Below are 57,671 nucleotides of genomic sequence, written 5' to 3'. Positions count from 1 at the left end.
CTTTGTCCATGAGGGTTTCCATGAGATAAACACCGAATCCTCCCTTTCGTTCACCTTTCAAATTGGCTTCCACGGAAGGTTTCGGAACTTTTTTCCTGTCGAAAGGTTTCCCTTCGTCTACGAGAACAATTTTTAACTTATCTCCAATGAGTTCAAATTTACATTCAAACTTTGGATTCTGCAGATTCGTATCTTTGTAACTATGCATCACAATATTGGTAGCTGCTTCATCCAAAGATATTAAGATGTCGTCGAAGGCAAAAGGTTTTGTAATTTTCTTCTCTAAATGTTCGGAAATAAAATCACGGAGTTTTGGGATTTCATTCGGGTGTGCATCAAAGGATTTTACCATTTCAAAACTTTCCACCTTCGCAAACTTCAAAATCATAACGGTAAAGTCATCGTATTGTTCTTCCGCCTTTGAAAAAGAACGAATGTCATTATAAACGGATTCCACAATTTTTTGAGATGATTCATCCCGATGTGCAATGATATAATCAATGAAACGATCGAGACCATATTCTTCCCCATCTGGACTTTTTTCCTCAATGGCCCCATCAGTATAAAAAACCAAAATATCACCTGGTTCTAATTGGATCTCACCACCATGGTAATTGGTATGAGGGACCACTCCGAGCGGTGCCCCTTTTCCCTTTAGAAGTTCAAAACTCCCATCCTTTCGGATCCAAATTTGGTCATTGTGACCTGCGGATGCAAACTTTAATGTACGGGTTTTTCTTTGGTAATTAACGAGGAATAAGGTAACAAACATCCCCGACTGCGAATCTTCATAAATCAATTGGTTGGCACGATAGAGTAATTCGGAGGGAGACATGTCCGTTGTTCTGGAAAGTGTTCGGATAATCGAACTGGACATCGCCATAAAAATGGCTGCTGGTAAACTTTTCCCAGACACATCGGCCACAAGAAAGGAAAACTGTTCGTCTCCAAACGCATGGAAATCATAAAAGTCACCTGACACCTCTTTGGCGGCAACCGACTTAACTCCCAGGTCAAATAATGGAGATTGGATGAGAGCATTGGGTAAAATATTGTTTTGAATTTTTCTTGTGATTTCGATTTCTTTTTCGATCGATTTTTTGGTAATGATTTCTTGGTTGAGGCGTAAATTTTCGTAAGCTTTTGCTAGTGGAGAGGATAATGTTTTTAACATCCTAAGGTCTGTCTCATTAAAGGAATGAAGAGAATGTTTTCCGCTTACATACAAAGCAGCCCGTAAATTCCCTCCTCTTGGTGAAATGGGCAAAATCAGGAAATTTTTCTTTAGTGTATAAAACTCCAATTCCGAAAAGGATTCTTCCAATTGGGGAGTGACTACTGCCATTCTCGGATTCCCAGATTCCATAAGGCTTAAAAACAAACGACTTTCAAACATGGGAAAAAAAGATTCTCTAACAATCCCTAACTGCCTTGCATACACTTGGATTCTATTTTTGTTCTTTTCTTCAATGATAACCATGCCTGCATCTTCACATGACAATTCTTTGGTGAGAATGCTAAGTGTTTTTGACATGAGGCCCAATTCATCATGAGATTCAAGCACAGCTTGCCCCAAATCAAAGATAGATTCTAGAGTACTTAACTTTTGTTTGAGCTCTAAGTTTGTAACATTAAGGTTGTCAAGAAGCCTTGTTTTTTGGATCGCAACTGCACAAGCACTGGAAAAAGACAAAAATGTATCTATATCATCTTGGCTAAAATTATTCCGATCAATGGTATTAATTGCTTCAATCACACCAATGACCTCATCTCCCACAATGAGGGGACTTGCCAAAATATTACGAGTCACAAAATTGGATGCTTTGTCTACATCCCGAAAGACCCTGTCATCATTTTGTGCATCGTTGATGATCATAGGTTGTTTGGTCACCGCTACGGTGCCCGCAATCCCCTGTCCTACAGGGACTTTGATTTTGGAAACCTCTTCTCGTTTTTCACCTGTTACCGTATGAAAAACCAAATACTCTTTTTTCTCATCTAACAAAAGCAAGGAACTTGCTTCCGTACGAAACACGGATTTTGCAGATTCCATTACCATGACAAGCACATGTTCCAAATCAACACTCGTATTGATAAGGACTGCTACCCGAATGATTTCCTCCAAAAAGTATTGGAGACGATTATTATTGTTATGAATGTTTGCGTTATCAATCAGAAGTAAAATTGATGTCGTCAGTGAATTAAAAAACTGTGGTTCAATATCCGAAAAAACAGTGTCTTTGAATAAAGCGTTTAAGTTGGCACTAAAGTAATTGATTAGATCTAAATCTTGTTCTGAAAAATTTTGAAAATGTTTGATTCCTTCCAAAACCAAAACGCCAAGGGACATATCCCCTATTTCATCTCCCAAATAACAAGCTATATATGATTCGGAAACTGGTGCATCTTTTGCATTTAGCTGAGTACCTTTTTTAACCAGAATACTTTTTTTAGATTTAAACACATGTTTGGCGATATGCCCAGCATTTGTTTTGTCTGTGACGAGTCCAATTTTACTTAAATTCCCTTTTCCATTCCGAAGGTACAAAGCTGCTGATTTAGCAGAAACAAATCGTTTTGCTTGTCCTAAAATAAAATGGTATAAATCATCTAGTTCGTTTGAGGAAGAAAGATAAAATCCGCCATCTTCGTTTTTTAAGATAATCGGCGGAAGGGATTGTGGTTTCAATGTTCTAATCTTTGCTAAACTTTAAAGATTCTTCTCTGAGTTTACGATTTGCATCTTCGAGAGATTTGATTTTATCAAATGCAGACATTAATTCATCTCGACTTAAATTGGATACCATCGTACTTGCTTGGACAGTTTCTTTGGCTTCTCTTAATTCTACACGTGAGTAATCAATGATTTGTTCGTACATACGAATGATTTCGTCTGCGTTTGCTAATTCTTGTTCATTGAGCCTAAGAACTTTTTCATAACCTTTAATGATATCCGATTGGATTTTCAATTTTTTAGTGAGTTCTTCTACCGTATCTTGTCCCATAAAGTCTTTGGTTCCTTAGCCATTTTGGGATTCTGTTGACAGACAAACGCGGTCTCGCACCTTGGAAAAGCACAAGGGGACGTAGCTCAGTTGGGAGAGCGTTTGAATGGCATTCAAAAGGTCGGGGGTTCGATTCCCCTCGTCTCCAAAATCCCTCACGAGATTTCAGCGTTTTAAGCCCAGCCTGTCAAATTCTTTTTCAATCGACTAGGAGTTCACTTGATCATTCAGTGACCTTTTTCAATCTATTCCATATTAGATTATGGCAGTACGAAAAATTCTTAAAATTGGTAATCCGATCCTTAGGCAAACAAGTGAAGATGTGACCGAATCCGAAATCCAAACCAAGGATTTCAAAAAATTGATACGCGATATGTTTGAAACCATGCGCCATGCCGATGGTGTGGGACTTGCTGCCCCACAAATTGGAGTTTTAAAAAAATTAGTGGTCGTTGGGCAAGAAGATGACAATGAACGATACCCAGGAACCCCAGAAGTTCCGAACCAAATCATCTTAAATCCGGAAATCACACCCTTAAGTCCTCCTGCTGATGGATTTTGGGAAGGGTGTTTATCAGTGCCTGGAATGCGTGGTTATGTGGAACGACCTAACAAAATCCGAATGAAATGGCGTGATGAAAATTTCGAAGAACATGACGAAATCATTGAAGGGTATAGAGCCATCGTATTACAACATGAATGTGATCATTTGTTCGGCGTTCTGTATGTAGATCGATTAAAAAGCACAAAACTTTTTGGTTATAACGAAGACATTGATACCGCTGGTAAATTGTTAGATTAAAATAAATTTCATTATGATTTTTATAGGTTCACTCTTATAGGAGATTCCATGGGTTCATCCATAGTACAGTATTTTCTTTCCAAAAGTTTATTCGTAAACCTATTAACTTTTTTAATCATATTAGTTGGTGGATTTACTGCGGCTACGATGAACAGAGAGGCATTTCCCAATATCAATTTTGATATTGTGAGTGTTACAACTCTTTATCCTGGTGCGGCTCCCGCTGATGTGGAAAAACTTGTCACCAAACCTTTAGAAGATGCCATTAAAGAAGTTGATGGAATCAAAGAATTTCGTTCTGCTTCGTTAGAAAATCGTTCTGGTATCATCATTACAATTGATCCTAATACAAAAAACACTCAGAAAGTGGTAGATGATCTAAAATCAGCAATTGATAGGATCCAAGATTTACCAACGGAAGTAGAAGATCCAATTGTAACAGAGATTACAACAGCAAGACAACCTGTTATCGAAATCCATCTCTCTTCCACCCTAAAAGACGGAAAACCAATCCTCAGTGCAAAAGAACTCAGAGACCAAGCAAAAATATTAGAAGAAAAACTAAAAGACCTACCTTCTGTTGCGAGGATCACCAAACGAGGTTGGCGTGAACGAGAGATGAAAGTGGACTTAGATCCTGATAAATTGAGAGCATTCTCTCTCTCTTCCACCCAAGTGATCAGTGCCCTTCGTCAGAGAAACATCAACTTTCCAGGTGGAAACATCAATGAAAAAACAAGGGAAATTATTGTACGAACAGTTGGTGAGTTTGATACTGCCGAGGAAATCGAAAACGTCTTTATTAGAACCAATGATGCAGGTAGATCCGTTCGGATTCGCGATGTAGCCAGAGTCACAGAAGGGTTTGAAGATTCAGATTATATAGACAAATCAAATGGTAACATAGCCATTGCACTTACTGTAATCAAACGCGAAAAAGCAGATGCCATTACGGTTGTTGATGATTCCAAAAAAGTAGTCGAAACGTTTATTAACTCCTCGAATGGCGCAATCAAACATGCGTTTGTAAATGATTTATCAAAATATATAAGAAGAAGACTAGGTGTTTTAACTTCAAATGCAGTTTCTGGTTTATTTTTAGTGACTGCATCCCTCTTTGTTTTCCTCGGATGGAGAATGGCACTCATGACAGCACTTGGAATTCCCATATCCATTGCTATGACCTTTGTTGCCATGAATTATATGGGTCTTACATTAAACCTCATATCGATGATGGGACTCATCATTGTTGTGGGAATTTTAGTCGATGATGCCATCATCATTTGTGAAAACGTATACCGCCATTTAGAAATGGGAGAAGAACCATTTGAAGCTGCCATGCGTGGGACAAGTGAAGTATTGGCTCCAGTTACCGCAACGGTAACAACAACCATTGCTGCGTTTGGACCTATGTTATTTATGACAGGGATCTTTGGAAAATTCATCCATTCCATTCCCCTTGTTGTGATCCTTTCCTTGTGTAGTTCTCTTTTTGAAGCTTTTTTTATGTTACCGTCTCACTTGTATGATGTGAGTAAGGCAAGTGATATGAAGGGGGAAGTAAAAGAAGAATCACATTGGTTCATTAAGTTTAAAGAAAAAACTTACCTCCCGCTCTTACGTTTTGCATTGAGTAACCGATGGAAAATGGTAGGTTTATTATTGGGTTTATTTGTATTTTCATTGGCGATCCAAACTAAATTTGGAAAGTTCAAACTTTTCCCAGGTGCCATTGAAACATTCCAAGTGAGAGTCACTGCGGAAACAGGATTAAAACTGGAAGAAACTGATCGTTTCATTCGTGCCATTGAACATAGTATCGCCAAACTTCCTGAAGGTGAAGTGGAGAACTTTATCTCACGTGTGGGGATCATTCAAAAAGATCCGAATGATCCTTTTACAAAACGTGGAAAAAACTATGCCCAAGTTATGGTGTATCTAACCCCCGATGACAACAGGGACCGCTCCACTGAAAAAATCATAGAAGTTGTGAGGGAAAACACAAAGTATCTTTTGAATGATAAGGCACTTGCCTTACTCGAAGAAAAACTAGCGAAAGAAAATGTAGATAAAAAACAAGAGGACAAAGTCCAAATTGATGCCATTCCAAATGAGTTTTTACCGTTAAAAGGTAAACTGATTAACTTGGAATTTGAAAAATTAGCAGGTGGACCACCCGTTGGAAAACCAGTAGCAATTGAAATCAAAGGGGACGACTTTGCCACCTTACTTAAAATTGGTGCCGAATACAAAGCCGCTTTAGCAAAAATCAAAGGTGTTACTGATATCGGTGACGACTTTAATGAAGGAAAAGACGAAATCCGCGTCTCCGTAGACGAATCACTAGCATCGTTTGCAGGTGTGAGTGTTCAGTCTGTTTCCCTTGCGATCAACACAGCTTTACAAGGAACTGTTTCTACCAAAATCAAACGTGCGGATGAAGAAGTAGATGTACGTGTTCGTTTCCCTGAGGAATACAGGTCGTCCCTTACACATTTGAATAAAGTATACGTAAATAACCTTACCGGAAATCTAATACCAGTTTCACGATTAACCAGTTATGATCGGAACCCAGGCCGAGCATCAATTAACCATTTGGATGGAAAAAGGCTTCTTACCGTAACTTCGAATATTGATGAAACAATTTCCACATCGAGGCAAGTGAATTTGGAGGCAAAACAACTCACAGAAGGAATCATAGCCAAATACCCTGGTTATTCGGTTCGGTTTTCTGGAGAAAACAAAGACACAGAAGAATCAATGGCTTCCCTTGGGCGAGCTTTCCTTGTGGGGCTACTCATCATTTATATGATCCTTGCTTCCCTCTTCCGCTCCTTAGCCCAACCTCTCATTGTGATGAGTGCCATTCCATTTGCTGTCATTGGTGTGATCTTTGCTTTTTTATTGCATGGACAACCATTTTCCTTTTTGGCTTTTCTTGGAATCATTGGACTTGCGGGGGTAGTCGTAAACGACTCCATTGTACTTGTGGACTGTGCCAACCAACTACGCATTGAAGACCCATCGAAATCCACCTTTGAATTGTTAGTGGAGGCAGGGAGCATCCGCCTACGTGCCGTGATGCTAACAACCGTTACAACAGTACTTGGTCTTTTGCCAACTGCGTATGGAATTGGAGGAAAGGACCCTTTCCTTGTTCCTATGGCTCTTGCATTTGGTTGGGGACTTGCTTTCGCGACATTTATTACGTTGATTATGGTTCCTGTCTTTTACTTAAACTTATATACCTTTAAAGACAGTGTCGTAACTCGGTATCAAAATCGAAAAAAACGATTTGTTTGAACGATAATAGAAAAGAGTGATTACCCATGGTCCAAAGGTAATAGTGCAAAATTAAATTTTGTCTCTTCTGTTAGTCCTTTTTATCGTTTAAAACTTCAGAAAGGGTTACAAATTTGTAACCCTTTTCTTTCATTCTTTCAATGAAAGTCGGAAGGATATAAATCAATTTATCAAATTTACGAGGACCACCAAGGTGCATGAGGATAATCGCACCATTCATTCCATTTGGGTCCGCTTTTTCCCAATTGTCTAAAAACGTAAGAGTTTCCTCTCCTGTTTTATAATGTGGATTTTTTACGACTTCCTTTTTGCCTTTTGACGTTTTTTTATATAGGAATTGTTTACTGATATAATCAGGTAAGTCTAGAGATCCTTTGGCATTATTTGACCACATAATGTGATCCGTATAACCAAGACTTGCATGGGCATCTAAAATCAATTGGCTAAGAGCTCCATAAGGCAAACGGTAATATTTTTTTAACTCTTGTTTGGTGAGAGAATAAAAGGTATCTTCCACTCGTTTAAGTTCCTCTGCCATACGAGGAAGGTCGAGTACTGACTTAGATAAGTATTCGAGTACCATTCTTTTTTTTAAGGATGTTTCGGTTACAGAACGTTGGTAGTTAAAATGGGACCAAGTATGATTCCCAAATTCGACAGCACCTGTTTTTGCCATCCGCTTGATATAATCTAAGTTTTGTCTGACAAAAAAAGAACCATTGATATCGGATGGTCTTTCATTGGATAAAAACAAAGTTACTTTGATTTTATGTTCTTTTATGTAATTATAAAGTACGGGAAGTTCTTCGCCAGTTGCCAAGTCAAAGGTTAGAGCAATTTCCTTTTGAGATTCATTCCCACGTAAGATGTTACGTCCTTTGGTATTCTGACTCACTTCCTTTAAAAACTCGATATTTTCTTCCACTTGTTTCGCAAGTTCGGTATCAGGTTCGGTGTCCCCTGCCAGAGCATTCTCTTCCCTAAGTTGTTCTTGGTACATCAAAGAAAAAAGAGACTGTTCCAATTCTCTTAAACTTCGGTCTTTTTCTTTTACTTCGGATTCGAGTTTTGTCACACTGAGGCTCAAATAGAGCAGATAACTGAGTAAAACAAAAACGGTAAGACCAACAAAGGATAAAGCAGAGATAAAGGCAAAACGACGGAGTTTTTTAGCAAACAATCGATCCTTTTCTATGTCCTTAGAAAGTTCATGGACAATGTCCTGGATTTCTTTCTCTTCGTTTGTCGGATCGAGTGACATGTAGGTATGGCTTTCCTTAATATCGATTATCGGAATTGGGACTAGGGTTCTATACTCGTCCCTCTCCCAAGTTTAGGTTTTGATCTTTAAAAATTTCCCTTTTTTCCCTTGCCTGATGAGGTATTCTTTCCCCTGCTCCAAAACAAAGCCAGGGTCCGTTATTTTTTCCTCATCCAAATACAATCCCCCTGCTTGGATGAGCCGTCGGCCTTCTGAAACACTCGGTATGAATTTGAGTTGGGACAATACATAAACAAGGAGAGGTGGTTTTTCTGTAAAATAACTGGAGTCCAAACTTTCTGTCGGAATTTCGTCTGGTAGAGCTCTGTTTTTGGTATTATGGATGGCAGTCCATTCTTCCACTGCTTTACGGTTTTCTTCTTTTGGATGCATTTGGTCCATGATGAGAAGGGCTAGTTCTGTTTTGACTTCTTTCGGATGGAGGGATTTGGAACGAATCCCCTCTTTTCGTTTTTCCACTTCGGACATCGGTAGGTCTGTGAGAAGTTCAAAATAATTCCACATCAGATCATCAGAGATAGACATAATTTTACCGTACATGTCGATGGGTTTTTCAATGATGCCTACATAATTGCCAAGAGACTTGGACATTTTTTTCACACCATCAAGCCCAACTAACAAAGGCAAAGTGATCACGGCTTGTGGTTTTTGACCGTATTCTCTTTGTAAGTCGCGACCAACGAGCATATTAAACTTTTGGTCTGTTCCTCCAAGTTCCACATCAGACTTCATTGCAACGGAATCATAACCCTGTACGAGTGGGTATAAAAACTCAATCATCGAAATGGGTGTTCCCGCTTTGTGGCGTTTGGTGAAATCATCTCGTTCCAACATACGCGAAACTGTATACTTCGAAGTCAGAACCAATACATCTTCAAATTTTAATTCCGAACACCAGTGAGAATTGTAAAGGATACGAGTTTTATTTGGGTCCAAGATTTTAAAAACTTGTGTTTGGTAGGTTTTAGAATTTTCCAATACCTCTTCTTTTGAAAGGCGTTTGCGTGTTTCCGATTTTCCGGTTGGATCACCAATCATTGCTGTGAAATCACCTAGCATAAAACAAACATCATGGCCCAAGTCTTGGAAATGTTTGAGCTTTCGCAGTAACACAAAATGGCCTAAATGTAAATCAGGTGCCGTTGGATCAAATCCTGCCTTGATCGTTAAGGAAGGTTTGGATTTGATTTTTTCTAAAAGTTCCCCTTCACTGATGATTTCGACAGTGCCTCGGCGGATGGTTTCTAATTCTTGGTTCAATTCTCTTTCAGTTTTCATAACAATTTCAAAAATTTTCGATGGTAGAAAAGGTGACTTTTGACAACACTAACCTTAGAATCTCTATAGGCAACCACCAAAGTACGTAAAAACCCTTATGAACCATTTAGATGAAAGAAAACAAACGCTAAAACATTTAGAATCAACCCAGTATGATATTTTAATTTTGGGTGGTGGTGCCACCGGTTCCGGCACAGCCCTTGATGCCAGTCTCCGAGGTTACAAAGTAGCCTTATTGGAAAAAGGAGACTTTTCGCAAGGAACGAGTTCCCGATCTACCAAACTCATCCACGGTGGAGTGAGGTATCTTGCCCAATTCCATTTTAAATTAATTTATGAAGCATTGTCAGAGCGGAAACGACTTCTCATCAATGCACCGCACTTAGTCAAACCACTTCCCTTTGTTTTACCAACCTATGTTTGGTGGGAAAAACCGTTTTATTCCATTGGTCTTACGATGTATGATATCCTTGCTGGAAAATCGATTGTCCCTGGCCATGAACGAATTTCGAAAGCAACTGCCCTCGATTACTTTGCTTCCCTCAAAAAAGAAAACCTAAAGGGTGGAATCTCCTACTATGATGCACAGTTCAATGATGCAAGACTCAATGTAACAACCATTCGTGCCGCAAAAGAAAATGGAGCGGACATTGTCTCAAGGATTGAAGTGACATCCTTTTTAAAGGATAACAATGGTAAAATCATTGGTGTGACTGCAAAAGATTCTCTTACAAAAAAAGTTGTCTCGATCAAAGCCAAAGTGGTCGCCAATACAACCGGTGTGTGGATTGATTCTCTCCGTAAACTCGATGATCCCAAAGCAGAAAATGTCCTTGCTCCAAGCCAAGGAATCCACCTCGTATTTGATAAAGAGAAACTCCCTTGCCGGACTGCGATGATCATTCCGAAAACTGCGGATGGTAGAGTGGTATTTGTGATCCCTTGGGAAGGGAAAGTACTCCTAGGAACCACAGACACCCCGATTCAAAAAATTGAAGATGAACCTTTGCCCTTACAATCCGAAGTGGAATTTTTACTCCAAACTGGAAATGATTACCTAGATACAAAATTAACAAAAGACGACATTGAATCTGTCTTTAGTGGTCTACGCCCTCTCATTTCCACAGGAGACAAAAAGGACACTAAATCCATTTCCAGGGAAGAAGCCATCCTCGTCTCGGATTCTGGTCTTGTGACAATGTCGGGAGGGAAATGGTCCACTTTCCGTAAAATGGCGGAAGACCTCACCGACAAATTGATCTCTGTTGGAAACCTTCCATCCAAAATGAACTGTGTCACAGCAAGTTTTGCTTTCCCAGGTGCCGATGGGTATAGCAAACATTTGGTGGCAAAGATCCAAACGATGTACGACCTTCCTTATGAAACAGCCGTTCGATTGGTAGATTCTTATGGAGGGGAGGTGCCTCTCATCCTAGGTAAAAAACCAAAAGAAATCAAAAAAGGGTCAGGTTACTTTGCAGAAGAAATCAAACATTTTGTGAAAAAGGAATTTGCTCTTTCTGTTTCTGATGTTCTCTCGAGGCGATGGAGAGTAGTTTTCCTTGATTTAAAACTGGCAGAATCCCTTGCAGTTCCAGTCAGTAATGTACTCGGAAAAGAACTCGGTTGGAAAGATACGGAAAAAAAATCATCTTTGAATGAACTCCTAAAACACATCAAAGATTTAAAGAAAACTATTTCTTAACGAAAAAGGCATCGAACATAAATTAGGTAGCTTTTTTTCACCTGCACCTAATTTATTTCGGAATTGGCAACTCATAGTGATAAAAGGTTCTGCCCGTTTCTTTTTCTTTCAATACAAAGAGGAAATGGGTTTTGGGTTGGTACACTTCTGAAAATTTAGTACCAAGTTTTGTTTTAAAATTTTCATAATCTTCATCACCAACTTCTGCTCGTTTGAAAATCCATGATATATTTCTTTCAATCCCACCTTGGTCAAAATAACTTAAATTGATTTCTAATCCATCCTCTGTTGCTTGTAAGATTGTGTAAGTGCCAATGAGTGATGGTAAAAAACTAGTAGGGTCACCTTCTCCATACATTTCAGAAAAACTAAAAGTTTGGTCAGGTTTAAAGAAAACAGGTAAAATAGTTCCTTGGTCGTAAAATAAGATTGTACCCTTTTCGTTTGCCAAAACCAATTGTTTGAAACCATAAGCATGTCGTTCTGCTTTACCAAATTGAGAAATGGCCAATTTGATTTTATCAAAGGACACCCAAGGTGATGCAGAAAAACTATCCTTAATCATCTCACCCATTTTGATTTCGGAAAGACAAACACGCCCTGTAGTTCCAAGTCCATAGGTTTCTAAAATCTCAAAACGAATCACATTCCCTTCAAATGTAGAATCTAAATCCAATACCTGTAGACCTTGTTTCCCGAATTTTGCTTTGGAAAGTTCAATGTCTTTGGTTCTGTCCAATTTAAACTGATTTTTCGAATCGTTTTTCTCCATCCAAAAGGAAGAAACTCTCAGCTTTTTAATCATATCATTGCCCTTTAGATCATTCACAGAACGATGATATCCATTTAACAATTGCAATGCTGTAAATTTTGTTTGATTAGATAAAAATAAAGTGAAGCCAGACCCTACTTCTTTGGCATTTGCACAAAATGCAGTCGCATATTTTTCATCCATTGCAAATTCAGGACTAAACCTCCAAGGTTCTTCGGGACTCACTTGGCCAACACTTTGGGTTTTCTCATAATCCATTTGTTTTTCCGAAGCTTTACAATGAGTTAGGAACATTATAAAGAGAATGGAAACAAATACACGAGAGAGATGGGAAAAAGTGGGTGAAGTTACCTTTTGATTCGCTAGTTTATAAAAGGAATCAAAAGGAAACATTTTGATTTTTGTAAAAAAAAAGAGATCCATGGATGTTCCAAACCATGAATCTCTTCGAAAGACCGATCAAGCGAAAAACAGTTTTGTTTAATCGATATAGTCTTTCAATTTTTTCGAGCGACTTGGGTGACGGAGTCTTCGCAACGCTTTTGCTTCAATCTGACGAATCCTTTCACGAGTCACTTTGAATTGGTAACCTACTTCTTCGAGTGTTTGTGCATACCCATCATCCAAACCAAAACGCATACGAATGACTTTTTGTTCCCGCGCCGGAAGTGTTTGTAAAACTTGTCTGATTTGTTCGGAAAGAATGGAAGACGCAGCTGAGTTCAGCGGTGAAATCACTTCTTTGTCTTCGATAAAATCTCCGAGTTCCGAATCTTCTTCAGAACCCACAGGAATCTCGAGAGAAATTGGTTCACGCGCTACGTTTTTCACAGCCTTAACTTTTTGAACAGGCCAGCCAAGACGTTCTGCAATTTCATCATTAGAAGGATCACGTCCAAATTCTTGTACAAAGAGACGAGTTTCACGGATCACTTTGTTTACTTGTTCAATCATGTGAACTGGAACACGGATCGTACGAGCTTGGTCAGAGATCGCACGAGTGATGGCTTGCCTAATCCACCAAGTGGCATACGTAGAAAACTTATACCCCTTTTTGTATTCAAACTTATCGACTGCACGAATGAGACCAATGTTTCCTTCTTGGATGAGGTCAAAAAAATGCATTCCACGGTTTGCATACCGTTTTGCAATGGAGACCACCAAACGGAGGTTTGCTCGCACAAGTTCACGTTTTGCTTGTGCAATTTCCCTTTCCCCTTTGATGATTTTTTCACCCCAGTCTTTGATTTCCCCAACAGGAGAACCAGCTTCCTGTTCCATACGACGGAGTTTCCGTTCGTTGTTACGAATGTCTTTGATGACTTCTCTGACTTCATCAATGTCACAACCCATCATTTTTTCGATTTCATCTAAGTTCTCATTTTTTTCGATGAAACGGTTGAGCGCTTTGATTTCACGAACATCATGACCATATTTGGCTTTGATTTTAAGGAAATGTTTTTCAATCTCCTTAACACGGAAAACCATCGACTTGATCTTTTGAGAGATCTTTTGGATTTCTTTTTGGGAAACTCCAATTTTACGAATGGCTTCATCAATTTTGCCCGTAGACATATCGATTTTTTCTTTGAGTTCTTTGAACTTCTTAGAATTTTCAGAATACTTTCGAATACGGTTTGTGGATTCGTTGAGAACTTTTTCATCCTGTTGGATGAGTTCCATATTTTCAAAAAAAACTTTTTCTAATTTGTCCGCTTGCTCTTGGTTGAGTGCGTACATTTTGTCCACTTTTACCAAGTCATATACTTTGATTTTTTTGGACTTAATTTTTGGAATGAGTTTAGCAAAGTTTTGGCGAAGGATAGAAGAACTTAATATCGTTTCTTCAATGATTTTTTCACCCTTCTCAATCCGTTTGGCAAGGAACACTTCGGTTTCCCCTGAAATGAGGGAAACTTTACCAATTTCTTTGAGATAAAGCCGAATCGGATCCTCAGAACTGGAAGAAACACTGGACTCTCTTTTTTTACGTGCCGGTTTTTCTTTTGTTTCTTTGGTAGTTTCTTCTTTGGTCGTTGTGAGGGAACTAGATTCTTCCAATGATTTTTTGGAATACTCTTCTACAATCTCAATCCCCATCTCGTGTAACAAGGTGAAGACGTCATCAATCTTTTCGGAGTTTAGAATTTTATCCGGTAGTATTTCATTGATCTCATCATACGATACCTCTCGGTTTGCCTTTCCGATGGAGATAATCTTTTGTACTTCTGGTAGGCTTGCTAGATTTTCCATTCTACCTTTATCCTCTTTAGACTTCTAACGTTTGGATCGTTCTGAGATACACAGATCTCTTATTTTTTTCACTCTTCAAAAGTGAAAGTTCTGACAATAGATTGTTCTTTTCTTCAATCGTTAAGTCAGGTTTGGCCATTTCTTTCACAAGTTCTTCCATCCTTGCGTCATCCAACAAATCCGCATGGTAAAAAAACATCGCTTTAAATGTCGCTGGGGTTACTGTCACATCGGCCGAAAAATGTTCAGCAATTAGTCCCAGGTATTCCGATGGAATTTCTTCCCTCGAAAGAATTTCTGCAGCCGTTAGGTTCTCATTCTGCAAATACTTTGTATATAGATAGTCCCAAAAAAAGGCAGAAACCTCATCACGAAACTCGAGCGACAACAAATCATCAGCAAAACTGAATAACTCCAAGTTTTGGATGAGCATGGCGATCATTTTCCGTTCACAAACAAGAACAGGAGAAGGTTTCCCCGGTTTTTGAATGGAACGGTCTTTCTTAGTATCGACAACAGCAGGGGTCGAAGTTACACCTGGTTTCCCACGAAAGTCCTGAAAAAGAGAAGAAAACGATAGCCCAAGTTGGCGTGCACCCTCTTCTAAATAGACCTGTTTGTCAGTTTCCTTCTCCATGGGTTTTAAGAATTCGAAAAGTTTTTTGACTCCCGCTTGTTTTTCTTCCGCAAGGGATGTGGGTCCCGCACCACCGAGGATTTCTCGGATCATAAATTGGGAAGCTGGTGCAGCCTCTTCCAATAAATCCCGGATTTCTTGTTTGTTATGATGGATTGAATAATCAAAAGGATCTTTTCCTTCTGGGATATGGCACACTTTGACAACCACTCCCTCTTTGGAGAGAAGGTTCACAGCTCGGAAAGCACCTTTGGTTCCTGCTTTATCAGAATCCATCATTAAATACACTTTGTCTGCCATGTTTTTTAAGATGCGAACATGCCCTTCCGTAAATCCAGTTCCGAGAGGGGCTACAACAAATTCAATCCCTCTCCGAAAGAGTCCAATGGCGTCAAACACCCCTTCTACGATCACTGCTTCTCTTGTTTTGCGGATGCTATCTTGGGATAAATTTAAATTGTAAAATGTACGACTTTTATCATAGATCAAAGAGTTTGGACTATTGATGTATTTGGCTTCTTCGGATTCCCCAAGGATCCTACCCGAAAAAGCAACCACTCGCCCTCTTGTATCAATCACAGGGAACATGATCCGATTGCGGAAAAAATCATACGGGTCTTTGTTTTGGTCTTGGCGTTTGAGTAGACCCAACTGTTCCCCCAATTTTACTTCGGCTTCTGTTTTTAATAATTCGCCGCGTAAATTCCCAAATCCAGGAAGTCCAAATCCAATTTGAAACACTTTTATGTCTTCGCTATACAATCCACGTGACTCTAAATACTTTAACGCCAGTTCACCGGCAGCAGTGTTTAGATTTTTTTGGAAATATTCGAGAGCTTTTTGGGAAATTTGGTAGAGTGCTTCTTTTTTTCGTTCAGACTCTTCTTCTTCCTTAGTGCGTTCCACAAGGGGAATGCCAGAGTATTCCGAAAGGATTTCGAGGGATTTTAAAAAATCAACCTTTTGGTAATCCATCACAAAACGGAATAAATCACCAGATGCCTTACACCCAAAACAGTGGTAAAATCCACCTTCAGGGTTTACATTGAATGAGGGAGTTTTTTCATTATGGAAAGGACAAATGCCAACAAGGTTTCTACCCATCCGGCGTAAGGGAACAAATCTATTGATGTAGGAGTCAATGGAGACTTCTCTGCGAACTCTTTCTTTAAAACTTTGGTAAGGATTCACAGTTTAGTTTTTTTAACTGGCGCTAAGTGCTTGTTTAACGAGGGAGGATACCTTGGAGCCGTCTATATTTTGTCCTTTAAATTTTGCCATTACATTCCCCATCACCTTTCCCATATCCTGAGGTCCACTTGCACCTAACTGGGTTACAGCTTCTTTCACTGCTATGTTAATTTCTTCTTCGGAGACTTCTTTAGGAATATAACGTGAGATGATTTCTGCTTCTTCAATTTCTTTACTCGACAGATCAGGACGTTTCGCTTTGTCGTATTCCAAAGCGGTATCCTTACGGCGTTTGTAATTGGATTTGAGGATCTGCATGACTGCAGTATCCGAAAGTTCAGAAGCGCCAGTTTTCGTTAATTCATATTGAATTTCTGCTTTCATTAGACGTAAGGTGCCGAGGACTTTTTCATCCTTGGCTTTTAACGCCGTTTTTAGATCGGAATTGATCGTCTCTTGCAGGGTCATAGGAAAACCGGCTTAAAGATTAAAGTTTATCTTTTTTAGCAAATAATCTTTTCTTTTTGTCTCGTTTGCGTTTGGCAGCTTCCACTGCTTTTTTCTTAATGACACTTGGCTTCTCAAAGTATTCACGGCGTTTGATTTCGCTCATGATACCAGCATTTGCACAATCTCTTTTGAATCTACGAAGCGCTGCCTCAATAGATTCCCCTTCTTTTAAATAAATCCCTACTTGTGGGGTCATAGACAAACAACTGTCCTTTTGTAAAAATGGTCTAGTTTTGACGGTATCGGAAAGAGCCCTATTCTGTCAATTCAGCGTAAAAATGCTTTTAGAAATTTTCAAGAAAAATGGACGAAAACTTGGCATCATCCGCCAAAATGTCCCCATCGATCGGGAAAATCTTCAATTTATAGTCCAAAATCAAATGTTTGGAAGGAAAGTACAAAGAACCGAACCTGTGATTCGCTCCATCCAATGTTTCCCCAGGGCAAAATAAAAAATACGACCTAGGGTTCAGTTGGAAATTGAATTCATTTTCCCTCGTTTCTTTGTGGAGGGTGGCAGTCACTTCTCGTAGAATTTCTTGGCTTTTGATGACCCCCATCGGTTTAAAAAAGGGACTTAAGTCTTGGAGGTGAAAAAATGCAATCACACCGGATTTTGTGTCTCCTTGAAATGCCTTCTCCATTCGTTTGCGAATGGGTTCTGTGATGGTTTCAAAATCGAGTAAATTCTTTTCACGAAGGGATATCCCGGTCGCACAAAAGGTTAGGACTTGGTTCGAAAGGTCTTCCCAAACCCTAGTGGGTAAACTTTGCCCTTTTTCGAGTAAAACTAAAACAAAAACAGGAACTTCCCCTTCAGGCAGACGGATGACGGATAATTCAACTTCTCTTGCCTTTTCACGAAAGGACTCGATGGAGATGGGAGATAAATACCCCATAGTGCGGGTCCAATGGGAGTACGAATTGGAAACAATCCCTCGGATATTCTCTTCTTCCTTCGTTTGCCCAAATTCATAAACCAATTCTTTTCCCAAATACACCCAACCAAGATAGGCACCAACACTGGCAAAACTGAGTCCCAAACGGCGGGAGTGGTAGTCGGTCATCTGCATAGAAGGAGAAGGGATTAGGTGCATTGGCTCAGTCATGGAGGTTCTAACGTACAGTATCGGATTTGTCATCCACTTTCAAAAGGAGAAAGGATTTGCTCCCTACCCACAACCACAAAAATGGTGTAAAAAACAACCTCGGGGAAACTGTGAACGCAACACCGAAACAAAAAAAACTCATTTCTCTCTCACAATTCATCTTAGAAGAGCAACTCAAAATCCCACATGCATCGGGAGAATTCACTGCCCTTCTTAGCCATTTGGTTTATGCCGCCAAAATTGTAGGCCGTGAAGTGAGAAAAGCGGGACTCCTCGACGACATTTTGGGTGCTACAGAAGACACAAATGTCCAAGGCGAAACCCAGATGAAACTGGACCAATACGCAGACAATGCCTTCAACCAATCCTTAAAAATCTGTGGTCACCTTTGTGTGCTTGCCAGTGAAGAACATGAAGCCATCATCCCAATCCCTGGTGGGTATAATATTGGAAAGTACACAATGGCGATCGATCCTTTGGATGGTTCATCGAATATCGATACCAACGTATCCATAGGGACTATATTTTCCATCCACCAAAGACTAGAACCCAATTCCAAAGAACCTGGGACAGAGAAAGACCTACTCCAAAAAGGACATTTGCAACGTTGTGCGGGTTACATCATCTACGGATCCTCTACCATGCTTGTTTTATCCACTGGAAAAGGAGTTTCTGGATTCACACTCGATCCTAGTGTTGGTGAATTTTTACTTTCTCACCCGAACATGCAAATGCCAGAAGCGGGAGATATTTATTCTGCTAATGAAGGGAATGCATCTTACTGGTCGCCAGAAGTACAAGCCTACTTACAAAAAATCAAATCCATCGAAGGTGGTAAAAAGCCAAAAACAGCGCGTTACATAGGTTCCCTTGTGGCAGACTTCCACAGAAACCTTCTAAAAGGTGGGATTTTTCTCTATCCAAACGATACAAAATCTAGCAAATACCCAAATGGAAAACTCCGTTTGTTATATGAAGCAGCTCCCATGGCCTTTATTGCAGAACAAGCAGGTGGTATGGCAGTGACCGTGAAAGGAGAACGAATTTTGGACCTAACTCCAAAGGAACTCCATGAACGAACAACGCTCATCATTGGAAGCAAAAGAGAAGTAGAAGAATTCCTTACATTTGTTCCGAAATAAATTCCTTAGAAATTTCTGATGCCATACAGAAATTTCTTTCAATGGAAACGAAGATCGTGTAGTTTTGGCAGAATTAAAAGATTTTTAGGAGAAAACTTTCGATGAACAAAAAACTACTCGTTTTAATTCTCGGTGTAACTATGGCTTCTGGACTTGCTTTCTGCAAAAAAGAAGAGCCAGTTGTAGAAGAAAAAATGGAAACTGTTGAAGATGCGGCAAAAAAAGTAACTACTGAAGTAGAGAAAAAAGTGGATGCAGCAGTAAAAACTGCTGAAACAGAAGTAAAAAAGGCTGCTACTGGCGCTGTTAAAGACGCAACAAAAGACATTAAAAAACCAGCTGGTTTCTAATTCTTTCCTATCGTTTTTAAAACAAAAAACCAACCGATCTTCGGTTGGTTTTTTTTTGCCCTTTTAGGAATCTGTGTATTTGATTTTTGCGTGGAGCTCTTCCTCTAACGCACATTTCGGATAGGTTCCTACATCCAAAGCAGTGCCGATGTAACCAAATGGATCTTGAGGAGAGATAATCCGAAGGTCCCATCCATTCACAATCCAAGGGCATTGGTAATTTCGGTCCTTACAAACGATCTGGGAAGATTTTGGTTTTGGATACGCCCATGCGGATGTTTGGAATTTACATTTGTTTTCAATTTCGGCAATGGTACGAATCCGTTTGATGGCGTGGTCAAATTCTTTAAACCGATCAATCATTGGATCTGCCAAATCTTTTCGGAATAGTCCCTTCTCTGCATTATAAGTAAACATCACTAGGAGTTTTTCCGAAACATGTTCTTTGTCTGTTGTGACCTTTAGATTCTCCATGATGTACCGAGCAATCTTCAATGCATCTAACGTGACTTCTGCGGTATTATCGGCATATTCTCCCGCTTCTTCCTCGTCATCACTTGCATCGTCTTCCATTCCACTGCCGAGCAGTAAGTCTTGGTTCAATTGGTGTTTTCGTAAGTCTTCTACATTGACATTTGCTGGGTTCACACCTGGAATTTCAAAATTAGAGTTTCCATGATTGTTAATTGCACTGATCACTTCTTCTGGCAAATTGAGTTTACGTGCAATTTCGATACTGAGGTTTACTGCAGTTGACAGAGAAGAACCAAAAAAACTTTGTCGATACAAACCTTCTTTGGATACAGCAATATCAGCGCATAAACCTGCTAAAAAACTATAACGGTTCACCATTTTGAAACCATATTGTTTTTGGATGACTGAACCCAAACTGAGTAGTCCAAAGTCCGCTAAATGATTAAAAAATTCTTTATGTGAAAGTAATATACGAAAGAATGATAAAGCGACTGTTTTGGAATAAAATGAGTTTTGAATGATCCCTTTTAGGCTTGCCATTCTTTCTGCATTTTGTTCATAAAGGTGGAAAATAAATTCATTGGATCTGTCATCAATCCGATTTAAGATCGCTTTTGACAAAACTTGTCTTAGCATCTTCATTAAATCTTTTGACATTGCAAGTTTGAAGGAAGGAATATAATTCCCTTCTAATCCTTCCAATTTTTTTAATATGTTTTCTTTGATAGCTACTTTTTCTTTGATAAGGATGTTTCCATTTTTATCAACAACGGGTTCACTGAGTGAGACAGAACCTAACAGATCATAATCCACAGCAAAATTTTTAAATTCATTGAATTCTAGGAATTCGATACCAGCACTCGTAATTTTCATAAAGGTCCTAGGGAAACTGTCTTTTATGTTCTTTTAAGAGCAAGATTTTTGCTTTCTTTCTTTGTCTAAATAGTGTAGTTTTTTAGTGGTTTTGGAGGTTCTATTTGGTTTCTTCTATCCCCAAAGACTCACAATCGGTGAGCGAATTACAAGAGTTCTACAGACAAATGGTACTTATACGAAAGTTTGAAGAGGCTGCCGCAAAAGCATACAGTGTTGGAAAAATTGGTGGGTTTCTGCATTTGTACATTGGGCAAGAAGCAGTTGGTGTTGGATCCATTGCGGCACTCACTCCCCATGACTATATTGTTTCCACTTACCGCGACCATGGTCATGCTCTCGCTCGTGGTTTGCATCCAAACCCTCTGATGGCCGAACTTTTTGGAAAAGCAACTGGTATCTCCAAAGGGAATGGAGGCTCAATGCATTTTTTTGATAAAAATGCACACTTTATGGGAGGGCATGGAATTGTAGGTGGTCATATCTCACTCGCAGCTGGGATTGCTTTTGCTTCCAAATACAAAAAAGAAGATTCCGTCACCATTTGTTTTTTTGGCGAAGGTGCCGCCAATATTGGTTCTTTTCATGAAGGACTCAACCTTGCTGCTATCTGGAAACTACCTGTTGTTTTCATTTGTGAGAACAATCATTATGCGATGGGAACACCCGAGTACAGAGCCCTTGCTGTCAAAGATGTGTCCGTGAGAGCGTATGCATATGATATGGCGAGGGACCATATCGAAGGGGATGAGGTTAGAAAGGTTCGAGACCATGTAAAAGTTGCGGTCGACAGGGCACGCCGAGGGGAAGGTCCAACACTCATCGAAGTATCCACCTACCGGTTTCGTGGTCACTCTATGTCAGACCCAGCCAAATACAGAACCAAAGAAGAATTAGATGCCTATAAAAAGAAGGATCCACTGATGCGTGCAAGGCATGAACTTGAATTAGGTGGGATTAAACCTGAAATTTTGGACAAATTAGAAATCGAAATCCAAACCCAAATTGATGAAGCTTATGCCTTTGCAGAATCCTCTCCCGAACCACCTCTTTCCCAACTCCACAAGTATGTGTATGCGGAGGATAAATAGATGGCAGTGTTAACCTATAGGGAAGCGTTAAATCGTGCCATGGTAGAAGAAATGGAAAAAGATCCCATGATTTATTTAATGGGAGAAGAAGTGGGACATTACCAAGGTGCCTATAAAGTTTCCCAAGGTATGCTCGATAAGTTTGGAGAGGCCAGAGTGATTGACACTCCCATTTCGGAAAATGGATTTGCAGGGATTGGTGTAGGATCGGCAATGGTGGGACTTAGACCAATCATTGAATTTATGACTTGGAATTTTTCACTGGTGGCGATCGACCAAATCATCAACTCAGCAGCAAAGATGAATTATATGAGTGGTGGCCAATTTCCGATGCCAATTGTATTTCGCGGAGCTGGTGGTGCAGGAGGAAGGCTTGGAGCCCAACACTCACAAGCCTTTGAATCTTGGTATGCCCACTGCCCTGGTCTCAAAGTAGTATGCCCTGCCACACCAAAAGATGCCTATGGCCTTCTCAAATCTTCGATCCGGGATAACAATCCAACGATCTTCATTGAATCAGAAGTTTTGTATGGTTCCAAAGGAGAAGTCCCTGAACAGGAATATACCATTCCATTGGGTCTTGGAGAAATCAAACGGAAAGGGACAGACATAACTATCGTTACATGGTCAAGAGCTCTGAGTTTCGCTGAAGAAGCAGCAATCATTCTAGAAAAAGAAGGAATCTCTGTCGAAATTGTGGATTTACGCAGTTTACGACCGTTAGATGAAAATCTCATCTATGAATCGGTCAAAAAAACAAACAGAGCCATTGTTGTTGAAGAAGGATGGCCTGTTGCAGGTTTTGGAGCACAAATCTCTCACCTCATCCAAAAAAATGTTTTTTCCTATCTAGACCACCCTGTAGAACGAGTCACACAAATGGATGTTCCAATGTCCTATGCTGCAAACCTAGAACGAATGAGTTTGCCGAATGCCAACCGAGTGGCAGATACCATCCGAGAGATGTTACGTTAAGGAGACCAGAGTGGCAAAAATACAAGAAATGACCCAATTATCCCCTACGATGGAAGAGGGAACCATTGTGAAATGGTTAAAAAAAGAAGGTGATTCCGTAAGTCCAGGGGACATCCTCGCGGAAGTCGAAACCGACAAAGCAGTTATGGAGATGGAAGCTTATGATTCTGGTGTGATTTTAAAAATCATCCAAGGTGAAGGCACCAAACTAAAAGTAGGTGAAGCTCTCGCAGTCATCGGAAAACCAGGAGAAGACATTACATCCTTACTCACGAACCTTCCGAAAAAACAAAACTCTGCTGGTTCCTCCGAGTCCACAACGAGTGAAACTCCGAAAGAAGTGGTCTCCTCCACACAAAGTGTTGGAACAAAAGAATCTGTACCCAAGGAAATTCCAAACGTTCAAACTCAACCGGTTTCCCAAAACCAATCGACTGCCCAATCTCCCGCAACAACTCTTCCAAGAGAAACAACAAATGGAACACCTTCTGTACCACGTGGAACTCTTCGTGTCCTTGCATCTCCCCTAGCCAAATCCATTGCCATCGAACATGGAATTGATTTACACAAAGTCATAGGAACCGGACCCGAAGGAAGGATCACCAAAAAAGATGTCCTGGATACCTTAACAAAAGGAATGGGAACCACAATTGGAGGGTATGAAACACAAGTGAGTGATGAAGTGATCAGTTTGAATGGGATGCGTAAAACCATTGCCAAACGACTCACCGAATCCAAACAAAACCTACCCCATTTTTATTTGAATGTGGATGTCAATGCCAAAGCCCTTGAGACCTTACGCAAGGAAATCAATGATTTCCAATCCGCACAAAACCCAGAAACACCTACTAAGGTGAGTTTGAATGACATCATTGTCAAAGCAACAGCTTTAGCCCTTAAACTCCATCCGAAGGTGAATGCAAGTTTCCAAGGTGATTCCATTCTACAATTTGGTCGCATCGATGTTGGAATCGCTGTTTCCATAGACGGAGGCCTACTAACACCCGTCATCCGTGATGCAAACAGAAAGTCCATCCAACAAATCTCACACGAGGTGAAAGAACTCGCAAAAAAAGCCAGAGAAAGGAAATTAAAACCAGAAGAGTTTACGAATGGTACTTTTACCATTTCCAATTTGGGAATGTTTGGAATCAGTCGGTTTACGGCCATTATCAATGAACCTGAAAGTGCAATTCTTGCCGTTGGTTCTGTAGAGGATAAACCCGTTGTGGAAAATGGAAACGTTGTGGCAGGAAGGATTCTTTCTCTCACACTCTCCTGCGATCACCGGGTGATCGATGGAGCTGTGGGAGCAGAGTTCTTAAAGACCTTAAGGAGTTTATTGGAAAAACCAAACCTTCTCCTTGCAGTCGGTTAAACAAGTTTTGGGTTATGCAGCAAAAAAGTCTGCACTTTGGATATCAGCAATGGGAATGCGGACGACTCCAGTGGCCAAGTTCCCGATCACAACATCGTCCATCATTTGGCGGTTTTTATCGAGTTCGATGCTCTTTCCATCTTTGAGGTGTAAAACGATATCAATACCACGGTAGTGAATGTAACGTTCGAGTGTGTTTTTGAATTTGTGAGCTTTGTCCATCTGGTTTTTCGTTCCTTTATCTTTGTAACTTACAAAGGGTATCGTACGAAGTGAATGAGACCTTTAGAAAATTTTGTCTCATTAGATAAGTTTTTTTTGACATCCATAGGAAACTAAGAGAATTATGTCACATGAAGTCTGAGAACCCAACCTCCGCCACTCCTGGCGTACGAAAAGCTGCCCTCCTCCTCCTATCCCTTGGCAAAGAAAGAGCCGCCGATGTTCTAAGACACCTAGACGATTCTATGTTAGAAGCAGTGATTTTGGAAATGTCCAAAATTAGGTCCGTTTCCAAGGAAGAAAGAGAAACCATATTAAAAGAATTCCATCATACCATCGAAGACATTTCCGAATCCACTTCCGGTGGATTGTCAACTGCCAAATCCCTTCTAGAACACACGGTGGGATCAGAAAAAGCCAATGTGATCTTAAAAAAGATCCATAAAGAAGAAACAAAGAATGATTTTGAATTTTTGAACTTAGTAGAACCTACTGTTTTACAAACCATGCTCGCCACAGAATCACCACAAATCATTGCGGTTACCCTTTCTCATCTGGATCCTAAAAAAGCAGCTGATGTTTTAAAACTATTCCCGAAACCAGAACAGGCAAAAATCGCAGTTCGTCTCGCTACCACTTCCAAAACCCACCCAGATGTGATCCAAAACATCGCAAGGATTCTAAAAAAACGTTACGAGGAAAGAGACAAACAAGAATATTCCGAAGCGGGTGGTGCTCACGTGCTTGCGAACATCCTTAACTTTATGGAAAAGGGAGCAGAAGAAACCATCCTTTCTGAATTAGAAGAAACGTCTCCTGATGTTGCAGACCAAGTCAGGGAAAAATTATACACGTTTGAAGACATTTTATCTCTCGATAACAAAGAGATGAGGATTCTCATCAATCGATTGGCGGATGATACGTCAATCTCTCTTGCCATTCGTGGTGCTGGTGACGAAATCCGAAAAAAATTCTTAAATAATATGAGCCAAAACCGTGCAGAAGATATATTAGATATTTTAGATATGAAACCAAGGGTCACCTTACGAGAGATAAACGAAGCAAGAAGTAAAATTGTCCAGGTTGCAAGGGTGTTAGAAGAGGAAAATCAAATCCTATTCAAAAAAGACAAAGAAGAATATATTGAATGAAAATGGGATGAACAAGAAGGGAAATTCCCGATGGCGGAGTTGACGGGGCTCGAACCCGCGACATCCTGCGTGACAGGCAGGCACTCTAACCAACTGAGCTACAACTCCATCGGAATAAAAACCAAGGTATAGATTCGACTCCATTCGTCAACATTGTTTTCATTTGTTTTCTTGCCTTCGGTTAGAATTTTGAGAAACTGGCATAGGTTCTATGCAAATCGAAGAAAAAAAAGCCAAAGACCTTTTCCAGGATCGTATCTTCACACTTTCCAATTTTTTATCCATATTCCGTGTATTGTTATTACCATTTTTTTTCTATAGCACATATGATTATGCCAAAGATCCATCTAACCTGAAAGCTTTCTTTGCATCCATTGGTTATGCATTGGTCGCCGTTTTTACTGATTATTTAGATGGTCTCTTTGCAAGGCTCTTACACCAGGAAACCACACTCGGTAGGTACTTAGATCCTGTCTGTGATAAACTCGTAACTTTAGGTGGACTCTCCGTTGTGACACTTCATTTTGCATTTCCCATTTGGATCCTCATTGTGTATTTTATCCGTGAGGTTTTAGGTGTTTGGCTTGGTGGATTTTTGTATTTAAAACGTGGACTCCAAGGAAGGCCAAATTGGTGGGGAAAATTTGGTGTGGGGATCGTTGCTGTTTCTGTGATTTGGTACATGTCACTTCCCTACTTCCACCAATTCGGTGCTCCTTATGCGTTTCTCATGCACCCAGTGATTTCGGCTTATGTTTTACTATTTGTACTCACTGCCGGTGTTATCGCTTATGTGGTTCGGTATTGGAATATTGTCCTACATCCAGAAGCAATCGAACTAGACCCAGAAAACAAAAAACAAGCGAAGAAATACCAAAAGATCTAATGTATCCAATCTGATTTTTGAAAAATCTAATTTCAATCATTAGATACGTTTTTTTACCTTTGCTTTTTTCTTTGCTAAGGAATCAAATTCCCGTAGTTTTAATTTTAAAATATCAAGAGTTTCTTTTAAAACTGCTTTTCCATGTTCGTTATCAATTTCACGGACAAAACGCACAATCATACCCAAAGTATGACTGAAGTACAAAGCAAAAGGACGAAGTTCTGATTCTTTAAGATTAGGAAGGCATCGGATCATGGTCCTTACCATCAGGTCTGCGTTTCGGTATGTGTCTCGATTGTCTTCTATTACCAATTCAGGAATTGCCCTTGCTCCAGCCCATAGATTGGCAAGGGCTGGGTCTTTCTGGAAAACAGAAACAAACTGTTTGAAGGCTTTCTCTGAGGCAATTTCCAACTCTTCAATGGTTCGAACAGGATCCAATATCCGTTTGGTTTCCTCAAACATGAAATCGTAATACTCCGTCATAATTGAAAGTAATAAGGTACTTTTTCCCGGAAAGTATTGGTACAAGGAACCAATTTGAATTCCCGCAGTTTGTGCAATCTCCCTCATACTCACAGCATCAATTCCCTTTTCTCCAATGAGTTCCTTTGCCGTCTTAAGGATTTGTTCTACCCTTTCGCGACTTCTGTTTTGAACAGGGACTTTCATAGAAGAGCTCATAGGAAAAGGAGAATTCACTACACAAAATTTGCACATCTTTTTTTAGTAGGACGTTCATTTTGATCTTGACTCATCTCACTTTATGATCAATGCTCACATTTATATGATCATTGATCATATTAGGACAGTGTAGTATGGAACCAAAAACAAAACAGGAAGATGGATCAAAAGGGATCATCGATAAATCTGATACAATTTGTATCATTGGTGCAGGGCCTGCGGGATTAACGATGGCGAGGTCTTTATGTGCAAAAGGCATTCCATTTGTTGTATTTGAGAAACACAAAGATGTTGGAGGGATTTGGGACATCCAAAATCCAGGCTCTCCGATGTATGAAAGTGCTCACTTTATTTCCTCAAAGTATCTTTCGAATTATTTTGACTACCCAATGCCAAGTGATTACCCTGACTATCCATCTAACCGCCAAATTTTGATGTATCATCGTAAGTTTGCAAAAGATTTTAATTTATACCCATACATTCATTTTGAAACAACTATCAAAGAAGTTACACAATCAGGTGAAAAATGGATCGTGAAGACCACTACAAACGAAAGTTATCTTTTTCAAGGGATAGTTTGTGCGACTGGTATCACTTGGTCACCCAACCAACCAAAACTCAAAGGAGAAGAATCATTTTCGGGTCAAATTTTACACAGCTTACATTATAAGTCACCAAACCTCTTTAAAGGGAAACGAGTCTTAATTGTTGGGGCTGGTAATTCTGGATGTGATATTGCTTGCGATGCTGGTGCAAATGCGGAACAAGCTTACATCAGTGTAAGACGAGGGTATCATTTTATTCCAAAACATATCCTTGGAAAACCAGCTGATGTATTTGGTGATGGTGCGCATTTTATACCCAATTGGATTTCTCAATTGGTATTTGGGAAGTTATTAAAATTCCTTGTGGGTGACCTTACAAAACTTGGGTTGCCAGCACCTGATCATAAAATATTCGAAACTCATCCCATCATCAATGACCAATTAATCCATAACTTAAGGCATGGTGATGTCATTGCAAAACCAGATATCGAATTTTTGGAAGGAGATTCAGTTGTCTTTAAAGATGGTACAAAAGAGAAAATTGACCTTATCATCTTAGCTACAGGTTATAACTGGTCCATCCCTTATATGGAAAAAAAATACTTTGAATGGAAAAATGGAAGGCCAGACCTTTACCTCACCTTATTCAATCGGAACTTTGAAAATTTATATGCCTTAGGTTATATGGAAACCGATGGAGGTGCTTACAAGATGTTTGATGAAATGGCAAACCTCATTGCTTCCTATATCGAAGCCAAAAATAATCACCATCCATCTGCCTTACAATTTGCCAAATTGATCCAAAATGATCGTCCTTTGTTAAATGGTAATATCCATTACCTAAATTCAGGAAGGCACTCGGTATATGTCAATCAAGTCGCCTACAAACAATACCGATCAAAAATTCAAAAAAAGATGGGATGGCCAGAACTAAAAGTCGGACAATTCAAACGACTTGAGACTTCTGATTCCTCCTCTTCCTTTCAAACCCTGGTTTCTGGTGGGTCCAAATGATAAACTCGATTGAAGGACAACCGAAAAAAACAGCTTTTATCACTGGTGGAGGTGGTGCTATCGCTGAAGAAATTGCCATTCAATTGGATAAAGCTGGATACCAACTTTTACTTTCTGATATCAATTTGGAAAAGATGTCTGCCATTCAGTCAAAATTAAAGGGTAAACCAGAATATTTTGTCTGCGACCAAACCAATCCTAAAGAGATTCAAACCTTACTTTCAACGATCCAGGAGAAGTATCCAAATATTGATGTATTGATCAATAATGCAGGTTACACCAAAGAAGGGCCTTTTATCTCACAATCCAAAACCGACATCGAAAGGCAAATGTGGATCAATTTGATGAGTCCAATCCATCTCATCCATGGGATTTTGCCACTGATGTTAAAACGTGGGAAAGGATCGATTGTTTCCATCGTATCCATAGGTGGGATCATTGCTTTAGCTGACTCTTCGATCTACTCTGCTGGGAAATTTGGGCTACGAGGTTTTTTAACTGCCTTATATGAAGAACTTAGACATACAGGCATCAAGGTTTCAGGTATTTATCCTGCTGCAGTGGATACACCTATGCTCTTACATGAAGCGTTAAATGGAGGAACTGCTCTCAATTGGTTAAACAAAGTGCAATCCCCCAAAAAAGTAGCAAATGCCGTTTTATTAGGGATCAAAAAAGGAACGTTAGAAATATACGTGCCATATTCCGATGGACTTGTTTCTAGGTTGGTCGCTGTATTTCCTTGGCTTATAGGAAAACTATCCCCACTGCTCAAAATAATAGGAGAACGAAGCAAAGAAAAGTGGTTAAGAGGAAAGGGAATTCAAATTCCAAAACGAAACTGAAATGAGAGAGCCTGTTTTTGTCTGTTTTGTAATAGAAAAGGCAAAATGGAAGGTGAGATATAAGGGATAATAGCTTCAATACATCTGAATACCAATGGGTATGATGTTCGAATCTATTATCCCAAAGGGATTAACGTCGTTTTTTCTTTGCCGCTCTTTTCTTAGATGCTTTCTTCTTTGCTATTTTCTTCTTTTTAGGAGCAACTTTCTTTGTTTTTTTCTTGGCTGCTTTTTTCTTTTTAGCTGCCTTCTTCTTCTTAGGAGCTGCTTTTTTTGCTCTTTTTTTCTTTGCCGCTTTCTTTTTGGCTGCTTTCTTCTTTTTAGGAGCTGCTTTTTTCGCAACAACTGTTACTTCAGGAGCAGGTTCTTCCATTACTACGGGCATTTCTATTGTTTCGTTTTCTTCCATACATGTAACCTTATGAAGATTGGTTCTATCTTCCGTCTGGAAACGATAACAATGGTTGGATTCTAAAAAGTAAATTCATTTTTATTTTCTAAAGATGATCTGACCTAATTTCTTTCCAATTTAAAATCAGAATGCATTCAATCCTGAAATCTCATACGATGATACAAAGAATTACATACGATTTTACCATATTCATAAAGCGATCCCTCAATTTGTAGATGATTTCAACTTATGGTAAATCGACACAACTTCCTTAGCACGTTCAGGACGTTTTGATTTTTGGTACAATTTGATTAGGACTTTTAATACTGGTAAAACATCTGGTTTTCGACTATAAAGTCTCTCTGCTAAATCGATGGCTTCTTCTATCATACCGGCTTTCGCATATTGTATGACACCATTCCAAATCATCTGTAAACCTGAAGGGTGGAGATTCGAAAAAGATTCAGCAGCTTGTCCCGCCAAAGAATACCTACCTAGTTTACGATACAATTGGTACAATACTTTCCAAAACAGTGGATTCTCATTTTCAATCGCTAACTCTTTCTCTAAAACTTGTAATGCCTCTAAATTTTGGTCTTTCTCTACCAATAGGATGCACTTTTCGATTGTTTTGGATCGAAAATTCATTCTCGGGTGTTCGATTGGTTGGAATTTTATGCTGAGAAAAGACAAATCATCTGTTAACTCACCGATAGATTGTAATCGTAATCCCAATGCACTTACCTCACCTTTCGTTTCTTCCACTTGTCGTAAGATCGAAGTATGATCAAAATTGATAACTCGATTTTTGGATTCATCCATCCCCAAATCCAAATCATCTCTACCATCACTTCCTAGAATTATGGTGTCTCCAGGACGAATCCAGCAGGTTTCAATCTTTGCTCTTTCTTTTTGCATCCCTAATTTAAAATTAGTGGCTTGTTCGGAAAGAAACTGTGCTTTTCCCTCTCGGTATCGTATCGGGAAAGGATGTTCCGCATTAATATAGTACATATATCCATTTTTTTCATCAACAAGACCAAAAAGTAAGGACATTGACATCGATCCATCAAACCCTTCAAAAACATTATTCAAATCATTGAGTGCTGTGTGTAACCAACGTTCGGGGAAGTAGTAGGATAATATCCCTTCTCGATTCGTTCGTTCAATGAGAGCACGAAACGCTGTACCAAAAACTAAGACTCCACCTGCCCCTTGCATGGATTTCCCCATGGCATCACCATTAGCAAACACACAATAACGACGCCCACGTAAAACAATGTGGTCAGTGACACAAATATCCCCTCCCAATTCATACTCTCTGTCCTTAAAATGGAAAGATTTCTTCTGTTTGACATAGGATAAAAAAGACACCGATTTTGAGTGGTTTCGTATCCCAGAAAGCGGACGAGTGAGAAGTGAAGTGAGATAATAGTCACCATCTTGTTGTGACTTCAAGCGACTTACTTCCATAATTGCATCTTCATAGGAACGATTGAGTGTTCGTAACATAAGTCCTAACAATAGTAAAACAGAGACAGCTGTGATGAGGAAATCCTCACTCCTTGCTTTCAAAGAAGAATAATCGGAAAACCAATGTGGGAATCCATTTTGGATTTCATTGATCACAAACAGGAGGGAAACAAAAAAAACGATCGCAACACTATCCCATTTTTTACCGAGAATTAACATATTCAGCACAAGGATGGGTGCAAGTAACATCACATTGGCACTGACGATGCCTCCACTGTATTTGATTTGTAAACAGGCAGTGAGTGAACTGATGATAAAAGTAGGGATAATTAAAATTTGAAAGTAACGTTTCACCCGAGATAAATAATAAAATAAAATGGTAGAACCAAATGCTGCCCATAAAGCAAGTAATCCTCCCATTTCAAATCCTTCTCGGAAAAACTCAGATCCAAGTCCAACTAACATGGCTATGAGTCCCGCAAACAATGTGCCATTCAAAATCCGGTGGCGCATCACAAATTGGTCAGTAGGACCAAGGACATTCACGATCCAAACGGACAACGTTCGTTTGCAGAAAGAAAGGACCAATGGGAAATACGCATGTTTCATCTCTTCAAAACCTGGTGTAGTTTGCAATTTTACCGACATTTGTCGATAAATTAAATGACAAAAAGGAACCCAAAACAGTGGACGAATCGACAAACGGGAGTATTTTTTAGTCGACACTTGTCGACTAATATCCAAACTAGGAAAGGAAGGAAAACGTGATGACCCTCGACCAAAAAAAAACCAAATCCATCCAAAAAGAGATGATAACCGCCTGTATTCAGTTAGCTGATCTTGGTTTTTTAGCAGGGATCGGTGGTAATTTAGCGGTACGCGTGGATGAAACCTATATGGTGGTCACTCCTTCTGCAAGTGATTATTATACAATGAAACCTGAAGACCTTTGTGTCTTACGCATTGATACCTTACAAATGGTAGAAGGTACAAAACAACCTACAACGGAAAGTGGAATCCATGCTAGTTTTTTTAAAAAACGACCCGACATCAATGTGAGTTTACACACTCACCAACCTTTAGCAAGTGCCATTACATTACTTGGAAAAGATTTAATATTATCAGAAAAGGAAACAAAAGAACGATTGGGAGATCGATTGGTAATGGTTTCTTATGCTCCTTCTGGAACCTCTTTTTTAGTCCGTGCCTTTCAATCAAAAATTACAGACAAAACAAATGGTTACTTACTCAAAAACCATGGAATTGTTTGTGGAGCAAAGGATTTAAAATCAGCGATCCGTTCTGTTTCACTAATTGAAAAAGAAGCATCTGAATTTTTACGTAAATCAATCCAAAATCATCCAAATCCAAACCGACTTTCTGCGCGAGTCATAAAGCAAATCAATACGATCTTCTTAAGTGCAAGGCATACATAAGTAACAAAAGGAATCATCATGATCCAACTAGCTAAAAAAACAAATCGAGTGAAGAAAAATCAATCTCCCGACGAATTGGAGTTACTAGACCTATGGAACCGATTGGAATCGAAGGGTTTGTTCCAAAACCTAACAGCAAGTTTGTCCTTTTTAATGCCTGGTGAAGGAAAAATGATCCTCATGGTGAAAGGGGAAGGTAAAAAAAAACAACCTCTTGTCGGAATTTATAGTTTAGAGAATCCTAATACGATGTTTAGTGGAGATGATTCGTTACCGACTCTTCCTTCCTTAATTCGTTTCCATGTTGACCTTTATAAAATTCGCCCTGATGTTGGCGCGATTGTGAGATTCATTCCTCCTTGGAGTTCTCATTTACATTCACTCGACCGACCTCTTCCTTTGGTTTTTGACGAACAATGCCGGCAATTAGGAGCACCTGTTTTACAATTACCAATTGATCTGAATGGAAATGTATTACCTAGTCCCATACTTACTTCAGGTGCTAATGGATTCATGTTAGGTGAAGAGATCATCATCACAAGTGTCACTCGCGAAAAAGCAATTTATAATTGTGAATTGATTGAAAAATGTGCCAAAGCATACTTGTTGGCCATTGCCACTGGAGGAAAAATAAAACAAATTCCATGGTTTGTTCGATTCATTGCGAAAAGTCGTTTATTAAATGACGAAAAAAAAGCGATGGAATTTTACAAACGAGGTGAAAGGCCAACTGGTTTTAAAGCCTACTAAAAAAGTAATCATCAGCATTCAAAAGAATTCGGTTTCGTTTTGGAGATTTACGATTGGTTCATTTTTTCCATATCTTCTGGCCATTCTGCTTTGATTTCTAAAACTTTTGGTAACACTTTCAAAAACTCTTTTACCAATTGGGGATCAAAATGGGTTCCCGATTCTTTTTGTAAATAAGACAATGCATCCTCAACTTCCCATGCTTTTTTGTATGGTCTTACGGTTGTTAAAGCATCAAATACATCAGCAATCGCTATGATCCTACCTTCTAATGGGATTTTTTCCCCTTTTAATTGGTAAGGGTATCCGGTTCCATCATATTTTTCATGATGAGTGAGTGCTATGGATTTTGCTAATTTTAACAAACTAGAATGATGGTCTCCGATGATCTCTGCTCCAATTTGAGGATGGCGTTTCATGATTTGCCATTCTTCTTCCGTGAGTTTTCCAGGTTTTTGGATGATAGAATCTGGGATCCCAATTTTCCCAACATCATGCATCGGAGCTGCATTCAAAATTTCTTCTGCACCTTCCTCGCTATATCCGATGGCAAGTGCTAAAGTTTTTGAATAGTGGCTCATACGAATGACATGCATACCCGTTTCATTGTCTTTATATTCAGAAGCCATACCCAATCTTTGGATGATTTGTAACCTTGTAATTTTGACTTCTTCACTATCCACAAGAGACAAATGAGTTTTGACCCGTGCTATGACAATGGAGGGACTTACCGGTTTTGTTATATAATCGACAGCACCTAACTTAAATCCTTTTTCTTCATCTCCTACATCAGTGAGAGCCGTAACAAAAATCACAGGAATGTATTTTGTATTTTGGTTTTCTTTTAACCTCTGGATGAGTTCATAACCAGTGACTTCTGGCATCATCACATCCAAAAGAATTAAATCGGGACTTTCTCGATTTGCAAGTTCCCAACCTTTCTCCGCATCTTTGGCAAAAAAAAGGATATAATCATTTTTCAGAATTTCGTTTAAAATTTGTAAATTCGTAGGTTCATCATCAATGATAAGGACCTTTGCTTTTGTATTCTGTATCATCTATCAATCTCCTAATTGTTTTTCCAGTTTTTTCAAACTTTGGATGGTTGTATCAAAATCAAAATGTTCAATGGATTTTGTGATTGTATGAATCTCTGGTAGAAAAGGAGGCAACGAAAGTATTTTCTCGAGTTCCAACCAATCAGTTGGATTGAGATTTCCCTTTTCAAACGAGAGGATTAGGTTCTGAATGAGTTGGATTGCTTTTTTGGCATCCAAGGGTTCCAAAGTTTTTTTCTCATTTGGATCGGATGGTGGCACTGTTTCCCAATTCCCTTGGGATAAAATACCAAGAAGGTTTTGGAATTCCGTTTGGACTAAATTCAACAATGAGTGAAACTCTGATCCGTTATGAGATTCTTTTTCCCATTCTTTTAGAATTTGAAATACTGACTTTAAACCCAAATTCGAAGTGACCCCTTTCCACTTATGGATCACTTCCGTTATTTGGCTCTGTGTTGTAATTTGATTTTGGATATCTGGAATGTTTTTGACTTGGTCACGTAAATAATCGAATAACACGGAAATGTACTTTGTTTTGGAACCATAAATTTTAATCCCCCGATCCCAATCAAATTTTTCTAGAAAAGGTTGCTCTAATGAACTTTCGTCTTGCAAACGAATATGTTTCTCTGTGGTTCCATACGTAACTTGTTCTTCCTTGTCACTTGCACGTTTCAAAATCCATTTGGCGATTTCTTCGTATAGTTCCTCAACATCAATGGGTTTGGATACAAATCCATCCATTCCAGCGAGTCTCGCTTGTTCTTTGTCCTCTTCAAATACACTTGCAGAAAGTGCAATGATTGGTGTTCGCTTTCGCAAATTGGTGGACTCAAACTCACGCATATGTTTAGTAGCTTCTAATCCATCCATCTCAGGCATTTGGATGTCCATCAGAACCAAATCAAAAGAATCTACCTGGAATGTTTTTAATGCTTCCAAACCATTATGAGTGATTTGCACCTTATGTCCGTTTGTTTCCATTAAGATTTGGATGAGTTCCACATTTTGTTTGACGTCATCGGCAATGAGAACTTTTAAATTGGGAAGGGAATGAAGTTCTTTGTTTTGGATGAGAGATTCTAAATTGCCTTTTTTTAAAGGTAAACTAAAATAAAAATCACTCCCCTCTCCAATTTTACTTTCTACCCAAATTTTCCCACCCATGAGTTCCACCAACTGTTTTGATATGGTTGTGCCAAGGCCTGTCCCACCAAATCTGCGACTCATGGAAACATCAGCTTGTGTGAATGGTTCAAAAATTTTTTCGAGTCTGTCTTCAGCTATACCAATGCCTGTGTCATGGATATGAAACAACACCTGATTCTCTTTTGGTGTGACAGAGAGATGAATTTTCCCTTCTTTTGTAAACTTAATTGCATTGCCTATCAAATTAGTTAAAATTTGCCTGATGCGAAGGTTATCCCCTTTATAATAATCTTCCAATAAATCCGAGTAAAATGTTGTAAAAGTTATTCCCTTTTTCTTTGCCTCCATTGCAAATGTTGAGGATACTTGGTCTATAAGAGAGAGCAAAGAGAAGTCAAAAACTTCTAACTCTACGGAACCTCGATCAAGTTTAGCTGAATTCAATATATCGTTTAACAAACGTAATAATGATTTTGCTGCATTTCGTATCGTTTCTAAATGTTTTTTTTGTGGATTTGGTAGAGGGTCAGCAAGTAATACTTCCGTAAAACCAATAATGGCATTCATAGGAGTTCTTATTTCATGACTCATATTTGCCAAAAAGGTGGTTTTGGTAATGGAAGCCATCTCTGCTTTCTCTTTTGATTCAATAAGAGCCTCTTCAATCATTCGCCTATCAGTGTTATCGAGTATGACTCCATCCAAAAACTTTACTTCTTTGTTTTCGTCGTAAACAAGGCCACCATATTCCAAAACCCAACGAATGTCCCCACTCTTATGTAAGATTCGGTAATTTAATACAAACGTATCGAAAGTATCGATTGCATTTTGTATCGTATTGGATACATGTTCTCTGTCATCCGGATGGATGATGTCCGAAAAATTTCGAATACGATTTGGTTCTAAAAAATCACTCGCAGGATAACCAGATAAAGTAAAAATTGCATCACTTAAAAAAACAGAAGACCAGTATTCATCTACTAAACACCGGTATACAACACCAGGAATGTTTTGGATGAAAGATTTTAATTGTTCTTCATTGTCTTTTAGTGCATTCTCAATCATGATCCTCTCTGAGATATCACTGATGAGTCCAACGAAAATATCGTCTTGTGGTAGTTTGGTGTGCCCGATAGCTAGACGAATTGGAAAGGTAGTTCCATCTTTACGAACTGCGATTGTTTCGCGACCGATACCAATGATTTTTGCTTCACCTGTGTTCAGATAATTGGATAAGTATCCATCGTGTTCTTCGCGAAAGGGACTTGGCATCAAAATTTTTACATTTTTCCCAATGATTTCCTTCGAAGACCAACCAAACATTCGTTCCGCTGTTACATTAAATTCCTGAACAATGCCACGTGTATCGATCATAACAATGGCATCCGCTGCTGTTTCAATGATTGCCCTAAGCCTAGATTCACTTTTGACTAAATTTTGGAATAAATCCTTATAACTGATAAATGCAATTGTTACAACTGCAGATCCAATCACAAATAAACTCCCAAAACCTACTAAAAAGGCTAAAAATACTTGGTCATTTGTGGAATTGTCTACACTGGTTCCGATTGGCACAACAAAACGAGCTGCTGCCATTCCTGTGTAATGCATCCCAGAAATAGCAGAACCCATCACTATTCCGCTAACTAACGTTAAATAAACACTTCTAATATTTAGGTTTGAGTTTTTTAATCGGAATTGGATGAAAATGGATAGAATTGAAAGGGCAATGGCAACAATAAGTGAAACCAAAAATAGAATTGGATCGTACATCAATTTTGGTTTCATCTGCATAGCAGACATTCCCATGTAATGCATAAATCCGATGCCAACTCCAACTAGAATTCCAACGGAAACCAATTCAAATTTCGTTATTTGTTTTTTACTGAGGGTTTGCAGAGCAAAAAAAGAAGCAATGAAACTAGGAAGAATGGATAATGTTGTGATTACCTTATTGTATGTTACTGTAGTACAAAGTTCAAAGGAGATCATTCCAATGAAATGCATGGACCAAACTGCACCACCTAGAGATAAACTAGCTGTAAACAATATCGCAAATCGAGAGAATTGATTCGCAACTTCTGAGAATCGATGTAATAAGTATAAAGATATCCAAGAAGCAAGGATGGAAATGAAAATGGATAATAGTACAAACCAAGGATTATAAGTTCCTTCGACAAAGTACACATTGGTGGGTGAGATGATGAAAAATTCCTGAAACAAATCCATACGTAAAATAACAGTGGTTTATAAAAAACGAATGTTCCTTCCCCATTCTTTGACTCTTGATGGAGAGGGAAAGGAAGTATTTAGGATCATCTCATTTTCAGTTTCTTTCGATCCGTACTATTCCTAAAGATTGGAAAGGAAATGGATAAAAAGTAATGAGATTCACTATAGAAACAAAATCATTTCCAACTAAAAGAAAACTCTTCGCCAATAGACCATTACCAGGAAACCGAATCTGTCTTTAGCTAATCATCCTATTTTACCTTTCTACATAAGGAAAACTTGAAAAAAATGATCCCATCCAATCAAAAACCACCATACAAATTCCAATGGTATCTAGATTAAGTATACCGTTCGGTTCACATGTCAACTAACATAGAAATAAAATGGATTGCCATTCTCCCGATTCTTTCCCAAATTACGTTTATGGATAAAAGTTTAGTTGGAAAAAATGCAATCGTAACAGGCGCAGCCCTTGGAATCGGAAAAGAAACCTCTCTCCTACTTGCGAGAAAAGGTGCCAATGTGATAGTTTCAGATATCAAAGAAGAAGAAGGGAATCGTTTAGTAAACGAAATCCAGAACTTTGGTGGAACGGCTTCATTTGTTTATTGTGATGTCAGTCGTGAAGAAGACATCATCCAGTTAACCAATTATCTTCCGAACCAAAACAAACGGATTGATATCATGGTAAATAATGCTGGTATCGCCAATAAACCAACCTTCATGCATAAAGTTTCAACGGAAGTTTGGAACCAATTGATTTTACTTGACCTAACAAGTGTCTTTTGGTGCCAAAAGTATGCAACAAAATTGATGTTAGCTGATAAAAAAGGGGGTTCCATCATCAATGTGGCATCCATTGCAGGACTTGGAGCCTCACCTTCCCTTGGGCCGTATTGTGTGGCAAAAGCAGGCGTGATTGAACTCTCGACAACTGGAGCTTTAGAAGTTGCAAAGGCTGGAATTCGGATCAATGCGGTTTGCCCTGGTTGGACGGAAACTGCCATCCTTGACGTCGCAGGAGAACGGGGGAAATCGGCGATGGAAAAAAACATTCCCATGGGACGACTTGGCAAACCGAATGAAGTGGCAAACCTCATTGTTTTTTTAGCATCCGATGAATCCAGTTTTATCACAGGATCAGTGTATAAAATTGATGGTGGGACTCGGAGTTAGGTTTTTTGAGAAAGGGATCTGAAGGGCTTGGTCTGACGTATGTCAGACGGGAGCGTTTAGCGCACCCCGAAGGAGCCCGGTCCCCGAAATAAACCAATTTTACATTCTAGTAGAATCAAAAGTATCAATTGGATCATTTTTTCGGGGATTCACCCTACCGCATCACTTCAAATAAACGGCCGAGTAAACTGTCTTGGGTTTGCATGGTTTTAGAATTGGCTTCGTAAGCACGGTTCACTTCAATCATATCCACCATTTCTGTCACTACCGATACGTTCGACGCTTCCAAATACCCTTGTAGCACTTGTGGGGCAAGAAGTTCTGGAAAGGCTGTGGGTTCTCCCGATTCAGGAGTGTCGGAATAAAAAGAATCTCCTTCTTTGTCGAGGTGGCGCGGGTTTTCCACCGTGCGGATTTTCAATTTATCAAGTAACACTGGTTCTTCGAAACGGTTTTCACTAAAATTCGTTCCGTCTTTTGGTGCCGTTCCGAGTTTCGCATTGATATAAATTTCGCCATTTTCTTTCACAAGGAAGTTCCCTTGGTTTACTTGGATGGGACCTTTTTCTCCGAGGAGAGGAAATCCTTGTGGGGTCACAACAAAACCATTTTTATCGAGTACAAAACTTCCACTCCGAGTGAGGCGTTCGCCCCTATTAGTGAGGACAGAAAAAAAGGCAGGTTTTTCCATTCCAGGTTGGTCTTGGACCATAAGATCAAAAATATTGTCAGTTTTTTTCACAGCTCCTTGTTCAAAGCGAGTGTACACTTCGTTCACTTCCGCACCAAACCCAAGTTTACCGACAACTGGGGAGGTATCAAAGGATCCCATTGGAGTTTTTCCAATCCCATCTTCAGAATAACGATGTAATAACATTTCAGGAAAGGTTTTGAAGACAGTGGTATCTTTTTTGAATGCAGTTTTATCCACATTGGCCAAATTATTGGCAATCACATCCATACGCACTTGTTGGGAAATCATCCCATTTGCACCTGTATACAATCCTCGTAACATAAATCCCTACCTATGTTTCCAATCGACCAAAACCCCAATTTCCCCAAGAGAAAATGCGACATAGTCAAAAAAGAGTTGAAGTTTTGGAGAATTTTTCAGAAAAAAGAAGGACATGAAGTTATCTATCGGAAACCTCCCCCAATCACTATCGGACGATGCCCTCGAGAAACTTCTTTCCGCCCATGGAAAGGTGACACACCTACAGATCAAACGTGACAAACTCACGAAGGTCTCTCTTGGGTATGGAACCGCCGAAATGGCCGATGCAGATGCGGAAAAAGCCATCGCAAACCTCAATGGAAAGGAATTGGAAGGGAAAAAAATCGTCGTGGTCAACCAAGAAGAATTGACCAAAGCACAAAATGAAGCCCAAAAGAAAAAAGGAAGTCCTGCCGTTGCAAAACCAACCTTTGGTAGAAACCAAACATCAGGTGGTGGTAATACAGGTGTCCAACGCCGTGGTGGTTCTCGCGGGTCGTAGATGAAACAATTACATGGAAGTTATCTCTCCATTGGTGCCGGGGAGAACCAAATCCCTCTCATTCGTGCAGCGAAACAAAGAGGTCTTAAGGTCATTGCTGTGGATTCAAATCCAATGGCACCTGGTCTTGTTGAGTGTGATATTAAAATATTAGAATCTACTCACGAATACCGTAAAATTTTACACGCGATGAGTAAGGTCCCCCTTCCCTATAAATTAATGGGAGTGGGTTCGAGGTCTTATGGTAAAGCAGTGTATACTGTTTCGTATCTCGCTGAAAAATTAAAACTACGTGGAAATCCCAGAGAAAGTACAAACCTTTTCCTTGACAAAGAGAAGTTTAAACAATCGGTTTCCAAATATGGAATCCCAGTTCCAACACTGATTCCTACAACAGTTTCACCCAAATCCAAAGATAAAAAATTAGATCTACAATTCCCAATGATTGCCAAACCCAAGGAAGGATCAGGCAAAAAAGGAATTACTGTCATAGAATCGGAAGCTGATTATAAAAAATTCTTAAAAACCAAATCAAGTGAGACGTATTTAATCGAACCATACGCACCAGGTGATGAAGTGACTGTCCTTGGGTTTGTGATTAATAAACGTTTTTATTTAGTATCACTTACCGACAAAGTCACAACGGGGATCCCTCAGTTTATGGAAGTGGCACACATAACCCCTTCAGAACATATCTCTATGGCAGGAGAATTAAAAATGATCTGCCAGAGTATTGTGACTGCTAGTAAATTAAAAACAGGACCCTTCGTTGCTGAATTTAAAATCACAAAAAATAAAGAATGTATTCTCATTGAAGCAACACCCGAAGTTGGCGGTGAGTTTTTAGCAGACCAACTATTACCTGCTCATTACGGTTATGATTATTTTAAGGACTTACTTTCTGTCACCATCGGGGAAAAAACAAGACCCGAATTTTTAAAAACCCCTGAAAAAGGAAGCACTCATTCTGGTATCTTTTTTATGCTTCCTTCCTCCAAACAAAAGAAAATGACGGAACCGAAAGTGTTTGTACCTAATTCGATGGAAACATTGTTCTTTCAAAAACAGTTAATTCCAACAGGAACAAGTTTGGATTCGAGAGAAGGAAACCACAGACGAACGTTTGCCTTTGGAATTTCTACCAAACAAAATATTTCCCCAAAAGACTGGTATCGGTCAATCCTTGATCGAATGGAATCATGAAAAACGTCTGGGACAAACACTACGAAAGACCAAAATCGAAACTAAATTTCCCTGATGAGAATCTTGTACGCCTACTCTCCAAAATTGATCCACCAAATCGGAAAGCATTGGACTTTGGTTGTGGGTCAGGTAGGCATACATTCCTTTTACAAAGTTTTGGTTACGAAGTAAAAGCTTGTGATAATGCCAAAACCACCATTGACTCACTCACAAATTCGGAACCTTCCATTCAATTCCTCCACACTCCAAACCTTCCATTACCATTTGAACCAGAGGAATTTGCAGTGATTGTCAGTTGGGGGGTATTTCATTATAACAACCGAAGTGAGGCAAAGGAACTTCTCTCTTCTCTTTACCGTTCATTAGCTCCAAACGGGTATTTGCTAGGTTCCATACGAGCTGAAGGAGATACACATTTAGGCTTAAGCCAAGGAACAATTAACCTAACTGATCTTAGTGGTGGGTATGCCGAAACCTATTCACTACACGACTTAAAAGAATTTTTATCAATCTTTTCCGAAGTTGCAATTGGTTATACAGAGAGAACACCCCTCGGAAAACTCACGGAACGAATTTGCCACTGGTTTTTCCTTGCTAAAAAATAATGGATGAGACGGATTCTCTACGAAAAGAATGCCCTCTCCAAGGTGAGTGCAATTGGAAACCACTCTACCAAACAAAAGGCAATTACAAAGGTTTGTCCATTCTAGAATGCCAAACTTGTAAACTACAAGCGCTGTCACCGAGACCTAATCAAAAAGAATTGTACACAAAAGAGTATTACCAAGGGAAAGCCGATTACACATATATCGATGAACGAGAACAAAAACCATTTTTTCGATTTGTATGGAAGGCAAGGATCCAAAACATAAAACGTTTCCGCCCAACTGGCCATTTTTTAGACATAGGTTCTTCCTTTGGTGGATTTTTGGAAGTTGCAAGGGAAGAAGGTTACTCCATCCAAGGAGTGGAAATTTCCGCATATGCAGCTAGTTATGCGAATGAAAATAATATCCCAACATTCAATGGCAATCTTTATGAGGCAAATTTTCCAAATCAAAGTTTTGATGTGATCACGATGGTCGAAGTGATCGAACACATTGAAAATCCGCTCTTATTTTTCCAAGAACTAACAAGAATTTTAAAACCTGGTGGGTTACTGCTTCTACAAACGGCTAATTTTGAAGGTTGGCAGGCAAAAACAGAAGGATCTGGATACCATTATTATATGCCAGGGCACGTGTTTTATTACTCTGATACGCTATTAAAAAAGATATTGACTCGCCTTGGATTTGGAAGTTTCGTATCTTACTTCGGTGTGGATTTTCCATTGATGGCAAAACTAAAAAAAGTAAGGGGTTCCTTCCAAACTAGGAAAGATTACCTGAAATGGTTTCGCATTTCCTATTATCATTTTTTATCCAAAATGAAACGGAATGGATTCCCTCTCACCTCTAGTTATGTTTTGTATGCATTTAAAAAATAGGACAGTTTATGAGCGACACAATCAAAACCCCACTCCTTGTTCGGCTGACAACCATTCCGGAAACACCTAGTATCAAACAAAAAATCATTCTAGGTATACGAGTGTTACTTGTATCGGTGCATCGTTTTATGAAAGATGATTGTCTCATCATTGGCTCAAGTTTAGCTTATACGACAATTGTCACACTCATTCCAACTTTAACAGTAGCCCTTGCACTCATTACAGTCGCTTCAGGGGTGCACACAAACCAAGGAGAACTTGTTGATAAAATCAATTCATACTTGCTCCAAAACAATATCCAATTCGATATCACTCCCTATTTAGAGACACTTACAGATATTATCTCCACAGCAACGCAAATTGGAGCTGTTGGATTTGTGGTATTTATCTTTTCTGCTACAGCCGTATTACGTTCGTTAGAGAAAGCATTCCATATCATTTGGAAAATTGACTTTCATAGAAATTTTATCAATAAATTTGTATTTTACTTTTTCCTAATTTCGTTTGGCCCTTTGTTATTCGTTGTTGGCAAAAACATTACAGACACAATTTCAGATTCTGTTCGGTCACCTCATTTAAAGTCAATTGTTGCAACAAAACATGGAGAAATTTGGGTAGCGGGAGAAAAAGGGAATATTGGTGTCATACGTGAGTTAAATAAATCCATTTCCTTCATTCCAGAAGCAAGCATTGACTTTGAAAATATGCTCTGCATTGATATGGAAACCGTCGAAACAGGAACATGCAAAAAGCCCAATATCAGAAAAGAAAACTTTTTTAGAATCAGAAGCGTAGGAAATGACTTATTTACCATTTCAGAAGAAGGTACATTTTTATACTCAAATGATTTGGGTAAATCCTGGAAAGTGCATGCATTAAAAGGAATTTTAGTTTCCGATTTTGGTGCCATTGATTTCGACACTCTCTACATTTTAACCAAAGATACAAGAACGTTACGATATGACTTAGGAAAACCATTTAAGGAAATCAAACGATTCCATGATGAAGCGATCACTCCCATCCGAGTTCGATTTTTCTCAGAAAAGGACGGATTTATTTTAGATAGAGAAGGAAGGTTATGGAAAACCAGTGATGGAGGAACAACTTTTTTCCCACAAGAAATCTCTAGCAAACCTCTAAACGATATCTCCTTTCTCAATCGAAGTGTGGGTTTTTTAGTCGGAGACAGTGGTGCGATTTTCAAAACAACTGATGGTGGCTATAATTGGACAGACCTTAGCCACAGAAAATATTCTTATGAACGTGTTTGGGTCTTTGTTTCTCCGAAAAAACAAGACTATGATATCTTTGTTTTAACTTCACTCGGAGAAATTCTCCTATCAGAAGATGAAGGTGAAAATTGGTCAGTTGCTTATAAAGGAAAAGCAGGAATGATCTTAGACATGTTATTACTCTCTAAGAAAAAATCAAATTCCAATTTAGAAAATACTGGATCGAAGGAAGCAGTTTCATCCATTGTTTCCAATACATTAACTTCTGAAGAGCCCATAGAAATCGAAAACCAAAATGAAGCAGAAAGTCCGAATGAAGGAATGTTAGGCATCGTTGGAGTTGGAGAATTTAATAAAATCATTCGTGTTGAAGAAGATGGGAATGGCCAAACAATTTGGAAAAAATACCAAGGTGGGAAACGTTTTTTTTCCCTTTATTCCATTTTTCAATTTTTGTTACCACTGTTAGCATTATGGTTATTCTTCTTACTGATTTTTAATATCATTCCGAATACAAAGGTTCCACTCAGAGCCTCATCGATTGGTGCTGCCGTTACAGGTGTGATTCTCATATTGTTTTTTTGGGGGTTTATCAATATTTACCTAACTTCTTTTACCGAAAAAACAATGTTAGTCTATAAAGCATTGGCAGCAATCCCTATCACCTTACTTGCAATTTATTCCATTTCTCTCATCATCCTGTATGGAGCAGAAGTGACAGCAACCCTACAATTCCCTGATCGATACTTACTTCCCAAACATCCGTTTGACGATATTGATGGCACACTTTCCTTTGAATTTTATAAAATTCTACAAGTGTTAACACTTACCTATTCTCACCAACAGAACCAAGGTGAACTCCTCAAACTTGCACAGTTACGTAAGTCACTAGTTTTACCTGAAAAGGAATTAAACCAAATATTAGACAAATTAACGGAAGCTAATTTAATCCAAATCACGGAAGATAAACGCATTACACCCACGAAATTAAAGGAACAAATCAATTTGGTTTCAGTGTATGAAGACACTTCTAGTTTTAAACTTGGTGCACCCAAAGAAAGGGCAAGTTTGTCGCCAAAACTAAACGACAGTCTCACCCAATTGGAAGATAAGTGGAAGGAAGAACTTCGAAAAACTTCTTTTTCGAATTGGATTTAAAGATACGGTTTTGATTTCACTGGTGGAAGAGACGCAGACATTTGTTTGTAGATCTCTTCTGCCAAACCCATCGATTCGTTTTGTGAGATATTCTTGGCATACTCATCATAAAGCATATCTTCGAAAATTTCCTCTGCATACCCACCATCGATGAGTTTTTCTTTATGAATGGTGTTTTTCATTTCCTTTAACATCATCTTCACAAATACAGATTCAAATTCCACAGAGGCATCATATAATTTTTTACGATAAGGATCGGCAGTGATCTCCTCACGTATGTTTTGAGGTACTTTTAAAGACGAGGAACTCACCTTTCCCATGAGTTCTTCATGGGTCTCGAGTAAATTTTGGAATTCCGAACTAGTTTTTCGGTTTGTTTCTTTCCCTTGGGGGTCAGATAACGACTTCATCCGATTTAGGATGGTTTCGTCTTTGGATCGGCTAAGTCTTCCCGAGTAATCTTGGATTTTATGAATGTCCATATATTATGTCTACTAAAAGTATCGGCAAAATTTCCAATTACTGGATCACAAGTTCTGCTTTTAATGCCCCTTGTTTTTTTAAGGCTTCCAAAATGGAGATGATATCCTTTGTGGAAGCTCCCACTTTATTTAAGGCACCTACCACATCCGAAACCTGGGTCGTTTCCTTCAGAACAAATACAGACTCACCCTTTCCATCATCTTGGATGGGGAAAAAATACCGTGCTTTGTCTCTGTTTGCGATTTGGATAGTTAGTCCTTGTTGCGAAATGGCCACTTCATCAATGGCAATGTTTGCTCCCATTACGATGGTTCCTGTTCGTTCATTGATGACTACCCTCGCCACGGGAGATGAGTTGATGGTTAGGTTTTCTAATTTGGATAAAAAGGTTAGATCTAATTTTGGTGCACCTGTCACCAATTCCCCATTCGGACCAGTCGTGTCTTTTGCCATGGGAAGTGGAACCAATATTTCTGTTGGTGACACCACTTCAGGAACTACAGACAATTCAGAGGTGATGGTGTCCACAATGGCACCCATAGTGGTATAATCCTTCTCTAGTAATGTGAGTTTCACTGATTTGGTGATGGGAGCATTCGGGATGGACTTCTCCATAATGGCTCCAAAAGGAACAAGCGCCGTGTTCGAACCAGATTTTTTATCAGCGCCTCTCTTCTTTTCTTTACCACCAAACACAAGTACACCAGAAGCAACTGCAATTGTTTCTCCATTACCAGCTTTCAGTGGAGATTGGAGTAATACTCCACCTTCTAGAGAACGGGCATCACCAAGAGAGGATACAACAACATCAATTTTATCCCCTTCTTTTAAATTCACAGGGACATTGGCAGTGATGAGTACGGATGCAGTGTTTTTCGCATCTCGCAAATTCTTTTTGGTATTCACCCCAAGACCTGCGAGGTAGTTTTGGAGTGCTTCTTCTGTTAAAGGGTTTTTGGTATCCCCTGTTCCATTCAGTCCTACCACAAGACCAAATCCTGTCAGTTGGTTTTCCCGAACCGCATCAATCCGAACCAAATCCTTTAGTCTTGTTTCCACGGCAAAAAGGGAACTGTTGAGACAAAAGAAAGAAAATAAGAAAAGAAATATCGAAACTCCCCTTGTTCGAATCAGTTGAGGATTCGTAGACTTCAAGTTTGTACAAGTGACAAATTCCATATCTGTGAAAGTTTGATTCATTTTGTAGTTTCGATTCATAATGGATTACTCACTTTCACCTAAGAGTCGTTTGATGTTTTTTAAGATGATTTCTTGTTTTTCTTTGTCTGAAAGTTCTGCTTTTTCTGTCACAGATCCGTCTGGATTTGTAATCCGCTTCATTTGGATATTGGGATCACCTAGTTCTTTGGGATTGAGAGTACCTTGGTATTCCACACGCAAATTGGCGATGAGGTCACTCGCAATGAAACGATTTTTATCTAGGTCTTCTGGTGAAATCGTACCTGATAAACGAAGGTTAATTCTCTCTTCCGAAAGATTAAACACACGACTGCCTTCTAATTCTAAATTGCCAGTACCTGGATCAATCCCAGTCACAAGGACAGCCATAACACCCACTACCTTTCCTTGGGATTTCGATTTTCCCACTTTTGAACGCATATAGGTCGAGTTAGCTGTGTAATTGGGTAAGTCTGGGACTAATTTTTTATCAGGTACGGTTTTGATATCATTATCAAATGTGGCTTTGTATTCCGATTCATATTCCACTCGAAGTCCGTTTTTTAAAACCACTTTCACAACGGTTCCTGGTTGGATGGTTTTGGGATACGAATACGGGTCTTTGTCCTTCCATAAAGATTCCGCATGTAAGGTAGGAGACAATGTTAGGGAAGACAACGAAACTGGATACTCACAGTAGAATGTGATCATAAAACAAAAAAAGATAACAAAACACTGTGTCAAAGGATGTTTCCAAAGAGATCGAAAAACAAAAAAGGAAGGACTGAGTTTCACGACTGTTTTCCATTTTGCAGATATGGAATTGGATTTTAAATCAAACATCTCTTATCTCTCTTCCAAAAGGCATACACCTTCGTTTTGTACACGTGCTCGAATGGTCTTTTGGGAAGCCAAATTGAGGAGTGGAATTTCTTCACCCTTATTGCCTGAAGCAAGAGCTCTTGTTTTGATTTTTAATAATAGATTTCCAATCGTGTAAACAAGTTCCACTTCTTGGCCACGTTCGATGGTATGGAGTGTGCGCACTTGTTTTTTTTCAATGGCAGTGTCTGGCAAAAATCCATTGAGAGCCGTTTTACCCACCGGGTTTTCCTCAGTGAATTCTCGGAATGAATCTGCAGAAAAAAAACTGCGAAGTTCTACATCGTTTTCTGTTAAAACCGTTTTCGCAGGAATTTCTTTAGTCGTGAAGTATGCTTTTTTCTTTTCTTCAATGAGGAAGGGAACGGATTCCGAATGAACCAGTTTTCCTTCGAAGTAAAAATCCAAAGGAAACAAACGTTTTCCAGCATGGAGGGAACGGCCAAGACTACGCCATACGGGAGAGGTTCCTGAAATGATGGGAAAGGATTCCTTTTCAGATTGGATCCTAAAGTTTTCTCCCATTTCACCTAAACCATTTTGGCTCGCAACTGAGAGAGCTTTCCAGAGAGACTCTTCTAATTCTGTTTTGGATACATTGGAAGTTTTCGGAAGGAGAATCCCTTCTTTGCCCATCACTTGGAACGATATCCCTTCTCCAAATTCCTTGGTATAAAGAGTTGTGATCATATCCGAGAGAGATTCAGGACTGAGGAGGATCGGTGTTTTTACATTACGAAACACAATTGGATTCCAATTCCCTTTCCAGTTGGTAAATTCAGACAATCGTACCTCACCCATACCCACAATGGTTTTTGGTTTGAGATAGAGTCGGTTGTCATCTTTGTTTGCAAATAACGGCAAACATAACACCAAACTAAGAAGGATGGAGATCCAAATTTTCATTAACGTTTTAAACCAATCGCCGTAGAAAGCATGTTATCCGAGGTTTGGATGGTTTTGGAATTGGATTCGTATGCCCTTTGTGCCACAATCATATTCACCATCTCTTCAACGATTTTAACGTTACTCATTTCTAAGAAACCTTGTAACACACTTCCATACCCTTCTTGGGAAGGCATTCCTGGAATTTCTTGCCCCGAGGCAACGGTTTCTCGGAATAAGTTTTTTCCCACTGCTTGGAGCCCTGCAGGGTTTACAAAACGGTAAAGTTCCAATTGCCCGATGGTAGTGGGGCGAATGTCATTCCCGATTTTCACAGTGACTTCCCCTTCTTCAGAAACCATGAGCGTATTTAAGATCGCATTTTCGGGAAGGATGATGGGTGGTTCGAGTAAATACCCGTTTGATGTCACCACTTGTTGGTTAGAATCAATTTTAAAGGATCCGTCTCTGGAATAAGAAAAGGTTCCATCTGGCATTTGGATTTTAAAAAATGCCATCTCCCCTGTAAGAGCTAGATCTAATTTATTTCCAGTAGCTTGGAAAGAACCAATTTCGAATAACTTCTGTGTGGCGGCGACTTTCACACCATGACCCACATTCACACCAGTTGGGATTTCGGAAACAGAGGTAGCTGGAGTTCCCGCAAGTACTTGGTGTTGGTAAACTAAGTCTTCGAAGTCCACGCGGTTCTTTTTGAAACCTGTGGTGTTCACGTTGGCTAAGTTATTGGCAACGGTATCAATATGAAATTGTTGGGCAATCATCCCGGTAGCACCGGTCCAAAGGGATCGCATCATAAAAAGGCACCTCTACAGCTTCTATCGGAATCCTTTTAAAAAAGCTAAGTGTCTTTTTTTATGATTATGTCTTATTTTCCTGTACTCCCAAACCCACCCGTCCCACGTTCTGTAGAACCGAGTTCCGTGACCACTTGGATCGGAAATTTCACGACAGCTTGGATCACCATTTGGGCAACACGTGTCCCGGGCTCTAAAAGGAAATCGGATCCACTCAGATTCAGAAGTGGGATGAGGATCTCTCCCCGGTAATCGGAGTCAATGGTGCCTGGGCTATTGGGCATCAAAATTCTTTGTTTTGTGGAAAACCCACTCCGAGGACGGATTTGGCCTTCATACCCCTCAGGGATCGCCATGGCAAGTCCAGTCGGAACAAATACAACTTCTCCTTTGGGAAGGAGAAGGTTTTCTTTGATACAGGCAGAAAGGTCCATGCCCGCAGAACCAGAAGTTTTGTATTCAGGGACAACTGCCCCTTCTCGTAGGATTTGGATTTGGATCAGAGGATTTTGCATCGAGTTCCTTTTATGAATCTAACCACCAAACTGCACAGGGATTTTGGCAAATTGGGTTTCTGTCATATCTCCCACACAAGACAAATGGACTTTGTCCAAACCAAACATTTCTTTGGCGGCAAGATTGATTTCATCTAAGGTGACTGATTTAATTGCCTTCATTCGGTCTTCTAACGAAAAATAGGTTCCGTAATATATTTCTTGTAATCCAATATTATTCATTCGGTTTTCAGGGAGTTCATACCCAATCGCTATCGAACCCATTTGATTGGATTTGGCATCCGCAAGTTCCGACTTGGTAAAACCATGTTTTGTGATCGTTTCCAATTCTTTTAGAATCAGTTCCACACATCGTGCGGCTTTTTCTTTCGAAGTAGCAGAGGAGATCGAAAAAAGTCCTGTAGTTTTGTAATAAGAGGGAAAACTGTAAATGCTATAACAAAGCCCTTCTTTTTCACGGATGTTTTGGAAAAGCCGAGATGCCATACCGCCACCGAGGATGGTGGAAATAAGACCTGAAACAGTAACAGTTCGGTAGTCTCTTTTTTTTCCATTCACACCAAGCATGATATGGAACTGCTCAATTTTACGGCGTTCCAAATGTTTCGAATAATTTTTTTTAGGTGCTGGAATGATGAGTTCTGTTGGGATTTTTCCTTTGGGATTTTCAAAAGAAAAATATTTATTTGTGAGATCAAGGACTTTCTCCCAAGTAAAATTTCCCGAAACAGAAATCACCATATTCTTTGGGAAATAATGTTTTTCGAAAAAAGTCCGAATGGACTTTTCTGTGACTCCAGTGACGGATTTTTTAGTTCCAATGATATCACGCCCGTAAGGTGACTTCCCAAAGATATTGCGAAAGTAATAGTCATAAACAAAATCATCAGGTGCATCTTCATACGAACGCATCTCTTCCATGATGACACCTTTCTCGGTTTGGATGTCTTCCTTTCGAAAGAGAGGGCGAAAGAGCATATCAGATAAAATTTCAAACGCAAGCTCTGCTTGGTTTTTGATGGCAACTACATAGTATTGTGTGTATTCGCGTCCTGTGGATCCATTCAAAATCCCACCCACTCGTTCAATGGATTCAGCAATTTCTTTACTTGTGCGAGTTTCAGTATCTTTGAAGAGCATATGCTCTAAAAAGTGAAAGTAACCATGTTCGGAATTGGTTTCGGCAAGACTGCCTTGTTTTAAAAAAACACCCACCCCCATAGAGGATGCGTGTTTCATAGGTTGGAAAAGAACTGTAAGACCATTTGGCAATACAGTTCGTTTGCATTCAATGACGGGTGCCATTTGGTTCACTCCCCCCAAACAGAAGTTTGGGGACTGTTGTTTAGTTGTCTAAAAGGACATCCTTTCTCGAAAGATCAATTTTTCCCATTTTATCAACGGAAATTACTTTCACTTTGATTTTTTCCCCTTCGGAAACAATATCACGAACAGATTGAACTCGTTTCACATCTAGTTTAGAGATGTGGCAAAGCCCTTCTTTTCCTGGTAAAATTTCAACAAAAGCACCAAAGTCAGCGATTCGTTTGATGACCCCTTCGTAAATTTTACCCACTTCAATCTCTTCAAAGATTCCATCGATCATGGCAATGGCTTTTTCTTTGGACTCTTCACTTGGAGAGGCAATGGTTACCTTTCCAGAATCATCCACTGAAATTTCCGAACCAGATTGTTCGATGATAGCTCGGATCATTTTCCCACCAGGGCCAATGAGTTCTCCGATTCGATCTTTTGGAATTTGTTTTTGGGTGATACGAGGAGCGTTCTCGCTTAAGTTTCCTTTTACAGAAGATATCGCTTTGTTCATCTCACCAAGGATATGGTCACGACCCACTTCTGCTTGTTCGATGGCCTTTTGTAACACTTCGAGACCAAGACCATTCACTTTTAGGTCCATTTGGAAAGCAGTGATGCCTTTTTTTGTTCCCGCAAGTTTGAAGTCCATATCACCAAAGTGGTCTTCGATCCCAGCAATGTCAGATAGAACCGCAAAACGACCTTTTTCATCACTGAAAAGTCCCATTGCAATTCCAGATACAGGGCCAGAAATCGGAACCCCACCCGCCATAAGTGCGAGTGTTCCCGAACAAACGGATGCCATGGAGGAAGATCCATTGGATTCTAAAATTTCTGACACAAGTCGTATCACATACGGAAACTCGGTTTGCGATGGAAGGACTTTTTTAATGGCACGTTCTGCTAGATTCCCATGACCAATTTCTCGCCTTCCAGGGCCAGAGTTACGTCGCACTTCTCCCACAGAAAACGCAGGGAAGTTATAGTGTAACATAAAGTTCTTTTCTTTGGAACCTTCGAGTGTTTCGTATCGTTGGTTGTCCGAAGTCGTTCCAAGAGTCATGACCCCAAGGGACTGTGTTTGCCCTCTTGTGAAAACAGCTGAACCATGGGGACCAGGAAGGACATCAATCTCACAGGAGATTTGTCGGATTTCATTTGTTTTACGACCGTCAAAACGAATCCCTTCACCTAACACGAGTTCACGAACAACTTCGTATTCTAATTCATGAAGGAAATGTTTGATTTCTTTGGATTTGTCTTCTGGAGCAAGTAAGGTTTTAAAATGTTCAACCGTTTCTTTGTTAATGGCTTTGATGTCATCGTTACGTTTTGCTTTGTCTGCGTTTTTATTTGCAGCTGTTAAACGTTCGAATGCGAACTCACGAATTTTTGCATGGAGTTCTTTGTCAGGAGTTTTTAAAACGACTTCTTTTTTAACCGTACCATTTTTCTTAGCCAATTCTTCTTGCATCATCACAGCCACTTTCAGCTGTTCTTGTGCAAAACGAAGGGCTGCCATCATGTCTTCTTTGGAGATTTCACTTGCTTCCCCTTCGATCATGACGATGGCATCTTTTGTTCCTGCTACCACCAAATCCAAATCGGATTTTGTGATTTCTTCGTTGGTTGGGTTTAAAATAAACTCACCAGCAATCCTTCCGATACGAGCACCCGCAATCGGGCCTGCAAAGGGAATGGAAGAAACAGAGAGTGCCGCCGAAGCTGCGTTAATCGCATGGCCTTGGACTGATACTTGTTTGTCTGCGGATAATACTTGTACAAGAAGTTGGACTTCCGAGAAGTAACCTTCTGGGAACATCGGACGGATAGGTCTGTCGATGATACGAGAGAGTAATACTTCGTGTTCGGCAGGTTTTGCTTCGCGTTTGAAGTAACCACCAGGGAAACGACCTACTGAGTAAGCTTTTTCCGTGTATTCGCATGTGAGAGGGAAAAAATCTTGTCCTTCTTTTGGTTCGTCCGCTGCACAAACAGTGGCAAGCAGGACCAAATTTCCGGTTTTGTATACAACCGACCCGTGAGCTTGTTTCGCCCACTTGCCGGTCTCTAGGGTAATGGAATCTCTACCCCAAACACCAGTGAACTCTGTAGCCATAGGAATTATTTCCTAAGGCCGAGTTTTTCAATCAGCTTTTTATAACTTTCTAAGTTGGAACGTTTTAGGTATTCCAACAAACTCTTTCTCTGGTTTACCATAGCGATGAGGCCACGGCGAGAGTGGAAGTCCTTCTTATTTGCTTTGAAGTGTTCCGTAAGGTCTTTAATACGAGAGTCGAGAAGAGCGATTTGTACTTCTGCAGAACCTGTGTCGTTTGGTTTGCTACCGAATGTAGCAATGATCTGCTGTTTTTGTTCTTTTGTGATCATACTAGTGTCCAGGTTTTAAGAACGACTCATTTAGAAAACATAATTTTTGCAGAAGGGTCAAAAAATACTTTTCGGTAGCGGTAAGGAATGTGGTTCGGTTTCTCTTCGTAAGAACACCAAGCAAGGATGGTCGACTGGTCCGAGTCTACGATGTAAAACCCTAGAGCGTCTGCTTTCGGCAATTTATCCCAAATATACCCCCCGTGGATCACCGCTTTTTTTTCGGTTTCGTCCACAATCCGTAAGGGCAAAGGGAATACCTCTTTCCAATCTTTTAGGTCACCCGCTGTGATCGTATCCAGAGTTTTGGCACCAGTTACACCGTACTCTCCAATCGATTCCCTGACAAGCCTGCCGAGAGAAAGTGGGATCCCCCATTTGTCGGAAAGGTCGAGGACTAGTTTTCGAATGTAGGTACCTGAGCTGACATGGACTCGAAACGAAAACCCGAACTCCGTTTTATGGATGTCTTTAACGGAATGGATGGTGATGTTCCGTTCCTTTTCTTCCACCACCGTTCCTTCTCGAAAAAGGTCAGATTGGCGTTTGCCCCCGACTTTCAGAGCCGAAATTTTGGGTGCTTTTTGGGTTGTGAGTTTTGTCAGGTTTTGTAGTTCTTCTTCCAATCTGTGGATGGAAAAAAGCGATTCAAATGTTTTACGAGAGGATTCACGTTCGTCAACTTCTACCATTCCATCCGGGTCACCTGAGTCGGTACGCAAACCCACAATCACTTCTGCCAAATAGGTTTTGTCTTTTCCTAAGAATACTTGGGAGAAAGCAGTATAATCCCCGCAAGGTAAAATGAGTAAACCTTCGGCAAATCGGTCAAGAGTTCCCGTATGCCCCACCGATTTTTGACTTAACAAACGTTTGGTTTTTAAAACCAAATCGGAACTCGTAATTCCTGGTGGTTTATAAACAAATAAAAATCCTGATACATAGGGTTTTGCCATCAGCGTTCACCAAACAAACTCTAGGTGCTAGTTATTGGATTTCTTTTGGGGGAAAATCCGAATTCGAATCAGTGGTTTCCGTTTCTGAATCGTCCGGCTCTTCATCAGTGCCTACTTCCTCATCATCTGTTTCATCGGGATGGAGTTCTTCAAAAAGTGTTTTCGGAGCCGACTCATCGATGAGGCGGTTCACTTCTAAACTTTTGATGTAATTATTATCCCAGACAAAACTAAACTTTGGGTTCGTATGTAAGTGGAGGTTTTTTCCGACAAGCGAGGATAAAAATCCCGCACAAGAAACAAGTCCTTGTGTGAGTTTTTTTCGTTCGTTGTTATTACAAAGGGCGGTGAAGTAGACCTTCGCATACCGTAAGTCTTCGCTGATTTCAATGCGATGGAAACTTGGTAAAAAGACCCTTGGGTCTTTTACCTTTCCTTCGAGAATCGCAGAAGAGATGAGGCGAATGATCTCCGATTCGAGTTTTTTCATTCGAATGGGATTCATTTAGGCCGCCTTACAGTTTACGAGCAATCTCGCGAATCTCGTATGCTTCGATTTCGTCACCCACAGAGAAGTCATTGAATCCATCGAGTAAGATACCACACTCAAATCCAGTGAGAACATCAGCCACATCGTCTTTCATACGTTTGAGGTTTTTGATTTTCCCTTCCCAAGTGATCTCACCTGTTTCGCTGGAAATCACACGAACGTATGCTTGTTTGGTCACCTTACCGGATTTCACCATACAACCTGCAATGTTCCCCACTTTGGAGATTTTGAATACATCGCGGATTTCGACCTTACCAATGATGTTTTCCACTTTTTCAGGTTCGAGCATTCCTTCCATGGACGCTTTCACTTCATTGACCACATCGTAGATGATGCTATAGTATTTGATTTCGACCTTTTCTTTCTCAGCAAGGGAAACCGTTTTTGGATTCGCACGTGTATGGAAACCAATCACGATCGCATTTGATGCCGAAGCTAGGATGATGTCGGAATCCACAATCGCACCTGTTCCTGCATGGATTACATTGAGGCGAACATCTGCAGTCGAAAGTTTTTCGAGAGCTTCTTTTACCGCTTCTGTCGATCCACGAACGTCTGCTTTGATGATGACTTTGAGTTCTTTGAGGGCACCTTGTTTGATGATCTCACTCATATTGTCAAGTGTCACACGAGTGGCCGCATTTTTCGATTGGCCGAGTCTTTCATAATCTTGACGGCTATGAGAGATGGTTCGTGCTTCTTTGTCATCGATTACCACATCAAATGGAGCCCCTGCATCAGGAACTCCATCAAGACCGGTTACGAGAGCTGGAAAGGATGGACCCGCTTCTTTGATGGAACGACCGAGGTCGTCATACATCGCACGAACACGTCCTGCATGCACTCCTGCAACAAAGGCATCACCCACACGGAGTGTTCCGTTTTGGATGAGAACCGTTGCCACAGCACCACGACCTGGATCGAGTTTTGCTTCCACAATGGTTCCTTTTGCTTTTCGTTTCGGATTGGCTTTGTGATCGAGGAGTTCTGCTTGGATGATGAGCATCTCAAGGAGTTTATCAATTCCAATATTACTTTTTGCTGATATATCACAGAAGATAGTTGTTCCACCCCATTCTTCTGGTTGTAATCCATAATTCGAAAGTTCTTGTCTCACCTTTTCGGGGTTTGCTGCTGGTAGGTCAATTTTGTTGACCGCAACAATGATTGGAACTTCTGCTTCTTTGGCATGGTTGATCGCTTCAATGGTTTGAGGCATGACCCCGTCGTCGGCTGCAACCACTAAGACAACAATGTCGGTTACGGAGGCACCACGTGCTCTCATCGAAGTAAAAGCTTCGTGACCCGGTGTATCGAGGAAGGCAATTTTTCCACGTTCCGTTTCTACTTGGTAGGCACCAATGTGCTGTGTGATCCCACCAGATTCCCCTTCTGCCACTCGGGAAGACCGAATCGTATCGAGGAGTTTTGTTTTACCATGGTCAACGTGACCCATGATGGTGACAACAGGTGGACGAGTGATGTAATCTGCCGGATCGTCTTTTTCTTCTTCAATGACGGTTTCGTCGTAAAGAGAAACGATCTTCACCTTACAGCCGTAATCGTCAGCAAGAATGGACGCAGTTTCGGCATCGATCACATTATTGATCGTAACCATCATCCCCATTTTCATGAGTTTACTGATCACTTCCCCTGGTTTCAGGTTTAGTTTTTTCGCAATCTCACCCACTTGGATGTTTTCTAAAATTGAGATTTCTTTTGGTACAGCGGCAAGAGCTGCTGCTTGGGCCTTTTGTTTGCGAAAGGATTGTTTGAAAAACTTAGTGTTTTCATTTTCTTCCCTTCCGCCTTTTTCTTTATCAAAAACTTTCTTTTTGGCTCCGCCTGGTCCACCTGCACCCGGAAGTCCTCCTGGAGGAGCACCAAAAGGAGCATCACCTGGAGGTCTACCACCACTGCCTGGTCCACTTTGGCCAATCGGTCTTGCGCCACGGTTTCCTTGGTAACCACCACC

50 protein-coding genes and 2 tRNA genes (1 of these 52 running past the window's edge) are annotated in these 57,671 nt (G+C 39.9%); 21 read left to right on the top strand and 31 right to left on the bottom strand.

Annotated elements, in window-relative coordinates; translation table 11 throughout:
* Together DI076_RS05575 and DI076_RS05570 are read right to left on the bottom strand one after the other, a co-directional pair.
* Nucleotides 1–2,689: the 5' portion of a SpoIIE family protein phosphatase gene (locus tag DI076_RS05575; RefSeq protein WP_108958991.1), read on the bottom strand. The gene continues 59 nt to the left of window position 1, outside the view; 2,689 of the gene's 2,748 nt are visible here — the first part of the coding sequence; it begins with the start codon at nt 2,687–2,689; its stop codon lies beyond the left edge, outside the window.
* A gap of 4 nt (nt 2,690–2,693) precedes the next feature.
* Nucleotides 2,694–3,005: a hypothetical protein gene (locus tag DI076_RS05570; RefSeq protein WP_012388560.1), complete on the bottom strand. Its 312-nt coding sequence runs from the start codon at nt 3,003–3,005 to the stop codon at nt 2,694–2,696.
* 75 nt (nt 3,006–3,080) lie between these two features.
* On the opposite strand from DI076_RS05570, the gene DI076_RS05565 reads away from it, so the two are divergent.
* The 3 genes from DI076_RS05565 to DI076_RS05555 all read left to right on the top strand — a co-directional run bounded on the left by DI076_RS05565 (nt 3,081) and on the right by DI076_RS05555 (nt 7,110).
* Nucleotides 3,081–3,153, top strand: a tRNA-Ala gene (locus DI076_RS05565).
* Nucleotides 3,154–3,267: 114 nt separating this feature from the next.
* Nucleotides 3,268–3,807, top strand: coding sequence for a peptide deformylase (gene def, locus DI076_RS05560; protein ID WP_108958990.1), 540 nt, complete (start codon nt 3,268–3,270; stop codon nt 3,805–3,807).
* Nucleotides 3,808–3,855: 48 nt separating this feature from the next.
* Complete coding sequence (locus tag DI076_RS05555; RefSeq protein WP_108958989.1) at nt 3,856–7,110, top strand: efflux RND transporter permease subunit; 3,255 nt, start codon at nt 3,856–3,858, stop codon at nt 7,108–7,110.
* A gap of 70 nt (nt 7,111–7,180) precedes the next feature.
* On the opposite strand, the gene DI076_RS05550 is transcribed toward DI076_RS05555, so the two are convergent.
* Entirely contained in the window at nt 7,181–8,371 is a 1,191-nt protein-coding gene (locus DI076_RS05550) for a polysaccharide deacetylase family protein (RefSeq protein ID WP_108958988.1), read from the bottom strand.
* A 72-nt stretch (nt 8,372–8,443) separates the two neighbouring features.
* The gene (tyrS, locus tag DI076_RS05545) at nt 8,444–9,670 is read right to left on the bottom strand and encodes a tyrosine--tRNA ligase (RefSeq protein ID WP_108958987.1); all 1,227 of its coding nucleotides are present in this window, start codon (nt 9,668–9,670) and stop codon (nt 8,444–8,446) included.
* Between the two features lie 97 nt (nt 9,671–9,767).
* Between tyrS and DI076_RS05540 the strand changes: the two genes are divergently transcribed.
* On the top strand, nt 9,768–11,375 hold the full coding sequence (locus DI076_RS05540) for a glycerol-3-phosphate dehydrogenase/oxidase (protein WP_108958986.1): 1,608 nt from the start codon (nt 9,768–9,770) through the stop codon (nt 11,373–11,375).
* A 52-nt stretch (nt 11,376–11,427) separates the two neighbouring features.
* Here DI076_RS05540 and DI076_RS05535 read toward each other — a convergent pair whose 3' ends face one another.
* The 6 genes from DI076_RS05535 to DI076_RS05510 form a co-directional block, all read right to left on the bottom strand.
* Nucleotides 11,428–12,570, bottom strand: coding sequence for an NADase-type glycan-binding domain-containing protein (locus tag DI076_RS05535; protein WP_108958985.1), 1,143 nt, complete (start codon nt 12,568–12,570; stop codon nt 11,428–11,430).
* A gap of 57 nt (nt 12,571–12,627) precedes the next feature.
* Nucleotides 12,628–14,400: an RNA polymerase sigma factor RpoD gene (gene rpoD, locus DI076_RS05530; protein WP_100718534.1), complete on the bottom strand. Its 1,773-nt coding sequence runs from the start codon at nt 14,398–14,400 to the stop codon at nt 12,628–12,630.
* Between the two features lie 16 nt (nt 14,401–14,416).
* Nucleotides 14,417–16,228 (bottom strand): DNA primase, encoded by a 1,812-nt coding sequence (gene dnaG / locus DI076_RS05525; protein WP_108958984.1) that lies wholly within the window; start codon nt 16,226–16,228, stop codon nt 14,417–14,419.
* A 12-nt stretch (nt 16,229–16,240) separates the two neighbouring features.
* Nucleotides 16,241–16,696 carry a GatB/YqeY domain-containing protein gene (locus DI076_RS05520; RefSeq protein WP_108958983.1) on the bottom strand — a complete coding sequence of 152 codons (456 nt, stop codon included), beginning with the start codon at nt 16,694–16,696 and terminating at the stop codon, nt 16,241–16,243.
* 19 nt (nt 16,697–16,715) lie between these two features.
* A complete protein-coding gene (rpsU, locus tag DI076_RS05515) occupies nt 16,716–16,934 on the bottom strand; it encodes a 30S ribosomal protein S21 (RefSeq protein WP_012388550.1) in 219 nt (72 codons plus the stop codon).
* Between the two features lie 88 nt (nt 16,935–17,022).
* A complete protein-coding gene (locus DI076_RS05510; protein WP_174705029.1) occupies nt 17,023–17,811 on the bottom strand; it encodes a hypothetical protein in 789 nt (262 codons plus the stop codon).
* Between the two features lie 146 nt (nt 17,812–17,957).
* On the opposite strand from DI076_RS05510, the gene fbp reads away from it, so the two are divergent.
* Complete coding sequence (gene fbp, locus DI076_RS05505) at nt 17,958–18,989, top strand: class 1 fructose-bisphosphatase (protein ID WP_108959259.1); 1,032 nt, start codon at nt 17,958–17,960, stop codon at nt 18,987–18,989.
* A 101-nt stretch (nt 18,990–19,090) separates the two neighbouring features.
* On the top strand, nt 19,091–19,339 hold the full coding sequence (locus DI076_RS05500; protein WP_100718538.1) for a hypothetical protein: 249 nt from the start codon (nt 19,091–19,093) through the stop codon (nt 19,337–19,339).
* A 63-nt stretch (nt 19,340–19,402) separates the two neighbouring features.
* Here the strand turns inward: DI076_RS05500 and DI076_RS05495 are convergent, their stop codons facing one another.
* Nucleotides 19,403–20,686 (bottom strand): hypothetical protein, encoded by a 1,284-nt coding sequence (locus tag DI076_RS05495; RefSeq protein WP_108958982.1) that lies wholly within the window; start codon nt 20,684–20,686, stop codon nt 19,403–19,405.
* 104 nt (nt 20,687–20,790) lie between these two features.
* Between DI076_RS05495 and pdhA the strand changes: the two genes are divergently transcribed.
* The 3 genes from pdhA to DI076_RS05480 are packed head-to-tail and all read left to right on the top strand — an operon-like array spanning nt 20,791 to nt 24,130.
* A complete protein-coding gene (gene pdhA / locus DI076_RS05490; protein WP_108958981.1) occupies nt 20,791–21,777 on the top strand; it encodes a pyruvate dehydrogenase (acetyl-transferring) E1 component subunit alpha in 987 nt (328 codons plus the stop codon).
* On the top strand, nt 21,778–22,752 hold the full coding sequence (locus tag DI076_RS05485; protein WP_108958980.1) for a pyruvate dehydrogenase complex E1 component subunit beta: 975 nt from the start codon (nt 21,778–21,780) through the stop codon (nt 22,750–22,752).
* A gap of 10 nt (nt 22,753–22,762) precedes the next feature.
* A complete protein-coding gene (locus DI076_RS05480; RefSeq protein ID WP_108958979.1) occupies nt 22,763–24,130 on the top strand; it encodes a pyruvate dehydrogenase complex dihydrolipoamide acetyltransferase in 1,368 nt (455 codons plus the stop codon).
* Between the two features lie 12 nt (nt 24,131–24,142).
* On the opposite strand, the gene DI076_RS05475 is transcribed toward DI076_RS05480, so the two are convergent.
* Entirely contained in the window at nt 24,143–24,352 is a 210-nt protein-coding gene (locus DI076_RS05475) for a hypothetical protein (protein WP_015675889.1), read from the bottom strand.
* Nucleotides 24,353–24,483: 131 nt separating this feature from the next.
* Between DI076_RS05475 and fliG the strand changes: the two genes are divergently transcribed.
* Complete coding sequence (gene fliG / locus DI076_RS05470) at nt 24,484–25,503, top strand: flagellar motor switch protein FliG (protein ID WP_108958978.1); 1,020 nt, start codon at nt 24,484–24,486, stop codon at nt 25,501–25,503.
* A gap of 31 nt (nt 25,504–25,534) precedes the next feature.
* On the opposite strand, the gene DI076_RS05465 is transcribed toward fliG, so the two are convergent.
* Nucleotides 25,535–25,611: transfer RNA gene (locus tag DI076_RS05465), tRNA-Asp, on the bottom strand.
* Nucleotides 25,612–25,714: 103 nt separating this feature from the next.
* On the opposite strand from DI076_RS05465, the gene DI076_RS05460 reads away from it, so the two are divergent.
* A complete protein-coding gene (locus DI076_RS05460) occupies nt 25,715–26,389 on the top strand; it encodes a CDP-alcohol phosphatidyltransferase family protein (RefSeq protein ID WP_108958977.1) in 675 nt (224 codons plus the stop codon).
* Nucleotides 26,390–26,428: 39 nt separating this feature from the next.
* Here DI076_RS05460 and DI076_RS05455 read toward each other — a convergent pair whose 3' ends face one another.
* Nucleotides 26,429–27,073, bottom strand: a complete 645-nt coding sequence (locus DI076_RS05455; protein ID WP_108959258.1) for a TetR/AcrR family transcriptional regulator — start codon at nt 27,071–27,073, stop codon at nt 26,429–26,431.
* A gap of 134 nt (nt 27,074–27,207) precedes the next feature.
* Here DI076_RS05455 and DI076_RS05450 point away from each other — a divergent pair, with 134 nt between their 5' ends.
* Together DI076_RS05450 and DI076_RS05445 are read left to right on the top strand one after the other, a co-directional pair.
* Nucleotides 27,208–28,632: a flavin-containing monooxygenase gene (locus DI076_RS05450; RefSeq protein ID WP_108958976.1), complete on the top strand. Its 1,425-nt coding sequence runs from the start codon at nt 27,208–27,210 to the stop codon at nt 28,630–28,632.
* Nucleotides 28,629–29,477, top strand: a complete 849-nt coding sequence (locus tag DI076_RS05445) for an SDR family NAD(P)-dependent oxidoreductase (RefSeq protein ID WP_108958975.1) — start codon at nt 28,629–28,631, stop codon at nt 29,475–29,477. The genes DI076_RS05450 and DI076_RS05445 overlap by 4 nt, the downstream gene beginning before the upstream one ends.
* A 130-nt stretch (nt 29,478–29,607) precedes the next feature.
* On the opposite strand, the gene DI076_RS05440 is transcribed toward DI076_RS05445, so the two are convergent.
* A complete protein-coding gene (locus DI076_RS05440; RefSeq protein ID WP_100718547.1) occupies nt 29,608–29,886 on the bottom strand; it encodes a hypothetical protein in 279 nt (92 codons plus the stop codon).
* Between the two features lie 207 nt (nt 29,887–30,093).
* The gene (locus DI076_RS05435; RefSeq protein WP_439957271.1) at nt 30,094–31,989 is read right to left on the bottom strand and encodes a SpoIIE family protein phosphatase; all 1,896 of its coding nucleotides are present in this window, start codon (nt 31,987–31,989) and stop codon (nt 30,094–30,096) included.
* 119 nt (nt 31,990–32,108) lie between these two features.
* Between DI076_RS05435 and DI076_RS05430 the strand changes: the two genes are divergently transcribed.
* The gene (locus DI076_RS05430; protein ID WP_108958974.1) at nt 32,109–32,777 is read left to right on the top strand and encodes a class II aldolase/adducin family protein; all 669 of its coding nucleotides are present in this window, start codon (nt 32,109–32,111) and stop codon (nt 32,775–32,777) included.
* An 18-nt stretch (nt 32,778–32,795) separates the two neighbouring features.
* Complete coding sequence (locus DI076_RS05425; RefSeq protein WP_108958973.1) at nt 32,796–33,527, top strand: class II aldolase/adducin head domain-containing protein; 732 nt, start codon at nt 32,796–32,798, stop codon at nt 33,525–33,527.
* Nucleotides 33,528–33,574: 47 nt separating this feature from the next.
* Here DI076_RS05425 and DI076_RS05420 read toward each other — a convergent pair whose 3' ends face one another.
* Nucleotides 33,575–34,585: a response regulator gene (locus tag DI076_RS05420; RefSeq protein ID WP_108958972.1), complete on the bottom strand. Its 1,011-nt coding sequence runs from the start codon at nt 34,583–34,585 to the stop codon at nt 33,575–33,577.
* Nucleotides 34,586–34,588: 3 nt separating this feature from the next.
* Nucleotides 34,589–37,966: a PAS domain S-box protein gene (locus DI076_RS05415; RefSeq protein ID WP_108958971.1), complete on the bottom strand. Its 3,378-nt coding sequence runs from the start codon at nt 37,964–37,966 to the stop codon at nt 34,589–34,591.
* A gap of 426 nt (nt 37,967–38,392) precedes the next feature.
* Between DI076_RS05415 and DI076_RS05410 the strand changes: the two genes are divergently transcribed.
* Nucleotides 38,393–39,145 carry an SDR family NAD(P)-dependent oxidoreductase gene (locus tag DI076_RS05410; RefSeq protein WP_108959256.1) on the top strand — a complete coding sequence of 251 codons (753 nt, stop codon included), beginning with the start codon at nt 38,393–38,395 and terminating at the stop codon, nt 39,143–39,145.
* A 154-nt stretch (nt 39,146–39,299) separates the two neighbouring features.
* On the opposite strand, the gene DI076_RS05405 is transcribed toward DI076_RS05410, so the two are convergent.
* Complete coding sequence (locus DI076_RS05405; protein ID WP_108958970.1) at nt 39,300–40,160, bottom strand: flagellar hook-basal body protein; 861 nt, start codon at nt 40,158–40,160, stop codon at nt 39,300–39,302.
* Nucleotides 40,161–40,272: 112 nt separating this feature from the next.
* Between DI076_RS05405 and DI076_RS05400 the strand changes: the two genes are divergently transcribed.
* From DI076_RS05400 to DI076_RS05380, 5 genes are read left to right on the top strand one after another with little or no spacing between them, the layout of a single operon-like run.
* Nucleotides 40,273–40,641 (top strand): RNA recognition motif domain-containing protein, encoded by a 369-nt coding sequence (locus DI076_RS05400; protein ID WP_108958969.1) that lies wholly within the window; start codon nt 40,273–40,275, stop codon nt 40,639–40,641.
* On the top strand, nt 40,642–41,844 hold the full coding sequence (locus tag DI076_RS05395; RefSeq protein ID WP_108958968.1) for an ATP-grasp domain-containing protein: 1,203 nt from the start codon (nt 40,642–40,644) through the stop codon (nt 41,842–41,844).
* Entirely contained in the window at nt 41,841–42,449 is a 609-nt protein-coding gene (locus tag DI076_RS05390) for a class I SAM-dependent methyltransferase (protein WP_108958967.1), read from the top strand. The genes DI076_RS05395 and DI076_RS05390 overlap by 4 nt, the downstream gene beginning before the upstream one ends.
* The gene (locus DI076_RS05385; protein ID WP_108958966.1) at nt 42,449–43,330 is read left to right on the top strand and encodes a class I SAM-dependent methyltransferase; all 882 of its coding nucleotides are present in this window, start codon (nt 42,449–42,451) and stop codon (nt 43,328–43,330) included. Before DI076_RS05390 ends, DI076_RS05385 begins: the two co-directional genes overlap by 1 nt.
* 8 nt (nt 43,331–43,338) lie before the next feature.
* Nucleotides 43,339–45,720, top strand: coding sequence for a YhjD/YihY/BrkB family envelope integrity protein (locus DI076_RS05380; RefSeq protein ID WP_108958965.1), 2,382 nt, complete (start codon nt 43,339–43,341; stop codon nt 45,718–45,720).
* Here DI076_RS05380 and DI076_RS05375 read toward each other — a convergent pair.
* From DI076_RS05375 to infB, 12 genes are all read right to left on the bottom strand, one after another.
* On the bottom strand, nt 45,717–46,202 hold the full coding sequence (locus DI076_RS05375) for a rod-binding protein (RefSeq protein ID WP_108958964.1): 486 nt from the start codon (nt 46,200–46,202) through the stop codon (nt 45,717–45,719). The two genes, DI076_RS05380 and DI076_RS05375, sit on opposite strands and share 4 nt — an antisense overlap.
* Nucleotides 46,203–46,239: 37 nt before the next feature.
* A complete protein-coding gene (locus DI076_RS05370; protein ID WP_108958963.1) occupies nt 46,240–47,421 on the bottom strand; it encodes a flagellar basal body P-ring protein FlgI in 1,182 nt (393 codons plus the stop codon).
* 6 nt (nt 47,422–47,427) lie between these two features.
* Nucleotides 47,428–48,093 (bottom strand): flagellar basal body L-ring protein FlgH, encoded by a 666-nt coding sequence (locus DI076_RS05365; RefSeq protein ID WP_439957277.1) that lies wholly within the window; start codon nt 48,091–48,093, stop codon nt 47,428–47,430.
* Nucleotides 48,094–48,228: 135 nt separating this feature from the next.
* The gene (gene flgA / locus DI076_RS05360) at nt 48,229–49,170 is read right to left on the bottom strand and encodes a flagellar basal body P-ring formation chaperone FlgA (protein WP_108958961.1); all 942 of its coding nucleotides are present in this window, start codon (nt 49,168–49,170) and stop codon (nt 48,229–48,231) included.
* The gene (gene flgG / locus DI076_RS05355; protein WP_012388518.1) at nt 49,170–49,967 is read right to left on the bottom strand and encodes a flagellar basal-body rod protein FlgG; all 798 of its coding nucleotides are present in this window, start codon (nt 49,965–49,967) and stop codon (nt 49,170–49,172) included. The genes flgA and flgG overlap by 1 nt, the downstream gene beginning before the upstream one ends.
* Before the next feature lie 71 nt (nt 49,968–50,038).
* Nucleotides 50,039–50,482, bottom strand: coding sequence for a dUTP diphosphatase (gene dut / locus DI076_RS05350; protein ID WP_108958960.1), 444 nt, complete (start codon nt 50,480–50,482; stop codon nt 50,039–50,041).
* Nucleotides 50,483–50,500: 18 nt separating this feature from the next.
* A complete protein-coding gene (locus DI076_RS05345) occupies nt 50,501–51,787 on the bottom strand; it encodes a M16 family metallopeptidase (RefSeq protein ID WP_108958959.1) in 1,287 nt (428 codons plus the stop codon).
* A gap of 40 nt (nt 51,788–51,827) precedes the next feature.
* Nucleotides 51,828–53,918 (bottom strand): polyribonucleotide nucleotidyltransferase, encoded by a 2,091-nt coding sequence (gene pnp / locus DI076_RS05340; RefSeq protein ID WP_108958958.1) that lies wholly within the window; start codon nt 53,916–53,918, stop codon nt 51,828–51,830.
* A gap of 5 nt (nt 53,919–53,923) precedes the next feature.
* Nucleotides 53,924–54,190: a 30S ribosomal protein S15 gene (gene rpsO / locus DI076_RS05335; protein ID WP_012388514.1), complete on the bottom strand. Its 267-nt coding sequence runs from the start codon at nt 54,188–54,190 to the stop codon at nt 53,924–53,926.
* Between the two features lie 26 nt (nt 54,191–54,216).
* Nucleotides 54,217–55,146 (bottom strand): tRNA pseudouridine(55) synthase TruB, encoded by a 930-nt coding sequence (truB, locus tag DI076_RS05330; protein ID WP_108958957.1) that lies wholly within the window; start codon nt 55,144–55,146, stop codon nt 54,217–54,219.
* Between the two features lie 31 nt (nt 55,147–55,177).
* Nucleotides 55,178–55,651, bottom strand: a complete 474-nt coding sequence (gene rbfA / locus DI076_RS05325) for a 30S ribosome-binding factor RbfA (protein ID WP_108958956.1) — start codon at nt 55,649–55,651, stop codon at nt 55,178–55,180.
* Between the two features lie 10 nt (nt 55,652–55,661).
* On the bottom strand, nt 55,662–57,671 hold a 2,010-nt coding region (infB, locus tag DI076_RS05320; protein ID WP_108958955.1), incomplete at its 5' end, for a translation initiation factor IF-2.

Source organism: Leptospira ellinghausenii, assembly GCF_003114815.1.
Lineage (GTDB): Bacteria > Spirochaetota > Leptospiria > Leptospirales > Leptospiraceae > Leptospira_A > Leptospira_A ellinghausenii.
Note: the sequence above shows the minus strand (reverse complement) of the source record. Positions and strands in the feature narration are given on the sequence as shown.

What these genes read in the sequence shown, in the direction of transcription:
- truB (WP_108958957.1), bottom strand. Translation starts at nt 55,146, where the DNA reads ATGGCAAAACCCTATGTATCAGGATTTTTATTTGTTTATAAACCACCA.
- DI076_RS05425 (WP_108958973.1), top strand. Translation starts at nt 32,796, where the DNA reads ATGATCCAACTAGCTAAAAAAACAAATCGAGTGAAGAAAAATCAATCT.
- tyrS (WP_108958987.1), bottom strand. Translation starts at nt 9,670, where the DNA reads ATGAAAACTGAAAGAGAATTGAACCAAGAATTAGAAACCATCCGCCGA.
- DI076_RS05410 (WP_108959256.1), top strand. Translation starts at nt 38,393, where the DNA reads ATGGATAAAAGTTTAGTTGGAAAAAATGCAATCGTAACAGGCGCAGCC.
- rpoD (WP_100718534.1), bottom strand. Translation starts at nt 14,400, where the DNA reads ATGGAAAATCTAGCAAGCCTACCAGAAGTACAAAAGATTATCTCCATC.
- fliG (WP_108958978.1), top strand. Translation starts at nt 24,484, where the DNA reads ATGAAGTCTGAGAACCCAACCTCCGCCACTCCTGGCGTACGAAAAGCT.
- DI076_RS05475 (WP_015675889.1), bottom strand. Translation starts at nt 24,352, where the DNA reads ATGGACAAAGCTCACAAATTCAAAAACACACTCGAACGTTACATTCAC.
- DI076_RS05370 (WP_108958963.1), bottom strand. Translation starts at nt 47,421, where the DNA reads ATGAATCGAAACTACAAAATGAATCAAACTTTCACAGATATGGAATTT.
- DI076_RS05450 (WP_108958976.1), top strand. Translation starts at nt 27,208, where the DNA reads ATGGAACCAAAAACAAAACAGGAAGATGGATCAAAAGGGATCATCGAT.
- DI076_RS05570 (WP_012388560.1), bottom strand. Translation starts at nt 3,005, where the DNA reads ATGGGACAAGATACGGTAGAAGAACTCACTAAAAAATTGAAAATCCAA.
- DI076_RS05400 (WP_108958969.1), top strand. Translation starts at nt 40,273, where the DNA reads ATGAAGTTATCTATCGGAAACCTCCCCCAATCACTATCGGACGATGCC.
- DI076_RS05375 (WP_108958964.1), bottom strand. Translation starts at nt 46,202, where the DNA reads ATGGACATTCATAAAATCCAAGATTACTCGGGAAGACTTAGCCGATCC.
- DI076_RS05440 (WP_100718547.1), bottom strand. Translation starts at nt 29,886, where the DNA reads ATGGAAGAAAACGAAACAATAGAAATGCCCGTAGTAATGGAAGAACCT.
- rbfA (WP_108958956.1), bottom strand. Translation starts at nt 55,651, where the DNA reads ATGAATCCCATTCGAATGAAAAAACTCGAATCGGAGATCATTCGCCTC.
- DI076_RS05500 (WP_100718538.1), top strand. Translation starts at nt 19,091, where the DNA reads ATGAACAAAAAACTACTCGTTTTAATTCTCGGTGTAACTATGGCTTCT.
- def (WP_108958990.1), top strand. Translation starts at nt 3,268, where the DNA reads ATGGCAGTACGAAAAATTCTTAAAATTGGTAATCCGATCCTTAGGCAA.
- DI076_RS05520 (WP_108958983.1), bottom strand. Translation starts at nt 16,696, where the DNA reads ATGACCCTGCAAGAGACGATCAATTCCGATCTAAAAACGGCGTTAAAA.
- DI076_RS05380 (WP_108958965.1), top strand. Translation starts at nt 43,339, where the DNA reads ATGAGCGACACAATCAAAACCCCACTCCTTGTTCGGCTGACAACCATT.
- flgG (WP_012388518.1), bottom strand. Translation starts at nt 49,967, where the DNA reads ATGATGCGATCCCTTTGGACCGGTGCTACCGGGATGATTGCCCAACAA.
- DI076_RS05365 (WP_439957277.1), bottom strand. Translation starts at nt 48,093, where the DNA reads ATGATCACATTCTACTGTGAGTATCCAGTTTCGTTGTCTTCCCTAACA.
- dut (WP_108958960.1), bottom strand. Translation starts at nt 50,482, where the DNA reads ATGCAAAATCCTCTGATCCAAATCCAAATCCTACGAGAAGGGGCAGTT.
- DI076_RS05455 (WP_108959258.1), bottom strand. Translation starts at nt 27,073, where the DNA reads ATGAGCTCTTCTATGAAAGTCCCTGTTCAAAACAGAAGTCGCGAAAGG.
- DI076_RS05460 (WP_108958977.1), top strand. Translation starts at nt 25,715, where the DNA reads ATGCAAATCGAAGAAAAAAAAGCCAAAGACCTTTTCCAGGATCGTATC.
- DI076_RS05495 (WP_108958982.1), bottom strand. Translation starts at nt 20,686, where the DNA reads ATGAAAATTACGAGTGCTGGTATCGAATTCCTAGAATTCAATGAATTT.
- DI076_RS05535 (WP_108958985.1), bottom strand. Translation starts at nt 12,570, where the DNA reads ATGGATCTCTTTTTTTTTACAAAAATCAAAATGTTTCCTTTTGATTCC.
- DI076_RS05415 (WP_108958971.1), bottom strand. Translation starts at nt 37,966, where the DNA reads ATGGATTTGTTTCAGGAATTTTTCATCATCTCACCCACCAATGTGTAC.
- DI076_RS05540 (WP_108958986.1), top strand. Translation starts at nt 9,768, where the DNA reads ATGAACCATTTAGATGAAAGAAAACAAACGCTAAAACATTTAGAATCA.
- DI076_RS05430 (WP_108958974.1), top strand. Translation starts at nt 32,109, where the DNA reads ATGACCCTCGACCAAAAAAAAACCAAATCCATCCAAAAAGAGATGATA.
- DI076_RS05435 (WP_439957271.1), bottom strand. Translation starts at nt 31,989, where the DNA reads ATGTCGGTAAAATTGCAAACTACACCAGGTTTTGAAGAGATGAAACAT.
- DI076_RS05420 (WP_108958972.1), bottom strand. Translation starts at nt 34,585, where the DNA reads ATGATACAGAATACAAAAGCAAAGGTCCTTATCATTGATGATGAACCT.
- DI076_RS05385 (WP_108958966.1), top strand. Translation starts at nt 42,449, where the DNA reads ATGGATGAGACGGATTCTCTACGAAAAGAATGCCCTCTCCAAGGTGAG.
- DI076_RS05555 (WP_108958989.1), top strand. Translation starts at nt 3,856, where the DNA reads ATGGGTTCATCCATAGTACAGTATTTTCTTTCCAAAAGTTTATTCGTA.
- DI076_RS05390 (WP_108958967.1), top strand. Translation starts at nt 41,841, where the DNA reads ATGAAAAACGTCTGGGACAAACACTACGAAAGACCAAAATCGAAACTA.
- rpsO (WP_012388514.1), bottom strand. Translation starts at nt 54,190, where the DNA reads ATGATCACAAAAGAACAAAAACAGCAGATCATTGCTACATTCGGTAGC.
- DI076_RS05485 (WP_108958980.1), top strand. Translation starts at nt 21,778, where the DNA reads ATGGCAGTGTTAACCTATAGGGAAGCGTTAAATCGTGCCATGGTAGAA.
- rpsU (WP_012388550.1), bottom strand. Translation starts at nt 16,934, where the DNA reads ATGACCCCACAAGTAGGGATTTATTTAAAAGAAGGGGAATCTATTGAG.
- DI076_RS05550 (WP_108958988.1), bottom strand. Translation starts at nt 8,371, where the DNA reads ATGTCACTCGATCCGACAAACGAAGAGAAAGAAATCCAGGACATTGTC.
- DI076_RS05405 (WP_108958970.1), bottom strand. Translation starts at nt 40,160, where the DNA reads ATGTTACGAGGATTGTATACAGGTGCAAATGGGATGATTTCCCAACAA.
- DI076_RS05345 (WP_108958959.1), bottom strand. Translation starts at nt 51,787, where the DNA reads ATGGCACCCGTCATTGAATGCAAACGAACTGTATTGCCAAATGGTCTT.
- DI076_RS05395 (WP_108958968.1), top strand. Translation starts at nt 40,642, where the DNA reads ATGAAACAATTACATGGAAGTTATCTCTCCATTGGTGCCGGGGAGAAC.
- DI076_RS05510 (WP_174705029.1), bottom strand. Translation starts at nt 17,811, where the DNA reads ATGCAGATGACCGACTACCACTCCCGCCGTTTGGGACTCAGTTTTGCC.
- pnp (WP_108958958.1), bottom strand. Translation starts at nt 53,918, where the DNA reads ATGGCTACAGAGTTCACTGGTGTTTGGGGTAGAGATTCCATTACCCTA.
- DI076_RS05445 (WP_108958975.1), top strand. Translation starts at nt 28,629, where the DNA reads ATGATAAACTCGATTGAAGGACAACCGAAAAAAACAGCTTTTATCACT.
- flgA (WP_108958961.1), bottom strand. Translation starts at nt 49,170, where the DNA reads ATGAAAATTTGGATCTCCATCCTTCTTAGTTTGGTGTTATGTTTGCCG.